Annotated in this window: 49 protein-coding genes and 3 pseudogenes (2 of these 52 cut by a window edge); 34 read left to right on the forward strand and 18 right to left on the reverse strand. The window is 43.6% G+C overall.

Going from position 1 to position 57,671, the window contains the following annotated elements:
- From D5I41_RS06630 to D5I41_RS06655, 6 genes are all read left to right on the forward strand, one after another.
- Positions 1-159, forward strand: partial view of an ABC transporter substrate-binding protein gene (locus tag D5I41_RS06630; RefSeq protein ID WP_119009101.1) — the end only. 795 nt of this gene lie to the left of the window's left edge; 159 of the gene's 954 nt are visible here — the last part of the coding sequence; its start codon lies off the left edge, out of view; the stop codon is at positions 157-159.
- A gap of 22 nt (positions 160-181) precedes the next feature.
- A complete protein-coding gene (locus D5I41_RS06635) occupies positions 182-1,150 on the forward strand; it encodes an ABC transporter substrate-binding protein (RefSeq protein WP_119009102.1) in 969 nt (322 codons plus the stop codon).
- Between the two features lie 9 nt (positions 1,151-1,159).
- Positions 1,160-1,825 carry a thiaminase II gene (gene tenA, locus D5I41_RS06640; RefSeq protein ID WP_119009103.1) on the forward strand — a complete coding sequence of 222 codons (666 nt, stop codon included), beginning with the start codon at positions 1,160-1,162 and terminating at the stop codon, positions 1,823-1,825.
- 11 nt (positions 1,826-1,836) lie between these two features.
- A complete protein-coding gene (gene thiM, locus D5I41_RS06645) occupies positions 1,837-2,628 on the forward strand; it encodes a hydroxyethylthiazole kinase (RefSeq protein ID WP_119009104.1) in 792 nt (263 codons plus the stop codon).
- A 2-nt stretch (positions 2,629-2,630) separates the two neighbouring features.
- Positions 2,631-3,245, forward strand: a complete 615-nt coding sequence (thiE, locus tag D5I41_RS06650; RefSeq protein WP_119009105.1) for a thiamine phosphate synthase — start codon at positions 2,631-2,633, stop codon at positions 3,243-3,245.
- A gap of 161 nt (positions 3,246-3,406) precedes the next feature.
- Positions 3,407-3,760, forward strand: coding sequence for a hypothetical protein (locus tag D5I41_RS06655; RefSeq protein ID WP_119009106.1), 354 nt, complete (start codon positions 3,407-3,409; stop codon positions 3,758-3,760).
- 38 nt (positions 3,761-3,798) lie between these two features.
- Here D5I41_RS06655 and D5I41_RS06660 read toward each other — a convergent pair whose 3' ends face one another.
- The gene (locus D5I41_RS06660) at positions 3,799-5,352 is read right to left on the reverse strand and encodes a DUF3612 domain-containing protein (RefSeq protein ID WP_119009107.1); all 1,554 of its coding nucleotides are present in this window, start codon (positions 5,350-5,352) and stop codon (positions 3,799-3,801) included.
- A gap of 170 nt (positions 5,353-5,522) precedes the next feature.
- On the opposite strand from D5I41_RS06660, the gene D5I41_RS06665 reads away from it, so the two are divergent.
- The 5 genes from D5I41_RS06665 (at position 5,523) to D5I41_RS06690 (ending at position 13,752) form a co-directional block, all read left to right on the forward strand.
- Positions 5,523-7,688, forward strand: coding sequence for a malate synthase G (locus D5I41_RS06665; protein ID WP_119009108.1), 2,166 nt, complete (start codon positions 5,523-5,525; stop codon positions 7,686-7,688).
- 320 nt (positions 7,689-8,008) lie between these two features.
- Positions 8,009-9,607, forward strand: coding sequence for an isocitrate lyase (locus D5I41_RS06675; RefSeq protein WP_119009109.1), 1,599 nt, complete (start codon positions 8,009-8,011; stop codon positions 9,605-9,607).
- Positions 9,608-9,842: 235 nt separating this feature from the next.
- Positions 9,843-11,144, forward strand: a complete 1,302-nt coding sequence (locus D5I41_RS06680; RefSeq protein WP_119009110.1) for a Kelch repeat-containing protein — start codon at positions 9,843-9,845, stop codon at positions 11,142-11,144.
- Positions 11,145-11,363: 219 nt separating this feature from the next.
- Positions 11,364-12,800 (forward strand): coniferyl aldehyde dehydrogenase, encoded by a 1,437-nt coding sequence (locus D5I41_RS06685; protein WP_119009111.1) that lies wholly within the window; start codon positions 11,364-11,366, stop codon positions 12,798-12,800.
- Between the two features lie 187 nt (positions 12,801-12,987).
- A complete protein-coding gene (locus D5I41_RS06690) occupies positions 12,988-13,752 on the forward strand; it encodes a RecX family transcriptional regulator (protein WP_119009247.1) in 765 nt (254 codons plus the stop codon).
- Between the two features lie 76 nt (positions 13,753-13,828).
- Here the strand turns inward: D5I41_RS06690 and D5I41_RS06695 are convergent, their stop codons facing one another.
- From D5I41_RS06695 to D5I41_RS06705, 3 genes are all read right to left on the reverse strand, one after another.
- The gene (locus D5I41_RS06695) at positions 13,829-14,161 is read right to left on the reverse strand and encodes a PBPRA1643 family SWIM/SEC-C metal-binding motif protein (RefSeq protein WP_119009112.1); all 333 of its coding nucleotides are present in this window, start codon (positions 14,159-14,161) and stop codon (positions 13,829-13,831) included.
- Positions 14,162-14,708: 547 nt separating this feature from the next.
- Entirely contained in the window at positions 14,709-15,164 is a 456-nt protein-coding gene (locus tag D5I41_RS06700) for a hypothetical protein (protein ID WP_235868875.1), read from the reverse strand.
- A gap of 93 nt (positions 15,165-15,257) precedes the next feature.
- Positions 15,258-15,737 (reverse strand): porin, encoded by a 480-nt coding sequence (locus tag D5I41_RS06705; protein WP_119009113.1) that lies wholly within the window; start codon positions 15,735-15,737, stop codon positions 15,258-15,260.
- 455 nt (positions 15,738-16,192) lie between these two features.
- On the opposite strand from D5I41_RS06705, the gene D5I41_RS06710 reads away from it, so the two are divergent.
- A complete protein-coding gene (locus D5I41_RS06710) occupies positions 16,193-17,743 on the forward strand; it encodes a winged helix-turn-helix domain-containing protein (protein WP_119009114.1) in 1,551 nt (516 codons plus the stop codon).
- A gap of 101 nt (positions 17,744-17,844) precedes the next feature.
- Here the strand turns inward: D5I41_RS06710 and D5I41_RS06715 are convergent.
- Positions 17,845-18,405 (reverse strand): annotated as a pseudogene (locus D5I41_RS06715) (mechanosensitive ion channel domain-containing protein); the annotation flags it as partial.
- A gap of 379 nt (positions 18,406-18,784) precedes the next feature.
- Here D5I41_RS06715 and D5I41_RS06720 point away from each other — a divergent pair.
- The 3 genes from D5I41_RS06720 (at position 18,785) to D5I41_RS06730 (ending at position 21,960) form a co-directional block, all read left to right on the forward strand.
- Complete coding sequence (locus D5I41_RS06720) at positions 18,785-19,177, forward strand: hypothetical protein (protein ID WP_119009116.1); 393 nt, start codon at positions 18,785-18,787, stop codon at positions 19,175-19,177.
- A 389-nt stretch (positions 19,178-19,566) separates the two neighbouring features.
- On the forward strand, positions 19,567-20,904 hold the full coding sequence (locus tag D5I41_RS06725) for a hypothetical protein (protein WP_147094850.1): 1,338 nt from the start codon (positions 19,567-19,569) through the stop codon (positions 20,902-20,904).
- Positions 20,905-21,039: 135 nt separating this feature from the next.
- Positions 21,040-21,960, forward strand: coding sequence for a LysR family transcriptional regulator (locus tag D5I41_RS06730; protein ID WP_119009118.1), 921 nt, complete (start codon positions 21,040-21,042; stop codon positions 21,958-21,960).
- A 23-nt stretch (positions 21,961-21,983) separates the two neighbouring features.
- On the opposite strand, the gene D5I41_RS06735 is transcribed toward D5I41_RS06730, so the two are convergent.
- Both D5I41_RS06735 and D5I41_RS06740 read right to left on the reverse strand, forming a co-directional pair.
- Entirely contained in the window at positions 21,984-23,015 is a 1,032-nt protein-coding gene (locus tag D5I41_RS06735) for a DUF1254 domain-containing protein (protein WP_119009119.1), read from the reverse strand.
- Between the two features lie 510 nt (positions 23,016-23,525).
- Positions 23,526-25,001, reverse strand: coding sequence for a DUF1214 domain-containing protein (locus D5I41_RS06740; RefSeq protein ID WP_119009120.1), 1,476 nt, complete (start codon positions 24,999-25,001; stop codon positions 23,526-23,528).
- Positions 25,002-25,124: 123 nt separating this feature from the next.
- On the opposite strand from D5I41_RS06740, the gene D5I41_RS06745 reads away from it, so the two are divergent.
- Complete coding sequence (locus D5I41_RS06745) at positions 25,125-26,135, forward strand: AraC family transcriptional regulator (protein ID WP_119009121.1); 1,011 nt, start codon at positions 25,125-25,127, stop codon at positions 26,133-26,135.
- A gap of 166 nt (positions 26,136-26,301) precedes the next feature.
- Here the strand turns inward: D5I41_RS06745 and D5I41_RS06750 are convergent, their stop codons facing one another.
- Entirely contained in the window at positions 26,302-27,300 is a 999-nt protein-coding gene (locus D5I41_RS06750; protein ID WP_119009122.1) for a DUF4382 domain-containing protein, read from the reverse strand.
- Between the two features lie 168 nt (positions 27,301-27,468).
- On the opposite strand from D5I41_RS06750, the gene D5I41_RS06755 reads away from it, so the two are divergent.
- On the forward strand, positions 27,469-28,080 hold the full coding sequence (locus D5I41_RS06755) for a glutathione S-transferase (protein ID WP_119009123.1): 612 nt from the start codon (positions 27,469-27,471) through the stop codon (positions 28,078-28,080).
- 57 nt (positions 28,081-28,137) lie between these two features.
- On the forward strand, positions 28,138-28,569 hold the full coding sequence (locus tag D5I41_RS06760; protein WP_119009124.1) for an RNA-binding S4 domain-containing protein: 432 nt from the start codon (positions 28,138-28,140) through the stop codon (positions 28,567-28,569).
- A 47-nt stretch (positions 28,570-28,616) separates the two neighbouring features.
- Here the strand turns inward: D5I41_RS06760 and D5I41_RS06765 are convergent, their stop codons facing one another.
- From D5I41_RS06765 to rnb, 4 genes are all read right to left on the reverse strand, one after another.
- Entirely contained in the window at positions 28,617-29,576 is a 960-nt protein-coding gene (locus D5I41_RS06765; RefSeq protein ID WP_119009125.1) for a hypothetical protein, read from the reverse strand.
- 500 nt (positions 29,577-30,076) lie between these two features.
- A complete protein-coding gene (locus tag D5I41_RS06770; RefSeq protein WP_119009126.1) occupies positions 30,077-31,225 on the reverse strand; it encodes an iron-containing alcohol dehydrogenase in 1,149 nt (382 codons plus the stop codon).
- Between the two features lie 92 nt (positions 31,226-31,317).
- Positions 31,318-32,100 carry a helix-turn-helix domain-containing protein gene (locus D5I41_RS06775; protein WP_119009127.1) on the reverse strand — a complete coding sequence of 261 codons (783 nt, stop codon included), beginning with the start codon at positions 32,098-32,100 and terminating at the stop codon, positions 31,318-31,320.
- Between the two features lie 146 nt (positions 32,101-32,246).
- Positions 32,247-34,232 (reverse strand): exoribonuclease II, encoded by a 1,986-nt coding sequence (gene rnb / locus D5I41_RS06780; protein ID WP_119009128.1) that lies wholly within the window; start codon positions 34,230-34,232, stop codon positions 32,247-32,249.
- 398 nt (positions 34,233-34,630) lie between these two features.
- Here rnb and D5I41_RS06785 point away from each other — a divergent pair, with 398 nt between their 5' ends.
- Both D5I41_RS06785 and D5I41_RS06790 read left to right on the forward strand, forming a co-directional pair.
- On the forward strand, positions 34,631-36,541 hold the full coding sequence (locus D5I41_RS06785) for a DEAD/DEAH box helicase (protein WP_065598755.1): 1,911 nt from the start codon (positions 34,631-34,633) through the stop codon (positions 36,539-36,541).
- Positions 36,542-37,112: 571 nt separating this feature from the next.
- Positions 37,113-38,306: an acetate/propionate family kinase gene (locus D5I41_RS06790; RefSeq protein WP_119009129.1), complete on the forward strand. Its 1,194-nt coding sequence runs from the start codon at positions 37,113-37,115 to the stop codon at positions 38,304-38,306.
- Between the two features lie 93 nt (positions 38,307-38,399).
- Here the strand turns inward: D5I41_RS06790 and D5I41_RS06795 are convergent, their stop codons facing one another.
- Positions 38,400-38,612, reverse strand: coding sequence for an acetyltransferase (locus D5I41_RS06795; RefSeq protein ID WP_119009130.1), 213 nt, complete (start codon positions 38,610-38,612; stop codon positions 38,400-38,402).
- A gap of 152 nt (positions 38,613-38,764) precedes the next feature.
- On the opposite strand from D5I41_RS06795, the gene D5I41_RS06800 reads away from it, so the two are divergent.
- The 3 genes from D5I41_RS06800 (at position 38,765) to D5I41_RS06810 (ending at position 42,165) form a co-directional block, all read left to right on the forward strand.
- The gene (locus tag D5I41_RS06800; protein ID WP_119009131.1) at positions 38,765-39,814 is read left to right on the forward strand and encodes a cysteine synthase A; all 1,050 of its coding nucleotides are present in this window, start codon (positions 38,765-38,767) and stop codon (positions 39,812-39,814) included.
- A 217-nt stretch (positions 39,815-40,031) separates the two neighbouring features.
- Positions 40,032-40,379: a RidA family protein gene (locus D5I41_RS06805; RefSeq protein WP_119009132.1), complete on the forward strand. Its 348-nt coding sequence runs from the start codon at positions 40,032-40,034 to the stop codon at positions 40,377-40,379.
- Positions 40,380-40,602: 223 nt separating this feature from the next.
- Entirely contained in the window at positions 40,603-42,165 is a 1,563-nt protein-coding gene (locus D5I41_RS06810) for an L-serine ammonia-lyase, iron-sulfur-dependent, subunit alpha (protein WP_119009133.1), read from the forward strand.
- A gap of 90 nt (positions 42,166-42,255) precedes the next feature.
- Here the strand turns inward: D5I41_RS06810 and D5I41_RS21580 are convergent, their stop codons facing one another.
- Positions 42,256-42,318 carry a hypothetical protein gene (locus tag D5I41_RS21580; RefSeq protein ID WP_371860108.1) on the reverse strand — a complete coding sequence of 21 codons (63 nt, stop codon included), beginning with the start codon at positions 42,316-42,318 and terminating at the stop codon, positions 42,256-42,258.
- Positions 42,319-42,327: 9 nt separating this feature from the next.
- Between D5I41_RS21580 and D5I41_RS06820 the strand changes: the two are divergent.
- Positions 42,328-42,808, forward strand: a pseudogene (locus D5I41_RS06820) (ISAs1 family transposase); the annotation flags it as partial.
- 513 nt (positions 42,809-43,321) lie between these two features.
- Positions 43,322-43,963 (forward strand): hypothetical protein, encoded by a 642-nt coding sequence (locus D5I41_RS06825; RefSeq protein ID WP_119009134.1) that lies wholly within the window; start codon positions 43,322-43,324, stop codon positions 43,961-43,963.
- Here the strand turns inward: D5I41_RS06825 and D5I41_RS06830 are convergent.
- Positions 43,960-44,595, reverse strand: coding sequence for a DUF3299 domain-containing protein (locus D5I41_RS06830; protein ID WP_119009135.1), 636 nt, complete (start codon positions 44,593-44,595; stop codon positions 43,960-43,962). The two genes, D5I41_RS06825 and D5I41_RS06830, sit on opposite strands and share 4 nt — an antisense overlap.
- 196 nt (positions 44,596-44,791) lie before the next feature.
- Between D5I41_RS06830 and D5I41_RS06835 the strand changes: the two genes are divergently transcribed.
- The 5 genes and pseudogenes from D5I41_RS06835 (at position 44,792) to D5I41_RS06855 (ending at position 50,943) form a co-directional block, all read left to right on the forward strand.
- Entirely contained in the window at positions 44,792-45,787 is a 996-nt protein-coding gene (locus tag D5I41_RS06835; RefSeq protein ID WP_119009136.1) for a helix-turn-helix domain-containing protein, read from the forward strand.
- A gap of 338 nt (positions 45,788-46,125) precedes the next feature.
- Positions 46,126-47,328: an MFS transporter gene (locus D5I41_RS06840; RefSeq protein ID WP_119009137.1), complete on the forward strand. Its 1,203-nt coding sequence runs from the start codon at positions 46,126-46,128 to the stop codon at positions 47,326-47,328.
- A 4-nt stretch (positions 47,329-47,332) separates the two neighbouring features.
- Entirely contained in the window at positions 47,333-48,205 is an 873-nt protein-coding gene (locus D5I41_RS06845) for a hypothetical protein (protein WP_119009138.1), read from the forward strand.
- Positions 48,206-48,301: 96 nt separating this feature from the next.
- Positions 48,302-48,382: pseudogene (locus tag D5I41_RS21630) on the forward strand (SEC-C metal-binding domain-containing protein); the annotation flags it as partial.
- Positions 48,383-48,627: 245 nt separating this feature from the next.
- Positions 48,628-50,943 carry a peroxidase family protein gene (locus D5I41_RS06855; RefSeq protein WP_119009139.1) on the forward strand — a complete coding sequence of 772 codons (2,316 nt, stop codon included), beginning with the start codon at positions 48,628-48,630 and terminating at the stop codon, positions 50,941-50,943.
- A 124-nt stretch (positions 50,944-51,067) separates the two neighbouring features.
- Here the strand turns inward: D5I41_RS06855 and D5I41_RS06860 are convergent, their stop codons facing one another.
- The 3 genes from D5I41_RS06860 to D5I41_RS06870 form a co-directional block, all read right to left on the reverse strand.
- On the reverse strand, positions 51,068-52,723 hold the full coding sequence (locus D5I41_RS06860) for a cation:proton antiporter domain-containing protein (protein WP_119009140.1): 1,656 nt from the start codon (positions 52,721-52,723) through the stop codon (positions 51,068-51,070).
- 11 nt (positions 52,724-52,734) lie between these two features.
- Positions 52,735-53,607 (reverse strand): pyridoxal kinase, encoded by an 873-nt coding sequence (gene pdxY, locus D5I41_RS06865; protein WP_119009141.1) that lies wholly within the window; start codon positions 53,605-53,607, stop codon positions 52,735-52,737.
- A 207-nt stretch (positions 53,608-53,814) separates the two neighbouring features.
- Complete coding sequence (locus D5I41_RS06870) at positions 53,815-54,900, reverse strand: DUF1214 domain-containing protein (RefSeq protein ID WP_119009142.1); 1,086 nt, start codon at positions 54,898-54,900, stop codon at positions 53,815-53,817.
- A 125-nt stretch (positions 54,901-55,025) separates the two neighbouring features.
- On the opposite strand from D5I41_RS06870, the gene D5I41_RS06875 reads away from it, so the two are divergent.
- The 4 genes from D5I41_RS06875 to D5I41_RS06890 all read left to right on the forward strand — a co-directional run.
- On the forward strand, positions 55,026-55,964 hold the full coding sequence (locus D5I41_RS06875; RefSeq protein ID WP_235868876.1) for a LysR family transcriptional regulator: 939 nt from the start codon (positions 55,026-55,028) through the stop codon (positions 55,962-55,964).
- A gap of 158 nt (positions 55,965-56,122) precedes the next feature.
- Positions 56,123-56,743: a LysE family translocator gene (locus D5I41_RS06880; protein WP_119009144.1), complete on the forward strand. Its 621-nt coding sequence runs from the start codon at positions 56,123-56,125 to the stop codon at positions 56,741-56,743.
- 90 nt (positions 56,744-56,833) lie between these two features.
- Positions 56,834-57,184 (forward strand): YajD family HNH nuclease, encoded by a 351-nt coding sequence (locus D5I41_RS06885; RefSeq protein ID WP_017032163.1) that lies wholly within the window; start codon positions 56,834-56,836, stop codon positions 57,182-57,184.
- A gap of 187 nt (positions 57,185-57,371) precedes the next feature.
- On the forward strand, positions 57,372-57,671 hold the 5' portion of the coding sequence (locus tag D5I41_RS06890; protein ID WP_119009145.1) for an SDR family NAD(P)-dependent oxidoreductase. The gene runs 426 nt beyond the window's last position; the window shows 300 of its 726 coding nt (coding positions 1-300); the start codon lies at positions 57,372-57,374; its stop codon lies off the right edge, out of view.

Here is a 57,671-nt window from a genome sequence, read left to right on the forward strand (position 1 = left end):
GAGCTTAACCATAGAGCTTGGATTGATACCTTGACTCGCTTTGCTTTGCGCCCGTCCGCGGTAAATAAGCAGCGCTACGATGATTACAGTCAGTTTATGTATGACCTAAAGATCATCAAGACTATCCCTGATAGCAATAACTACCTTATTAACTTTTAAGCCAGTGTCACAAGGAAGACCCATGAAACGATTTACCTCAAAACTGTTTGCATTGCTTGCCAGTTCTACTCTTTTGCTCAGCCCCCTATTGCAAGCCAATCAGGCGCAAGCTAAACAAACAGAGCTTACCCTGATGCTGGATTGGTTTGTGAATCCAAACCATGGTCCAATTGTTATCGCTCAAGAGCGAGGCTTGTTTGAAGCGCAAGGCTTAAAGGTGACTATCCAAGAACCAGCGGACCCAAGTGTTCCTGCAAAATTGGTGGCTGCGAATAAGATCGACCTTGCTGTGTCGTACCAACCCACACTGACTATTGATGTGGCAGCAGGTTTGCCGTTAATTCGCAGTGGCACACTAATCTCAACACCGCTGAATACCCTAATGGTTATTGATAACGGCAAGATTAACTCTGTTGCGGATCTGAAAGGTAAAAAGGTAGGCATTGCCATTGCTGGTAATGAGGAAGCAACCATAGGCACTATGCTGCGCTCTGCTGGGCTTCAGTTTTCTGACGTAGAGATCATTAATGTTGGTTGGGCACTGTCGTCATCGGTGGCTTCTGGAAAGGTTGATGCGATTTGGGGCGGACTACGCAACTTTGAAACAAACCAACTTGCGCTAGAGGGCTTTAAAGCCAAAGCATTCTTCCCAGAAGAGCACGGCGTACCTGCTTACGATGAACTGGTGTTTGTTGCCAATGCCAATAGCTATGACGCTGAGGCATTGAAGCGCTTCAACTCAGCTATTGAGTTAGCCACACAGTATATTGTGAATCACCCTGATCAGGCGTGGAAAGAGTTTATCGCTTACAACCCAGATACATTGGACAACGAGCTAAACCGCCGAGCTTGGGAAGACACCCTCACTCGCTTTGCACTGCGACCTGCAGCGGTTGATCGTCAGCGTTATGACAATTACGCCGAGTTTATGTTTGAGAACAAAATCATTAATAGCGTGCCAAACAGCGCTAAATACCTACCAACGTTTTAAGGTTTTATCATGAATACCCAGCAACTTATTCAAGCTTGCCAACAAGAATGGAACGCCTATGTTGAGCATAACTTTGTGCATCAATTGGCTGACGGCACCTTACAACATGAGGTGTTCCTGCATTACTTGAAGCAAGATTTTTTGTTCCTGAAGCAATACACGCGTGCTTATGCTCTTGCTATCTATAAAGCGAAAAACCTGGCGCAAATGCGCAATGCTTTGCCAAGCTTGCATAACTTGCTTGATTCTGAGATTGCTCACCACGTGACTTTCTGTGAAAAGTGGGGCATCAGCGAGCAGGAGATGGAAGACGAGACTGAAGATTTTGGTACCGTTGCCTACACGCGCTATGTACTTGATACCGGTAATGCGGGCGATCTAATTGATTTGTACGTGGCGTTAGCGCCATGTGCCATTGGCTATGGCGTGATTGGTGAAAACCTAGCTCAACGCGAAACCACAAAATTGGAAGGAAACCCGTATCAAACTTGGCTAGAGATGTATTCTAGTGAAGAGTTCCAAGAGGGTGTGGTTAAATGTGTTGAAAACCTAGATCAACTGATTGCGAATATTCCTGAAGACAGTGAAAGAGCAAAAGAGTTGATTGAAGTGTTCAAGACCGCCACTCGAATGGAAATCGCATTCTGGGAACAAGGCTACAACGCCGTTAAATAGGACAAAGACAAATGGATAAGAATCAAATCGTTGCCAGCTTACAGGCACTTCGTGATAGCAAACCTTTGGTAGTGAACATTACTAACTATGTGGTAATGAACAACACAGCAAATGCGTTGTTGTCTATTGGTGCATCTCCTATCATGGCGCACTCGGCGCAAGAGATGTCCGAGATGATGAGCTTTGCAGGTAGCCTAGTGATCAATATCGGTACACTGGATAGTGTATGGATTCCTCGCATGTTGTTTGCGGTTGAACAAGCAAACATAAATGGAAAAACCGTCATTCTTGATCCTGTAGGTTGCGGTGCAAGTACGCTTCGCACTGAGGTCTCTCGTCAAATTGCAGAGCAAGCCGATAAGCTTATCATTCGTGGTAATGCTTCTGAGATCATCGCTTTGGCGGGTGAACAGGCACAATCTAAAGGTGTGGATGCCTTAGACAGCAGTGATTCTGCTGTTAACGCGGCTAAATTCTGTGTCGAACAGTATGGAGCAAATGTTGTTATCTCAGGCGCAAGCGATTATGTGGTCACAGCACAAGCAACTTATAAGCTAGACAATGGCCATGAGATGATGCCTTTTGTGACGGGCATGGGTTGCTCGCATACCGCCATTACTGGCGCGTTTGCTGCAATTGGTGAAGTTACTGGTCTAGCCGCTACCGCGATTTTGGGCGTGGCCGGTGAGGTTGCTGCAGAGAAATCAGCAGGGCCGGGTTCTCTACAAATGAATCTGCTAGATACGCTATACCAACTGGATGCTGATACGGTATTGGCGCGCTTGAAGTTAGCTCAGGTCTAATTATGAATCCCTATCGATTGTATTTCGTTACTGATGATCAGCAAGATCTTGATACCTTATGTAAGGTTGTAAAACAAGCCATTGCTGGTGGCGTTACCATGGTGCAGATCCGTGAAAAGCATGGTGACGTTAGAGCCTTCATCGAGCGAGCTAGGGCGATTAAAGACGTCATGAAGGGTAGCAATGTCCCCTTGATCATTAATGATCGTGTCGATGTCGCTCTTGCAGTTGATGCTTGTGGGGTTCATTTGGGGCAAACCGATATGCAGGTAGAAGATGCGCGCCGATTATTGGGCCCTGATAAGATACTTGGACTGTCGGTAGAAAGTGTTGAACAGCTGGAACAAGCCCAGAGCCTGCCGCTGGATTATCTCGGTGTGAGTGCCATTTTCGCAACGCCCACCAAAACCAATACGCTTAAACATTGGGGAATTGATGGCTTAAAGGCAGCAGTCGAAAGAAGCCAATTGCCTTTGGTTGCCATTGGTGGCATAGGGTTCGATAACATTGCTGAGGTTGCAGCAACCGGTGTTGATGGTATCGCGCTAGTGTCTGCTATTTCTGCAGCAAAAGACCCTAGCGAAGCAAGTAAGACATTGCTTCAACTCATGTCTTAAACACCAAACTGGAAACACAATATAGCCTCTACTGAGATAAAAGCAGTAGGGGTTTTTTATTTTTCTCTTTGATGGATTGCATCCGCCATACGGGAGTTAGTTGTTTTTGAATGGCTGATTACTATGTGCGTGTTGATTAATTACACCACTGGAGAAACAACATGACTCTCAACAAACGCACAGGCCTTGTCCTAATTGCATCACTTTTTGTATCGTCTTCTTTGTTTGCGGCGAATACGCAAGACCAGCAAGTTATTGACCTTTCTCAAGATGAGCTACCTGGTTCAATTGGCCTTTCTGCTACCGTTGATTCGTTGCCGAACTTTAGCTTTCACAATACCAAAGAGGATACCAACCAAATGGTAGAAGGTGAACCTGCTCATAAAGATTACATCGATGCGAGCGATCACGATCCATCAGGTGCTATTGGCTTTTCAGTACCGGTAGACTCTTTGCCTAAGTTTCATCTAAAGAATAAAAACAAGAATCATACCGTACATAAAAACAACCTTTAATCAGAGGAAGTTTGAGCAATGATACGGAACATCAGCCATTACCCTTGGGTAATCTTGATAGATTCAGCCTTAGTACTGCGTTTGCACTGAGGCTGTCTTGGACAAACGGATCCACGAGAGCAAATTAATCTTGCTCGGTTATCAATACCACGCTCAATCCAGTTGATATTTAAAATCCTTCCTACTGTTAGCAATAGCTCTTTGATATCGGATGGAATGGGGCCTGTGCCCCCATTTTCGATACAAGATAGCTTAAGCCTTTCCGCGACATCTACCGCGTCTAGTCCTTGAGCTTGAATCGCTGGATTAAGATCGATCCCGCTGCACAGTACATGTGAGTTACCGGCAAAATCTTTGACCTTTACCGACTCACAGCAATAGATATGTGGCACATCGTTTTGCATCAAGATGGATATTTGCGCGATGCTAACGTTGAAATCTGTGTCTTTGGTTGTCATGCGGAATACCGCCCAGTGCTGGCATGGGTCTTCGACCATCTTCATGTTTCCCCACGGCAGAGGAATTCCATTGCCTCTATACACAGCCTTCAATGTACCTGGGTAATAGGCATCAAAATAGTGCCAATGAGGGTAGGGTGATACTGCCGTCATGCGGCGCATTGCGATTGATTCTGATACCCCAGCCAATTTACACACACTAATGTCGTAACCGTTTCGATCTAGAAGTTGCCTGAAAGGGACCTTGGGACAAAGCAAAGCCCCAGCAAAGAATGAGCATTCAAAATCTCGCCATGCGTGCAGTATCTTTGTGGAGTCGAGCTCTACAGATCCGCCTTGCTGTTTTTCATCCCTAACGCCGTAGCTTGGCTTGCTATCCGACATGAGTTTGCTTTTTTCACCGTCTCCTTGGTGCAGCACCATATGACCAATATTGACCGCAATGTCATATTTCAGCCGGGTAGGGTCGTCTTTGAGAATGTTGTTGATATGCAAAATATTAGGTGATTCAAAGTAGGAGCGAGCAACGCGTTGCTTCTTATCTCCGCTTGCTTCAGTAACCGTTTCTGGAAGCTGTTTAAACCACTTTATCTTCAGGCCAATATCAGCGCAGATCTCAAAAAGATCATCTACGGCGAGTGGCATTTTCTTTTGGCCTATTTCTTCAGCAGCACGTTCAAGATCTGGGAAGTGATTTTGATTGTGCTCTTGATGTGCACGAATCAATAAGTGAGCAAATTGCCGTCCTGTCGTGCCAGTTTGTGCCAGCATCTCAGGTATGGCTATCTGTAATATTTCTTTTGAAAACAAAAAGCTAGGCTCAAGCGCCATGCCGACGACACCGCCTCTTGATCCTTTTTCAGGAACAATTTCACTTTGCTCCTTCGCATCGTCCAAAAACCAATTTACCGGTTTTTGAAACACATCCGCTATCACCTCAAGCATGTCTTCACTGGGCACTCTTTTACCGCGTTCAATCATGGAAAGATACGACACCGATGGCGCAGATTCTGGATTGAGTTTTATACAGCGAGACGAGAGGTCATCAAGAGTGAGGTGATTTCTCTTACGCAGGTTTCGGATCTTAGTACCTAGAAAATGCGATTGTCTGAACAAGCTAGTCTTTGTCTTCATATTTGTAAAATTTACACTGTGTAATTTTAATTGTGAAATTCTAGTGAATATTTAGTTAAAGTAAAAATGTAGACAGAAGAAATTAGACCGCAGTAACAGATTAACTTCTTTTTTATGCAACAGCAGCAAGGTGACAAAGCACTTCAATGACAATCACGAGGAATGATGCCATGAATCTACCAATGACTAAGGAATGCCAGATACAACAGAGCTTTTGCCAGTTTATCAACACTGAAGTGCTGCCACTTGTCGGTTTGGATGTCGATGAGTTTTGGAACAACTTTACGCAATTGGTTACCGAGTTAACACCAATTAACCAAGCATTGCTTGAGACGCGCTCTCAGATGCAAAAGCAAATTGATCAGTTCCATGAAACACATCGTTCATTCAATGCAGAGCAGTACAGAACCTTTTTGAAAGAGATTGGTTATCTGCAAACTGAAGGGGAAGATTTTTCAATAGAGACTGAAAATGTTGACCAAGAGATTGCGATGATTGCCGGTCCACAGCTAGTCGTTCCTATTAAGAATGCACGCTTTGCTCTAAATGCGGCGAATGCGCGTTGGGGAAGCCTGTATGACGCTCTTTATGGAACGGACGTTATTCCACAAACTGAGCCAGGGATGAAAGCGGGCAAGAAATACAACCCGGCGCGCGGCAAGCACGTTATTGCGTATGCGAAGGATTTTTTAGACCGAGTATTCCCATTGGATCAAGGCTCCCACCATGATGTAGAAAGCTACACCGTCTATTTCAATGGTCTAATGGCACATTTCCCTGATGGCACGCATACAGGGTTAAAACAACCAAAGCAGTTTGTAGGTGCGAGCGACCCTGAGCGTGAACCCACTTCAATACTGTTGAAAAACAACGGGTTACACGTTGAGATTATCATCAATCGCCAAGGAAAGATTGGCAAGAATGACCTATCGCATATTGACGACATTATTGTTGAGTCAGCGGTATCCACCATTATGGATCTGGAAGACTCGATCGCTGCGGTAGACAGCGAAGACAAAATTGATGCTTATCGCAATTGGTTGGGCTTAATGACAGGTTCCCTGCACGCTTCTTTTGAGAAAAATGGTGCGACGCAAATTCGCCGCCTTGAAGGTGATAAGAGTTACACAGGTCGAAACGGAGAGGATTACAACCTGCATGGGCGTTCGCTCCTGCTTATTCGCAACGTTGGCCACCTAATGACCAGCGACTTGATGACATTATCAAGCGGTCAACAGGCACCAGAAGGCATTATCGATGCGGTAGTAACAGCTCTAATCGCAGCGGTAGAGATTAAAAACCCAGACTTATGCCGAATGAAAAATAGTCGTACTGGCAGCATCTATATCGTGAAACCAAAGATGCATGGTCCTGAAGAAGTGGCATTCTCTTGTGAGTTATTCAGCCGAGTAGAGCGTATGCTCGACCTTGAGCCGAATACCATCAAGATTGGCATCATGGATGAAGAGCGTCGAACTTCACTGAACCTTAAAGAGTGTATTCGTGCTGCTAAATCAAGAGTGTTCTTTATCAATACCGGGTTCTTAGACCGCACTGGTGATGAGATTCATACCAGCATGCAAGCAGGCCCTTTCCTGCCTAAGCAAGAGTTAAAAAGCCAAACATGGATTGACGCTTACGAGAAGAACAACGTTTCAACGGGTTTAAATACGGGTATGTCGGGTAAAGCTCAGATCGGTAAAGGCATGTGGGCGATGCCTGATGAGATGGCGCAGATGATGGAGCAAAAGACCGCTCATTTAGAAGCAGGCGCAACCACAGCCTGGGTTCCCTCGCCAACGGCTGCAACCTTGCACGCGCTTCATTATCTTGAAATCGAAGTGAAGCAGCAGCAACAGCGCTTGTCTGCAAACAGTGAAGACTACAAAAAGGGCATGTTGACCATTCCTTTGATGGCTCAAGAAAACGAGTTGACTCAAGGTGAGATCATTCGTGAATTAGAGAACAACATCCAAGGGATCTTAGGTTATGTAGTTCGCTGGATTGAGATGGGAGTAGGGTGTTCAAAGGTGCCGGACATCAATAACACAGCATTGATGGAAGACCGCGCAACCTTGCGTATCTCTAGCCAACATATTGCCAACTGGCTTAAACATGGCATCTGCACAGAAGAACAAGTCAATAGCGTGCTTGAACAGATGGCCGAAACCGTAGACCAGCAAAATGATGGAACATCGGGTTATTACCCAATGACTCCAAACACTGAAACCAGCCATGCATTCCAATGTGCGAAGGCGTTAATTTTCCAAGGTACTGAGCAGCCAAATGGCTATACAGAACCATTACTTCATGAGTATCGACTACAGGCAAAATGATAATCCCATTTAGGGTCTGTTGACCTTTTGAGTTCGTTTTTGTAGCGAATTGTTGGGTATTTATACAAGGCAGGCACTTTTAGGTGTAGAGGTCTACATGAACAGTGTCTAACGCGGTAGAAATGCCCAACAAACGCTACCCAAAGGGCTCGGCCAGAAACGATTTACTCTTTGTTGATACCCTTTTGCTTAGATGACTAGGCGTCAAGGTTCTCGCCGCGATTAAATCGTTTCTGACTCGAGCAAAATTCAACTGCAAAAGGTCAACAGACCCTAGTTACTAAAGTACTGCTTATTAAAATCACTGAGAGAGGGACATTATGGATAACTACAAATCAGTAATCGAAACAGCAAAGGGCACTATTGATCAAAACGGTCAAACGTGGGCTGCAATTAATCCGGAATACGTAGCACGAATGAAGCTACAGAATCGATTTAACTGCGGATTGGATATCGCTCGCTACACAGCAAAAATCATGCGCGAAGATATGCAGTCGTACGATGAAAGCAGTGCAAATTACACTCAATCTTTGGGGTGCTGGCACGGATTTATCGGCCAACAAAAAATGATTTCGGTTAAGAAGCATTTTGAAACCACTCGAGGTCGATACCTTTACCTTTCAGGTTGGATGGTTGCAGCAATGCGTTCTGAGTTAGGTCCACTACCAGATCAGTCAATGCATGAGAAAACCTCTGTACCTATGCTAATCGAAGAGCTTTATACCTTTTTGAAGCAAGCGGATGCCCGCGAGCTTAACCACCTTTACAAAGCCTTAGACCAAGCACGTAGCTCTGGTGACGCTGTCACAACACAGTCGGTACAGAACCAGATCGATAACTTTGAAACCCATGTTGTTCCTATCATTGCGGATATTGATGCAGGCTTTGGGAATGAAGAGGCTACTTATCTGCTAGCGAAGAAAATGATTGAAGCAGGAGCGTGTTGTATTCAAATTGAAAACCAAGTATCTGATGCAAAACAATGTGGTCATCAGGACGGCAAGGTAACCGTTCCGCATGAAGACTTTTTAGCGAAGATCAACGCGGTTCGCTACGCGTTCCTTGAACTGGGAGTGGACGACGGTGTCATCGTTGCTCGAACCGATTCATTGGGTGCAGGCTTAACCCAGAAAATCCCAGTGAGTCAGTCAGAGGGCGACTTGGCAGATATGTACAACTCGTTCATTGATGGCGAGGAGATTACTAAGCTAGAAGACCTAGGTAGTGGTGAGATGGCCATTAAACAAGGCGATAAATACATTAAACCCACTCGACTACCCAATGGTTTGGTTCGCTTTAAACCCAATACCGGTGAAGACCGCGTGGTGTTAGATTGCATCACGTCGCTACAAAATGGCGCTGATCTTCTGTGGATCGAGACAGAGAAGCCTCACGTTCAGCAAATTGCTGGCATGGTTAATCGTATTCGTGAAGTGGTACCGAATGCTAAGTTGGTATACAACAACAGCCCATCGTTTAACTGGACTCTGAACTTCCGTCAGCAAGTATTTGATATGTGGAAAGAGCAAGGCCAGGACGTCACTGCTTATGAGCGTGAAAAGCTGATGAACAGCGTTTACGATGAGTCTGAGCTGGCACGAGAAGCGGATATTAAGATCCAAAACTTCCAGCAAGATGCGGCGCGTGATGCGGGTATTTTCCATCACCTGATCACGCTTCCAACCTACCACACCGCGGCGCTGTCTACGGACAATCTTGCAAAAGATTACTTCGGTGAACTGGGTATGCTGGCTTATGTTAAGGGCGTTCAGCGTAAAGAGATTCGTCAGGGTTTGGCTTCAGTTAAACACCAAGATATGTCGGGTTCAAATATTGGTGATGACCATAAAGAGTATTTCTCGGGAGACCAAGCACTTAAGGCCTCAGGAGATAACAACACCATGAATCAATTCGCTTAGCGATAGACCCCCATTAAGTCTTGTTCGCATCAAGGCCAGAGCTAAAAGCTCTGGCCTTTTTTTGTTCCAGTCGCACTGGGCCCACAAAGTCTGTGTTAAGACAAAGAAATCAAAAAAGTCACGAATGACTATAATGATGTCACAGAAACACACTTCTGTGGGTTGGTCGGACACTCGGCAATCAGAAGCGGCAGTTGTTTTTTCATTTGTAGAATTATTAATGAAGGAATAGGCGATGTGTTGCAAACAAATAAGTTGTTTAGGAATTATCGGGGCTCTAATACTATCGGTAGGCTTTATTACTGATGTTCAAGCATTTAGTTCCACAAAGAGATTAGGAACAACCCCCAAACCTAAGGTTGTTGAGATAATTGAGAATAAGGTTTATCTCAATACACTCAGTTGGACAGAGGTTATCAGCGAAGCGCCTTGGGAGAAACGAGCAGGGCTTCAGGTGGTGCACCTTGATGAAAAATTTTATTTGATGGGTGGAAGGAGCCCTCTAGAGCGAATTCGATTTGTTGGCGAAAGCACTCTGCATGGTGATGTTTGGGTAAGTGATGATGGTGCGAATTGGACGCAGGTTCTTGATACCAATGACGATACTCATTGGCCAGCACGTGCTTATTTTAAGGCCGTCAAAAAAGGGAAGTACATGTACGTGCTCGGGGGGCAAAATTTTACACCCTTATGTATTCCAAGCGGTCCGTGTGTCCCTAATTCCACCTTTTTTAATGATGTTTGGCGCAGTGAGGATGGTATCAATTGGACCTTTTTAGGCAATGCGCCTTGGGAGGGAAGAGCTGGACTCAGTGCTGTAGTTAAGGGGAACCGCATCTATGTATTCGGCGGTTCAAAAAATGATGATTCAGCACTGACTGGTGGTCCTCCGGTTCGCGAGTATTTTAATGACGTCTGGAGCTCTGTAGATGGAACAAACTGGAAGCTGGAGACAGGTGAAGCGCCTTGGAGTAAGAGGGCCGGGGCGGCCACGACAGTCAAAGACGGATACATTTACTTGATTGGAGGGGAAGCTGGGTTTACGTGTGATAGCAGTGCGGCTCCTCCTGAGGATAATCAAGGCCCCCCATCAGGCTTTCAAGAGTGCGCTCTTCCATACTTTAATGATGTATGGCGTTCGAAAAATGGTAAGCACTGGCATCTAGTTACCCAAGATGCGGGTTGGTTGGCTAGACCCGGACATCAATGTGGTGTTTTATATGATCGAATAGTGTGTTTTGGCGGTTTTGGGATTCCTATAAACCCAACTGATGTTCAAACCAGTCGCGACGGTAAAACTTGGGAACAATTAGTGATGCCACCTTGGAATGTCGGTTTTGATCCCAGCCTGATTAAGTACGATTTTGCCATTGCAGAGACAGGTAACCCTTACTTCTTCCAGAATAAGGCAATATATACCTTTGGTGGAGATAGAGAGTTGTTCTTGCCTCTGGGTGATATTGGAGAGGATGGTAAATATGACAACAGCCTTAACTTTGGAAAAGTTGACGCGGATGTATGGAAGTTCTCTAAGTAATTTTAAGTTCTAGGTGGTTGTTTCTATCAAGGCCCGAGCTATAAGCTCTGGCCTTTTTTTGTGTAGAAGAAGACTCCTATCACATAATGCGACCTCATTTGTAAGGATGTTCAAACGAGGTAAGTTTTTGTGATCGCTAGAATTAGTGAGTTTGACGTTATTACCTTACAATCCTCGTAATAAGTAGTTACAGCAAGATAAAACATAGGAACACCTTACATGGGTCAACTCAATCTAGTTTCGGATGATAACCTGAACCGAACTAACGATATCTACCTCAAGTTAGAGCAATTACAGGCAAACTATTCGAAAGAACCATACCCAAGTATTGAACTTAGAAAGCAGCGACTGGTATTACTCAATCAATCTTTGTTAGAAAACGAAAAGGCACTCATTGCCGCCTTGATAAAAGATTTTGGATTTCGCTCCGAATTTGATTCAGTGATGACGGATATTATTCCTACCGTTAATCAAATTAAGTACACCATCAAAAACCTAAATCGTTGGACTCGTCCTTCAAAGCGTCACGCGGGACTGATGCTGTCACCATCAAAGGTTCGAGTAGAGTATCAACCCGTGGGGGTGGTTGGCATTATATCGCCTTGGAACTTCCCAATAATGCTGAGCATAGCGCCATTAGCGACAGCAATAGCAGCGGGCAACAAGGTAATGCTGAAACTGAGCGAGTTTACGCCAAACACCAATGAGGTGATCGAAAGGATCTTGTCGGTTATCGATGAAGAAGTCACTGTGGTGCAAGGTGGCGCTGGAGTTGCCGCAAGCTTTAGTGAATTGCCATTTGATCATCTATTGTTTACCGGTTCGACTCACGTAGGCAGATTGGTAGCGCAAGCCGCTGCAAAAAACCTAACCCCAGTGACATTAGAACTGGGTGGAAAGACTCCCGTTGTGATTGCGCCTGATGCGCAATTAGACAAGATTATAGACTCCATTGTATTTGGTAAGTGTGTGAACGCAGGACAAATCTGCGTTGCCCCCGACTATGTATTAATTGAGCAGGAAAAAGCAGACGAGTTTGCAGAGCTGTTTATCAAGCGCTTTAACCATTTCTTCGGTAAAGACTTAGATCAAGTCAGTCATATTGTGAATCAAAGTCAGTATCAACGTTTGACTGCTTATTTGGAACAAGCTAGAGCAAATGACTCAGTTCGCGTTGTGCCTGTTGCTGTACGCGAAGGTGATTCAACAGATACTGGGCGCCAACTATTGCCTCACCTTGTGTTTAATCCAAGTAACGACTTAGACATGATGAAAGAGGAAATATTTGGGCCAATATTGCCTATCGTGACTTATCAAACCATGGAAGAGGCTGTTGAATACATCAACGACAGAGAGCGACCTCTAGCGCTTTACCTGATGAGTGATGATAGCCAAGCGATTGACTATGTCCTTGGAAACACGCATTCGGGTGGTGTTGCAATCAACGATACTATTTTTCATGTAGCAGCAGATGATGCTCCATTTGGAGGTATAGGACAATCTGGCGTTGGTCATTATCACGGGGAAGAGGGTTTTAGGACCTTTAGTCATGCTCGAACAGTGCTACATACACCAAGCTGGCTTCCAAGAACGGGTTTGCTACTGAAGCATCGAAAATTGGTATTAGCAATGATGCGAAAGGTGTTTGCTCGATAGCCAATACATCAAGCTCAATAGGAATCCTGTCGGTAAAACAGTGAGCAGGGTTCCTAAACTCATTCAAACCTTTATACTAATCCACCTTCCTTTCTACACTATCTTGCATAGTCAACTGCGCAAACAGAGAGATATTTTGTCTGATCAACCCAATCAAATTAGAAAAGCTAAGCGTATTGAAAGCGTGATGAACTCTGCGATGTGGCATTTAGGGCAAAGAGACCTTACTGAAACAGAACTTATCGCAAAACTCAGAGTAAAAACCGACAATGAGGAATGGATTCAAGAAACGCTAGAGAAGCTGCGAGGTTTTGGTTATCTAAAATCGGACCAAGACTTCAGCCGATCCTTTATAGAGCGCTCATTTTCTAATGAATATGGTTCTGGTTACATGCTAGATAAACTAAGAAAGAAGGGCATCCATGAGCAGGTTATTGTTGAGGTCATTGAGGAAGTAAAACAGCAACTGAATATCGATGAACAAGTGATGCTTGATCATAGGATCAATAGCTATTATAGCGAGTTGACTATGAGCAAAGAGAAGCTAGTTTCGACCCTACAAAAAAGGGGTTTTACTTATGCCCAGATCAAGCAAGCTATCGCTCAGCACCCTAGTGTTGAGCAGCTCAAAACGAATCTCGAAATAAAGGCTGAAAAAGCGGATCTAGAAAAAGAGGTGCTAAAATACGCTCGAAAGGGAAAAGGGCTCACTCTCATTCGGCAAGAACTGCGCCAAAGAAAGATAGACATTTCAGAGCTAGATACTGTGGTAGAAAGATTGATTAACGATGAACAAATCGATTTTTACTCGAGTTGTTTAGAGCAGCTGCAAAAGAAAAAGTATGACCTAAGCACTCATTCAGAGAGAGGAAAGGCGTATGCCATGCTTAGTAGAAAAGGGTATTCCTCAGAAGAGATAAAGTTTGCTTTGAGTGAAGCCGAAGAGGCTTGATTTGCAGTGAACTAGGTTACCGCCGGGTGAGGGCGGTATTCAACAGATATTGGTTTTGAGCGGTTAGATATAAAAGCTAGGCGCAACACTTCTTGTATTTCTTACCACTACCACAGCTGCATGGGTCGTTTCTGTTGGGTGTTTTCTCAAACACTGTCGTTTTTGGACGGTTTAATAGCGTATCCAACTCAAGGGTATTTTCTTCTTGATCTGAATCTACCACGATATCAGCAATGATAGAGTTCGCTTTTGCAAGTGCTTCAATCTCAGCTTTACGCTCTTCTGATGCCACTGTGATAGAAATTGGCGCTTCTTCGGTACCAGCTTTTACGTCACGGTTTACGTTGTATCCAGACATAACGTGGTTCTGTCTTGTTTCGATACGGCCTTTGAAAAACATTTTTGACATGCTAGTACTCTTTGATAGTTTGGTTTTGAACAAAATGAGCAGGGATTATACGTTGCATTCAGAAATGATAAAGCGCAGATTGAATATAAGGTGCAGATTCGGTCCCGAGCCTCGAACAAGTCATGTGCTTTCTAAGATTCCATCACAAGGCTTGAATAACGATTTATAGGGTACCCGTCATGCCCGAGGGCTTTTATCGGGCATCTGTTTTTATACAAGGTCCCCGACAGGTACGCCAGCCCGGAAAGCACCTCGGGGACGACGTTTATTAATCGCTGAACATCAAAGTAGTGGTCTAACAAGGCATATACTCTGTTAGATCACATTTAGATCGACTATCAATACTTGTGTATGCAAGTCAGGCTAGAAGCTAAAAATATTCCAACTTAGGGCGGAATGACGCTTTACTGCGAACTTACTGTCTACAACATGATGACATGTATATTAGACCGACCGTGAAAGCTATTGGGCGTAATGAAAGACGAGGGTGACTTCTCTACAAACAAAAAACCGATGCAAGTGCATCGGCTCTATATTGAATCATGACTTAGAAACGGTAGCTCACTCCAAAGCCTGCTCCTAGTTTCAGTTTTGAAGAGCTCTCTATCTGCCACTCTGGGTTGATGTGTGCATAAGCATTCCAGTTGCTAGCGAAATTCCAATCTAGACCTAGCGGTACTCTCAAACCAAAATCGTCATCCCACTCGTAGTAGGCACCGGCGCCAACAAACCAGGTAAAAGGAATATCACTAGAGAAGCTACCACGAGCGAAGTGATAATCAAACGCCATACCATCGTTACCGATAACAATATTGAACTTGTTATCCAGTCTAAGGACCGCACCCAAACCTTGGTCAATACCCATACCAACTTGAACTGAGGTGTTCACGGAGGTGTTCACGGAGGTGTTGGATTCCGCTCTAGCAGCGCCACTATAGGCTATTAGTCCGTATAGGAACATTGTCGTTAGAGCCAACTTATCAATCTTTATTTTACTCGTCATCTGTCTTTCCAAAATTTCTGTATCTTAAATTGTATAGAGCTGGCTTCGTCATCTGTAATAGGTAGTTATGAAGCCATCTGTTTGCTAGGGGTGTTAGAAGTGAAACTCTGCACTGATTGAGTAGCTATCTTCGACGACTTTGGCTTCATACGCGGTATATTCAAGCGCCAAACGAACAGGACCTAATGACACGCCTGTGCCAACCCCGTAGTAAATATCATTAGTGTCTCCAAGGTTACTTTGGAAGTGACCAATTCCAACACGGCCATAAACATCAAAGATGGCAATGGGTAGCATCACTTTTGCACTTGTTATCCAAGCATTAGAGTAGACATGTTCAAAATCTTTATGTGTATCAACAAAGTCTGCATATCCGCCTTCGATAGCGAACATGTCATGAATTTGATATCCAAGGTAAAGGTTGTAGCCACTATTCTGATCGGAGAAATCAGTATCTTCGTTCTTTACCTGATAATCAGAGTAAAGGTAGCTAGCACCGATATAAGGGTTAGCATTCACTTGAGTAACAAAAAAGGACAAAGCGAATGGAAGGATTAGTTTATTAAGTTTCATTTGTTTAAGACTCTAATATCAAAGTTGAATAAATTGTTCTAATCCATGAGTTTGTGGTCAATTGACTCTTTGCTTCCTGCTGCTAGCAGGTTTAGGAAATGTGTTCCTTTTAATGCCTGCGGTATGGGGTGCATTTTGATGATTGAGCGAGGTATTGGCATAAACGAAAGCTAAGCAGTTAATAAGGCTGTGATAACAAAGATATAAAACCAATAAATACAGTGACTTAGTGCTGAACTTATCTGAATTTTATAGTGAAAAAGTTCTGATTTTTAGAAAAATAGGCCGTTACAAACAGGATATCTGGCTGCGAAATCTGATTCTTATGTGGTGGTGATAAGGCGTAGCGCGTGATGGTGTTGATTTTGGAGTAGATAGTTAAAAATTGCCTGAAAAATCATTCTATTGCGTCTATGTTTAGACATAGATCCATTAAAAAAGATGAGTTGTCGTAGATGCTTCAGAAAAATATCAGTTTTATTGTCGATGAGTGGTGCTTTGTGCCCAACGAAGGTCAGATCCAGTTTGCTGATACTCTCGTCACGATTGATAATCGCATCTCTAAATTACTTGAATACTTCTGCTTAAACCCTGGGCTTACTCATACTCGAGATGAATTAATCGAACACGTTTGGGGAGGTACGGTTTTAACCGACCAAGCGGTAACTCAAGCGGTATTTGAATTACGTAAACTCCTAAAGAAGCACAGCCAGAAGCAATCTAGTTACATTGTCACGGTTACAAAGCGTGGCTATCGCTTCGATGGTGAGGTTAAGGTTGAAGCGATTGCTGTTCAGAAACCTGTTCAGAGACCTGTTCAGGAATCTGTTCAGGATTCTGTTACAAAGGTTGCCCCAGAGCCCGACGTTATTACAGCTTCTGTTCAGCGAACTATCGAAACGGAAAGTCAAATTGAACCCCAGCCATCGAGCTTGCCCCAAACAAAATCTAACAAATCGCGCCTGCCAGTAATTGTGCTTACTCTGATTGTTATCGCCTTGAGTTCGCTGCTTATATATCAACATCAAATCAATGGACCTAAGGATGCAGTAAATGCATCCCGCCATTTGAGTCATTATGAGTTTCGTTATGCGGTATTGAATATCAGTGAGGATGTAGTAGATAAACCTGAGCTGTATGGTGTGGTGATTAAATTAGTGGAGCATATCGGCTTTTATAGCAATATTCGGGTGGTGAAATCTGAAGAGCATAGGAAGTTAGCAGCAGTTGAGCTGAATTTTTCTACCGCGCCAAGCCGAGACGGAAAAAAATTGCGGCTGTTAGTTCAGTATCACAATCGCGTTTCAGATCAAACCCACTTGAATCGTCGTTACTCCACCAATTTTGCTAGGTTCCATGAGACGTTTCCTAACATGATTGATGATCTACTAAGAGCGATGTACATCAAAATTCCCGAAGAGGATATGGAGCGAGACATTTCGGTCTTTCCCAAAAATCCAGAAGCCCTTAAATCCTTAATGACAGCGACAGGTTTTACTTATCTTGGTGTTGATTTTGACAGTGCGGTTGAGCATTTTCGCAAGGCGAGGGAGTTGGTGCCAGACAATGCTTATGCTACTGCAGTGAGTTACATTAGCGAAATTATGTCAGTGTTTTCCAGTGACAAAGATGAACAAGCAGAGTTAATTGAAGACCTGAATCAAGAATACTCTTTAGCATTAGCGTCTATTTTAGAAAAGAGCAATAACCCAAAAGTTTGTGAGGCCTATGCCATCCTTGCCCTGTCAGAAGGGAAACCTGATCAGGCATTACAGGTATTGCTGTCTATTCCTTACAATCAACATACGCCATTGACTTATCTCTTGTTAGCAAAAGCAGAAGAGGCAAGAGGTCATACCGATGGAGCTAAGGAGTTATATTTACAAGCAACTCAAAACACCTCTTCACCGGTTGCCCTAGAAATAGCGAGTCCGTTATTTTTCGATAGTAATCTGGATTCCTTAATCAAAGAACTTAGCAGCAACAAAGTTGAGCATGAACACTAAGGGTTCTGGCTAAGTGAGACCTTTTGGTTCCTTTTTAATTGAGGGAGCAATTTATGTCGGAGTGTTGTTTTCTTTTCAGAGTTTGGATAACGCCGTTTGTTTTTGTCAGTTTGAGTGTAATTCTTTGCTGAAGTGCACTGATTTTTTTTAACGACCTTAGTGACACTTTTCTGCAGAAGTAAAGAGTTGGGATAGGTAATGATGTTACCTTCTGGATGTTTCAACAAGGTATGAAAAATCTTGATTTCAAGGAGTGTGCCTTCTATGTCATTACCATCAGCGATGATGACGTAGTCTCCGATGCGATAAGGAAAAACAAAGAAGATAAGAAAGCTTGCTGTGACATTACTCAATATTGACCACTGAGCAATAAAGCTTACACCAAGTATTGTAAACACAGACGACATGAAAATGGCGAACTCACCGTACCCTATACCACTGACAATCAGAAACGCACCGATTAAGACAAGAAGATAAAGAATGTTAAAGCAACGAAGAATAAACATGCTTCGAGCTTCAGAAACGGATTTCCTTTTTGATAATGCCCCAATAGTCTTAAGCGTGAATCGCTTTAGTCCCCAGTATATTGCGATAAACGCCGCTCCAAGAATGACATCGTACTCTTTGATGGCGTAAAAAATGCTATCTATTTGCATGGGCATAATAACCGCTTCATTTAATAAAGAGTCATTATGTTTGTCTCGTCAATACAAGTCATAAGCAAGTGATTAGCTTTATATCACTGTCTTGTTATATGCGTGATTGCTCCCTGTATTGGTGGCTATAATTTTGTTTATCCTCAATTAAGTTTCTGATATTTATGGTTTTATAATTTTGTTATATCAGCCTTATGGAACACTAACCCTTTGCTGATGCCAAGGGAAGCACGATTCGTAAAATGGCCGAACATTCATTCTGTTAACGAGTCGGTCATGATTTTTATTGTTATTAAACTAACCCTACTGGGTGTCCATAAATGGCGCAAGCATAAGCAAACCAGCAGTCGAGTATCACTAACTGCAGCGAAGGGAGGCTAAAAAGATGCTTTCCCTTTTTCTAACAAAATTGATTACTGGGTGGGTTGCTATTGATCCTAGAGGTTTAACTCCAGTTTATTTTGCTCAGGTGCATTCTCTAGGCGCGTCTCACTATAAGCAATTAGCAATAAAATCTGGGTTGATCATTGTCTCGACCTTACTTGCTTTTCTCACTGGAATCGTTGTCATTTCTAATGTGAATGCCATTCCTGCGCTTGTAGCTCAAATCATTGTAGGCGTGGCATTGTTTCTCACTTGTGTCGCTTTGATCAGCAAGAAAAAGACACATAAACGGATTAAAAAAGAGCACTGGGTAGGGAATGGGTTATACCAAAGAGAAACTTCTGCACGCACGGTTTATCCCTTGGCATCTCCTTATGCAATGTTCAGCTTGTAGTTTTTATTTACCTATAGTTCTCCTCATTTCAAGGATAAAATCATATAAATCAGTCTAGTGGCAGTACCTAAGCATTGCTGCCTTTAGAGTGGGATCTTTAGCTCGAGTAATCTGAAGCCTTTGTTCTGGTACCAGTACCAGACCTAGGCGGCCCACAGTAAATACTGAGTTAAGTGCGTTCTAAAAGGGAAGTAAAGTAAAGCATTGTAAATCCAGAGTGTTTAGCACTCGTATTCCATTCCTAGCTGTTAAAATCAAGACACGTTTTACTCAAAACAGAGCACCTAAAGAGGCTTCAAATGGACTTCAGGAAGATATTACTTTGGATAGTGTTTTTTCTACCGCCCAGTTTTTCATCCTATTCCAACGAGGTCGAAATGGTGCGGGATGTGACTCAGCAACAAGTCGATGAAAAAGCATTAACAGACGCGATCGCTTCACGTACTTTATCCTGGCTAACCGGTAGTTCGTCCAACAATGATTATATCTCTGTCGGCCGTTTGGCGAACTATTTTGGGTTTGTTGGTCTTCGAGTGGCTAGCGGGCACAGCTTATCGAGAAGCCAAGTTGCCAAGCAAACCTTGGCTGTATTAGATAAGAAACAAACAGAGATTCTGTTAGAACTAGTAGAAGATCAAAAAGCGCCGTTTAAACAGGTCATTGAGAGTCGTTATGAGATCAATCGAGCACTTGAAGGCTTGTTGGTTGGCGAAAGTCTATCCAGAACTGATTTTTTACTCTTAGGTCAGGATTATGGCCAAAGCGAAGCCGAACTGGGCAGAGTTATTGCTCAGTCCTTTGGGCAACTGATACCAACGCTCACTAACGAACAAAGAGAGCAGTTGCAGACTATTAGGGAAGCGCACCTTGCGGGTCGAGGCCATGAACTCTCCTTTGATGGTCCTAAACTCAAGATGAGCAAAGCAGATAAAAAAGAGTTAACTAATCTTGCGGCTCGATTGTTAAGTTGGTCTACGGGATCTGCTGAATTTAATGACTTTGAGGTTGTTGGCAAGCCTAGCCAACACTTTGGTTTCGTGAGCTTGCGAATTGAATCAAATCATGGTGTAAAGCGTGGCAAGGTATCAAAAGAGGTCATGTCACTTTTAACGGACAAACAAGGTAAACAATTGCAGCAAACTGCAAAGATTAATAACAGTCAGTTTCAAGAGTTTATGCAAGCTAGAGGGAAACTACTTCGTACTTTAGAGGTCGCTCTAGAGGGTGAAGTTATAGATAAGACAAAGGTTATAGAGTACGGGAAACAAACGGGAATATTAGAAGCGAGTATGACCTGGGAGCAAGCTCAGGTGATGTTAGAGATTCGACAAAGCCTAACGCAAGAGCAGGCTTCGACGTTACTGGATATGCGACGTAGGTACACAGCTCAGGTTGATTTGAAAGAAACAATGAGTTCGTTAGATAGAGGAAGACAACTCTACGCCCAATGCTCGCTGTGTCATTCAAATACCTTTTCTTCCACAGTAGCCCCAAATATAGACAACGTCGTAGGCAAACGTATCGCAAGTGATCAAGATTTTAGGCGCTACTCAGACGGGATGCAGGACTTTGCCAAGGAAAATAAAATATGGACAGAGCCCTTGCTACAGCGTTTTCTGGCGTCGCCAAAAACTCTAATTCCCGGCACCTACATGAGTTATCGGGGGTTAGATAATAGGCAAGACCGAGACGCGCTCTTAAAGTACATGAGTCAATCTCGTAATTGATTCAGGTATGACCCAACCGGTGCTAGTTGTTTAATCATATGGAACGGCAACTGAGTTTATCTAACTACTAATAACTTGGCTTAACCTTTTGATTAACCTAAAGTTAGACTTAATCATGTTCCAGAAAATATAGAAATGAAACGAATAGATCTCAATTTACTTCGAGTTTTTTGCGTATTGTTAGAGACAAAAAACACGCGTATTGCAGCAGAAAAACTGTCTATCAGCCAGCCCGCGGTGAGCAAATCGTTAAGTCGCTTAAGAGACTACTTTGGTGATGAGCTATTTACGCGAGTTTATGCGGGCCTGGAGCCAACACCAAGAGCCTTAGAGTTGGGTGAGAACATTCCCAGCTTGTTGCTTGAGCTTGATGGTGCCGTTTCGGGGCAGCAATCCTTTGAGCCGAAAGAATATGATGGTCGAATAACCGTAGCGATGAATGGTTTTATTGTGAACTGGTTGGGTTCCGCGTTGAGTGAGCGCATTATTCGGGAAGCCCCCAAGGCACAGCTTAATATTGTTAATTGGCAATCGAATACCCTAGATAAGATTTTAACTGGTGATATCCAATGCGCAGTGAATTACTCCCCATTAGAGACGAGTAAACAATTTGTCCAAAAAGTCATTGGGGGAGATGATTTTGTCGGGCTCGTGCGCAATAGCCACCCATTGGCAGGGAAGGTGATGACGATGGAGGATGCCAATACATCTAAATTTGTGAGCTTAGTTGTGCCTGGCTGGAATGAAAGTGTCGCTATGGTGGCCCGTTACTTTGAGGGCAAGGGAATGAAACCGAACATACAGGTGCGAAGTACGTATTTGCACATGCTTCTCGATTTACTCAAAGCTCATGATTTGATCCTGCCGTGTTCTAATAATTTGGCAGTAGCTTTACAGAATGAATTTTCACCCGTTTATTTTCCAATGACCACGCCTGCTGAACTTAAAGACGTTATCGCTATTTCCTCGCATAACAAACGTCGCCACCCAGTACAGTTGTGGGTCAACAATATGGTTTCAGACACGTTTAGGATATTAACTGAGAAAAGCCGGTGACAAGACACCGGCGAATTCTAGGGTTACTTGAGTGTTCTAACGTTCACGGTACGAAGGTTTTGCATGTAATCTAGGGTCTCTTTCACGTCTACTGGCTCGTAGAAGCGAATAATGGCGGCCCAGTTTTCTTCGACATCAAGAGAGTATTGTGCCAAGTCACCACCACAGTTGAAGAAAACTGAAGCGGTACCATCGCCGTTGTCTCGCATATCTTCACCAGCCATGTAGAAATTGTCTTTAGCTATCCAGCCGTTACTTCCGTAGGTGGTGATAGACCAATAACCGCCAAGTTCTTGATTCAGATTAGGCTTGTCAACACGCCATTCTTGACACTGCGTATCACCTTGGCCGGTAATGGCTTCTAAATATTGTGCTGTATCAGGCATTAGACCACCCCAGCCAAAGGCTGAAACGTATCGATAGTCATGGTCGGTTACGTCGTTACGAGTAATACCAAAACCTTTTGCTCCCTCTACAGTTGCTTCGCCCTTCATGACATTGTCAATGAGCTTCAAGCGATAGTCCAAAACGTTTTGCTCTTCATAACCCTTTGCATTGTATGGAGTATTTGAGTTTGCAGAGAAAGACAGCAGTTGTTGGCGACGCTTCACATCTTCTACATCGCCATTGTCTTTTGTTCTAGACAGTAGATACACATGATTACCACCCGAGAGATCTTCTGGAGTGATTGTCACCGTCTCGCCACGGCGCACGACTTTATGAGTCAGATGATTCTCATCGATAATGTGGATGATCTGAAACTCATCATTATTCTTATCGGTAACAGAAAAAGTAGCTCCTTTACTGACATCGACCACAGCTAGGGAGTAAACCACGTCTCTATTAGAGCGAATGACGGTTTGATTTTCTTTGCTGACAGGGGCGTTATGTACCCAGGTATTGACGCCAACCTCTTCGGCGACCTGTAGGAAGTTCCAATCGGTTTCAGCAACAACATAGTTGTCCCAGTTAACATTATCAACGGGTGAAATATCAGCCGCAGTTGATCCAAAACTGAAAATTGCCAGTGATGTAGCCAGAAGTGTTTTTTTCATCATCTTACCTATTCGAAGAAGTCATCAATGCAGATGTTTGCATAGGGCTAGAATAGGTAAATCGGTGTAATTACGACAATGAATTAACTGGATACAAATAATAATCTATGGTTATTAAATGCTAGGTAAACGGATAGGAATGCAAGTTTCGTCAAGAAGTGGATTGAGTATTCTTTTGAAGGGTATGGGCGATCTTCGTTAGCCTTAATTTTAAGCTTAGCCTGACGCTGTGCTGTATTTGAGCCAGCGATCTTAGCGATGATATCATCAGCTTACATAGTCAAAGATTGGCCAGGCTCAACTACTTGGTGAAAAAGATGAAGCTCGTCCATTCGATGAATCATTGGCAGTATTCTGAATCTGGATTACCAAAAATAGAGGGTTAGCCCAGTGGTTAGACAACAGGTATTTGATGTGATTGGAGAAATCCATCGGGAGACACGAATAGAAAAGGACCTCGACTAAAACAGTTGAGGCCCTTGGATTATCTAATGGTCAGTATGTTCGGGGTTATTTTACTCGCTGAAAGTTTGGCACTATGGTGTCAGATGCTTGTTCAACAAATTCTTTGCTTGGAGAGTAAGCACGGAAGTACACAAACCAGTTCTCATCTGGACGAGTCTCTACCCAATTGGCTTCGTTAACACCATCCGGCTTGGTTGGAGAAAAGTGGAATGTGTAGTTACCATCGGCATCTTTTTCAGTGCCAGGGACGTTTGAACCGACATCAGCTCGCTGAATTTTATTGTCAATGATGGCTCGATTTTCTACGTTGTACACCGTAATGGTCCAAAACAGATCGGCAAAATTAGCATCACCATCCAATGTTAATGTGTAGTGTTCACTACCGTTGAGCCCGAGCCCGTCATTATCGCGATAATTATCTAGATAGATTTGTCCCCAACCGCCGTTTTCAAATCCGTGCATTGCAATGTCATTGGTGACGGCTTCATAGAACCATGCAGCACGGCCATCTAGATCCATACCGTGGTCGCGGTCTTGGTTAGGTGTTGATGCTGTTGCTACCTCCCATGTATTACCCTTAGGGCCGTACGCGGATTGTGGCAGGCGCTCTGTTTTATTAAAGTCTATGTTTTTTACCATAGCTTCACCCATAACGACGGCTTGTTCTAGGAGTACGGTTTGATGTTGGCTTGGAGTAAATTTAGATCCTTTTTCAAAGCCAAGAGGACGCAGCATATCGTGCATAATACGGTCACGTTCTGCTACAGGCTCGGACTGCATTGCTAGGTCTAAAGTTTCCCAAAATTGCATACCTCGTGGTTGCTTCGCATCCAAACCGACCTTGGGAAAATTAACTCCTTTTGTTGTTAAAGGAGAACCGTCCATATGAGTGATCTTTAGATTCGCAAGATCTTGCATTCGTTGTTCTTCTGTATTCGCCATCAGACGTACACCAAAGAAAACATTGTTGGTGTCAGATTCGAGAACAACAGCATCTTTAGGTAGATTACTTGGTGTTTCGCTACCTGTTGCTTTGATCACGTAAGTGCCAGGCTCCGTCATTTGAGAAATACCAATCTGCCACATTGTATGGACCGCGCCACGCAGTTCGTTAGTCGGGATTTCAACCACTACCGGTTCTTTTTCTACATTAAACCAGGTGATAGCGTAGGGTGTTGAGGTGTTGTATGTCAGTCCGCCTAGTTTTGATTTATGTGATTCAACGTAAGATATTTGCCCATCTTCTGCGCCCATGTCGGCATAGGCTTGTTTCCATGCATAGCTAGATACCAATGGTACTGCCCAAATATAGGCTTGTGAGGCGCGCTGATAATCAATTTCATTAAAGATTCGTTCTGACGTTTCTTGGGTAGGTAAACCGTGAACAAAGTCATTGTCAAAACTGAAGGTACCAGATGGTGTAGTAATTTCGTTCTCTGCTACAGAGGTATTGTGAGTTGTACAGCCGAACAAGGTGACCGTTAGGATTGAAGCGAGTAGGGTACGATTTAGAGTTTTCATATTACTTCTCTTAAATTGAATTATGGGTTGCATTTGTGTGAGCGATTATCATCCTTGACCAAACTGCTGGCAGGGAGTATAGAATTAAGGAAAGAGGAATAATTGATATTATGAGAATGCACAATGAAAACTGAATATCGCTTGAGTTCGTTGTATTTAACAGCATTTCCGGGGTTATGCTCGGAGTACGCGATGAATCCTGCTGTGCTTGCCGCAAAACTAAACCTGCCCATATCAAGTTTACACAACGACAAATTCGAATTGAGCCATCAGGATTTCACACAGTTGCTCAATGTGGCCGCGAAGGAAAGCGCCGATCCATTATTCAGTTTGGAATTGAGTCGAAGAATTGACTACCAGTCTTTAGACGTGGCGATGTTGTTGATATCAACTCAGGAGACGATGCTGAACATCTATCCGGTATTGAAAGGCTTATACAGCTATCAAAATCGAGGTTCGCGTCACCAATTAGAGTTGAGAGGGAATATCGCTAGACACAGTGTTGAGTTCTTATTTGATAAGGAAATGGACATTAACCAACACGCGCTTTTATCTATTGGTGGTGTATTTAAGACATTCAAAATGGCTTTTGGTGAGCGACTCAAGATTCAAAGAGTTTGCTTTGTTGACCAGTATAAGGGAGAACTTGAGCGACTTGAGGCATTCTTTGGCTGTAAGGTATTGCTCGGAAGTGATTTTAATGGCTTTGAGTTTTCCCAATCACAACTTGCTTTAAAGCCGGATTTGCATATGGAAGTGACTTACCAAATGCGTAGGCATCTATCGCGTGGACTGCAGCACTATAAGTCGTTGATAGAGATTGTAACTAACTCAATTCTACTGCTTATGCCACTCGGAGATATTAGTAAATCTCGTACAGCCACTATGTTGGGGGTGCATCCGAGAACGCTACAAAATCTTCTAAATAGTAAAGGGTTAAGCTACAGAAGCATTTCTTGCACTGTTCGGGATAAGCAAAGCAAACGTTTCTTAAAAGAGACGGATTACTCGATAGAGCAGATTGCACAGATGGTTTGTTACGGTTCATCGGCAGCATTTGTTCGACAATTTAAGGAGCAAAATGGGACGACGCCGCTTCAATACAGAAAGCAGTGTAAACGCCTTAGTCGATGAACATATACGGGAGGGATTGTCGACAGTAAAATATGCCCCGAATTCGAGGCTTTGTGATACTTATACGAATTTAACTCGCTATGACCCGTCCCTATAAAGAGGGCTTTAATTAGAAATAAAAGCCCTTGGTTTTAATTCATCACTGTCAGTTAGAACCTAAATAATATTATGGCTGAACTGCATCTAGGTCGACAATCTTGTCCATACCATCGGTAAGTTCAACCTCTTCGATTCCATCATTACCTGTATCCAAACTGGTTTGGGTATATGGGATATCGAGCATGTCCCAATTGATAGGATCATCTCCCAAACCGTTACAGGTGTATGCGATGGTGTATTGCCCTGATTCTAGGTAGCCGAATTCATAAGCACCGGTAGCTGAATCGACAGAGGTTGAAGCAACAGGTACTTGATAGCCTTCAGTAGGTAGGTCGCCTACAAACTCCTCATCCGTTGGGTCCAGATTGTCCACCAAACTGCCTATTTCCAATCCATGGTTTGCATAGAGATAGACAAAACCGTTTGTTATCTCATCAGTGTCGGAAGGGCAGTTGTCACCGGTATAAAGGGCACTGCTTACGGTACCGCTAAGTCGTGCCACCGTAGTATTGTCATGAATGCTGATACCATGAGGCTTTAGGATATACCCATTTTTTGCATCAACTCCGCGTTCAACAAGCGACTTGCGAAGGTCGAATTCAATGGTGAATCCTTGGGTTCCCTCTACCGTTACCTCAAAGCCACCTAGCTTTAGTTTGTTGCTTGGCTGCTTAAGCGGGTGTTGTACTTGGTTGTCTAACACATAGTTCATGGTTCCTGTTGAATCAGGCACCACATGCAGGGTCATGCTTTTGTATTCGCCAACCGGCAGAGTGAAGTCCTCTGCAATTAATAGCCTTTCCGTTCCTTGATAATCTAAGATATCAAACTGTGCGTAGGCGTTGTTGCCTTCGGTTACATCATAAGTGTAAGTCTCACCAGATTCACTGGTCACCTCGATTTGTTCTACGGTAATCATCACTTCTTCTGCACTATCTACTGGTGCGTCAGAAACATAGAAAGAGACTTGGGAGGTCGCAGTCTTGTTATCACCACTGTCTCCACCACAACCATAAAGTGAGAGTGTCATTGCAGTCGCTATTGCTGTGAGTGTTAATGTTTTCATTATCGTGTCTCTATATCTTGAATGTAGTAATTGTAGTTGTTTGCAGGCATTGTAGGTTGTGTTCTTTGTCTAATGTCAGTTGTGTGACAGCAGTATGCAAAACGATGAGCATGAGCTAAATTATTGGCTAGACTGACTAGGTTATTGTTTCTAATAAGGAAGTGTGGAATGAAATTGTATGAATCGGCGGCAACGCCAAGCTGTAGACGTGTATCTATTTTTCTTAAGTTAATTGGTGCTGAGGTAGACCGAGTTTCGGTTGATCTTAAAGGTGGAGAAAACATTACGCCAGAATTTCAGAACAAGAGTGCCAGCGGCACAGTACCGCTGTTGGAGCTTGATGATGGTACCAACATCAGTGAGTCGGTAGCGATTTGTCGTTACTTCGACCACCTGGTGCCTAATTCAGCAAATTTATTTGGTACGCCTGGCGTGCAAAGTGCGCAAGTAGAAATGTGGCATCGTATTGTTGAGTTTCAAGGCTTGATTGCTGGCTTCCAAGCATTCAGAAATATCACAGGTTTCTATTCGGATCGCGAGAACTGTGTGAGCGAATGGGGTGAGGAATCCAAGGGAAGAGCGATCGCTTTCTTAGACAAGCTAGAGATGAGATTAAGTCAGTCAAGTTACGTTGCGGGAGAACAGGTCTCCATTGCTGACATCACGGGTTTCTTATTCATTAACTTAATGAAGGGCGCGTTCAAAGTACAGATCGAAGATGAGTACACGCATATTCAAGTGTGGCATTCAAAACTTGGCGCTATGCCTGAGTTCCAATAGCAGTTAGAATAGCCGCCAGATAATGGGCATTGCCCGGTTAATGAATTTGGAAATACAGTGGATCACTTAGAAGACGAAATCGAAATTGAAGCTATTGGCGTTGAGGTTTCTACTCAACCTATTGAACTTTATAAGGTTCTTAAGATTGCTGACGCCGTAAGCGGCGGCGGTGAGGCTAAGCACGTAATTAGTGAAGGTTATGTAGCTGTCAACGGCGAACTCGAAACCAGAAAACGTCGCAAGCTGGTGGACGGTGATCTTGTTCAGTTTAACGAAGAGTTCTATCTAGTGATCTACGTCGATCCTGCTGATGTTCCTGAAGTAGAGTATGAAACTGAGTACGATGCTGGCGATCAGGGCATCGATGACGAACCTGAGTATGTAGAGAGTGATGTTTTCGAACAGGTAGAGACTGAAGAGGTCGAGCCTGAAGAAGAGGACACTCCTAAGGATCCGAGAACGAGTCGTAAATCAATTGACTTCTTTTAAGAGAATCAAATAAAGAAAAGGCAGCTTAAAAGCTGCCTTTTTTATTGCTAGTAATCTTGGTCTAGGATGTTGGCGTTGTCGTTGAACCATTCCCATTTTGTTTGAGTAGTTTCGATACCATTCTCGCTAAGTCCGTTAATTATTGTTAGATCCATAGAAACGATACCAATTCCGGGATGAATTAACACATCTGCTGGGGTGAATACTTCAAAAGTACTATCGTCACTATCATAGTAAGACACTGTTTGTAGGAACTGCAGGGTTTCATATGTGTCCCCATTACTAGTTTTATAATATGCGGGTCCAGTGACAATTTGTTGGTCAAGCGTTACTGTTGTAAGCTGCTTAAACGGGCTGAGCGTCGCAGGTATAGTACATGACATGCTGAAGTCTGCGCGAAGGTTTTGTTGCTTAGGTTTGGTATATTTACAAAGCGGTTGCTCATTGTTTGCGATTACAGGTTCATTCGTTAATGCATCGAAGCTTCTGTATGCACCTAGCTCAGTCGCTCCTAGCGCCATAGGAAGTGCAAAATTGGCATAAACGGCTTTTCTAATTTGCTCTTCTGAAGTGAGATCATCTTTTCTCAACAGCACTTTAAGCTGATCTTGCGTGGTGGCTAAACCAGGGACGCTAACTTCTATTCTATGAGAATTGCCATTTTTTGTATCACGACCCTCATCATTTGATTTAAATCCTTGCCACTCATAGGTGAAAATCTTATGGGTTTCTGTAGCCAAGTCAGCATCGACTCTATCGATGTTGAAGGGTTTATCCGCGCTAAACTTTACAGCTGAAATGATATCATCTGTATCTGCTCTGTCTTCACTGCTAGCTGTTACATTCCAGTCATGATCTCGGTTAACTGTTGGTTGAAGATTGTTGAGAGCCTCAATATCTCCCTTACTTAACTTAGGAGCCTTGATGTCTGTTGAGTTGGATTCTCCACCGCAGGCTGTTAGACCGATAGATAGAAGTGCGATAGGCACCAATTTGAGCATATTCATAGTATCCCCCTTGCAGAATTCATTATACGCAATCGTTTAACTAAGGCTGAGTGTAGAGGTTCATATCAATACATCAATAGGACGAAAATGGAATCTTAAGTTTGCCGCGGTCTGTGAAATTGCAGTCAACCTAGTGGTTCAACTGGACGAGAACGGTGTTAATTGACGGTAACTATCTATCCATTTTAGGTAGTAAGATAGGATTGTGAAACGCACAGGGAAGGGTTGGGTTTTCTTTCTAAGTTATTGATATTGAAGGGTACTGTCGGGCTGTGTCAGCAGCGCGCCAGAGAGTATTTACTCACAGGTTAAAAGCTTGGATACCGAACTTGCCAATGAAAAACCATGAACAGTTTTCTCTAAAGAGTTCCACAAAAGCAATTGTTACGGTTATGAATTCTTGTTTTTGACAAAATAAGATTGCATGCAAAAGCTAAAGTCTAGGTAATCAAAAAGGCAATCTGTCGTGGTTACTAACAAATTGCCTTTTGCATATTGGATCAGCTAACGGCGTTAGCCAAGATCTTCTTGGTTTCATCCAGTGTAATGGCTTGGTTCTCACCAAGGGACACTAAACCATGTTGCTCAAGCTGAGTTATGATGGCAGAAATTGCCTCTGACTTGTCGCCATTGTGTTCTGTCAGTTGAGTTGGCACATTCAAACCATGATAGAAGCCTTCGATAGCATCGATGGTACGCTCAGCCAAATCGGCACTCTTGGTCAACCCAAATACATTGATACCCATTTGTTCTAGTTTCGCGCGTTTTACTTCAATCTGATTACGAAGGAGTGAAGGTTGAATGATGGCCAATGAACGAGCGTGATCGACATCGTAAAGCGCTGTCAGTTCGTGCCCAATCATATGTGTTGCCCAATCTTGTGGTACGCCACATCCAATTAAGCCATTGAGAGCTTGGTTTGCTGACCACATCAGGTTTGCACGCCATGCGTCGCTGTCTCTGTTCGCAAAATCATTGCCTAATTGGATTAAGTTTTTAAGCAGTGCTTCTGCAAAGCCATCTTGAACCATGCCACCTGCAGGTTTAGTAATGTATTGCTCACATACGTGAACCCACGCATCGACTAGGCCATTAAGCTGCTGTCGTTCAGGTAGGGTTTTCATTGCGTCAGGGTCAAGTACAGCGAACTTTGGTTGTACGAACGGAGATAAGAAACCAGATTTATGTTGGGTCGCTTTTTTAGTGACTACGGCGCCTTTATTAGACTCTGAACCTGTCGCTGGAAGCGTAAGAATTGCGCCTAGTGGTATAGCGTCTGTCACCTTATAGTCGCCGGTCATTATATCCCACCCATCTCCGTCGTAGAGCGATGCAGCAGCAATGTATTTGGTCCCATCTATTACTGAACCGCCACCCACAGCAAGTAAGTAAGTGATACCTTCTGCCTTAACGATTTCAACCGCCTTGTTAAGGGTTTCTACTGTAGGGTTTGGCTCAACACCAGAAAACTCTTGCCACTGATAACCTTCAAGCGCTTTAGCCACTTGATTATACACGCCATTCTTTTTAATCGACCCACCGCCGTATACCACCAAGACTTTGCTGTCCGTTGGGATCACTGTGTTGATTGCGGCGATTTGGCCTTGGCCAAAGAAGATATTTGTTGGATTAGAATAACTAAATTGCATGGAACATGTCCTTTGTCGTTATTGGCATCTGGTCGGGCCACGTTGGTCGGGCCACGCTGGCCGCGCCATGATGCATGAATTTTACACTTTGCTTAGGGTGTTCTGCGTTCTCGCCTGAACACCTTAGGTGTGCAGCCATAGATACTTTTAAAGGCGTTATTAAAGTGTGTAGCACTGTTGAAGCCACATAGAGATGCGACTTCAGTGACACTTGTACGTCCTGATCGCAAGATTGTAGCGCCTTTGTAGATTCTTTTTTTCTTAAGCATATCGGTAAACGATAAACCTTCTTCAGCCAGTCGTCGTTTCACCGTGGTTACGGAGACCTGTAGGTGCTCAGCAAGCATAGGCAGGCTTTGTTCTTTATCTAGCCTAGCATCCATAAACAGGGATACCTTTTCGGTGAAACTGACAAGCGTTGCGAGCTGCACTGCGCTTAAAACTGAAGGGTATTTATCTGTCGTATGCGAGAGCAATGCGTTCACTAATGAGTGTTGAACCTCGAGTTTACAGTCTGATAGCTCGCTACTCGTGATCAGCGTGGCAAGAAGCTGATGCTCAAACGGATCTGCCTTGAAAAAATAAACAGGCTGGTGGGTTAAGGTTGTATTAGGGGTAGAGCCAAAACTCAACAGCACTTCGTATTCGATAAGTATTAACGTGGCTTCAAAATCACTATCGGCATCAATAGAGGAGGTCAGAAGTTGTTGTGAAAGAAACGCAAATTGGTTTGGGACAACCTCGTGCTGCTGTTCGTTTTGCTTCCATCTCAAACGGCCACTATTTACCACAACAAAACCTGCGGGCTTGGTTGGATGATCTTTTAAGACCAGTTGGGCATGATTTGAAAAATGTAAACAAGCAAAAGGTGACACGCACAAATCCATAACTGCAACGATGGAATGATTCTATCTCAGATTGGCTAACGATAGGAAAGAGTTTACTTAAGTAGTTGAATTTGATGAATACAGTGAGACGAATGTCCCATAGAGTAGCGTTGGCTACTCTATGGGAGATAAGATTAAGCGTCTTCTTTCGGTAGGTCAGCAAAAACCTCAGTTGGTTTCGCTACCATGTTGCGCTTATCAATATCCACATCGGTAAGAACAACTTCTACGATGTCGCTTAGCTTGTAGATAACTTCTTTATCGATTGAAACTGTACCTTGCTCGGCATTGGATTCAATTCGCTCTTTGTTATCCATAATTAGAGAATTAGGAACAAATGCAGCCGCACCATTTTCAATCAAGCGAACGCGCATACCACTACGGCCAATATCAAAGATCTCGCCCTTAAACTTGGTTTCAGCTTCTACGTCCTGTTTCAGTGTGCGGGCATAGAGCCAGTCGCTGACCTTACGCTCCGCCATTCTGTGATGCTTACGGTGAATCGCTAGTTCATCACCTACTTCATCATCTGGAGTTTGCACAGGTTCTTTGTTCAGAATCACAGCTTTAAGAAGACGATGGTTAAGCATGTCGCTGTACTTACGAATAGGAGAGGTCCACGTCGCGTAGATATCTAAACCCATTGCAAAGTGCGGTGCAGGCTTGTTACCCATTTCACCATAACTTTGATGTTTACGAATGCGGTTATCTAGGTATTGAGTTTCTTGATTGTTTAACCAGCGACGTAGGGCGGTAAAGCCTTCAAGAGTGATGACATTCTCAGCATTGAAGCCATCTGCGCCATGCTCTGTCACTAAGTCGATAACGTTAGTTACTTTATCTTCTTTAAGACCAGCATGAGTATTGAAGATGCCCATATTTAGCTTGTCGCTTAGCACGCGACCCGCACAAATATTTGCGGTGATCATAGCTTCTTCTACTAGCTTGTTAGCTGAACGGCGCATATCAGAGTGGATCGCGATAACATCGTTATCTTCACTCAGTTCAAAGCGATAGTCTGGACGATCTGGGAAGATAACTGCATTGTTTTCACGCCACTCGCTGCGCGCTTTTGCCATCTCGGCAAGATCAGTCACTATGGTGGCAATCTCTTCGCTTGGTGACCATTTATCACAACTGCCTGTTTCTAGGAAGTCAGAAACATTGCCGTACGCCAGACGCGCGTGAGATTTGATATTAGCAGCAAAGAAACGTATATCGTCTTGGATAGTGCCATCGCTGTTTACTGTCACTGTGCAACATAGAGCAGGGCGCTCTTGGTCTTGAATAAGAGAGCACAAGTTGTCAGCCAGATCGCGAGGGAGCATTGGGATATTGCGACCCGGAAGATAAATGGTAAAACCGCGTTCACGTGCCACTTTATCCATTTCATCATCAGGAGTGATGTACGCTGTTGGGTCAGCAATGGCAATTGTTAGCTCAAAGTTACCTTCGGCGGTTTTACGAGCATACAATGCATCATCCATATCCTTTGTTGATTCACCATCGATGGTGACAAAAGGGATATGAGTAAGGTTTTCACGGATTAAATCAGCATCATCATGAAGCTTCCAGTCGTCAATGCCAACTGGCTCAGAATTAGGAAGGTCATTTTCAGCTAGAGTTACCCACCAAGGCGCTATTTTGTCGTTAGCATCGGTGATCTTTTCTGTAATTTCGACCATAAAGCCATCGGCGCCCTTGAGAGGGTGCTGAATGACTTGAGCGACAACCCAGTCACCTTCAGCAAACATATCATGCTTTAAGCCTTTGGCAGTTTTCGCCTTAAGAGATAGATTGCGTAGCTGTGGTTGATCCGGAACGACGTTGAGACGTCCTTTAAACAGCTTAACGCGGCCAATGAAACGAGTGATGGCTTGTTCTACCAACTGATCTGGTTCTGCGAAATCTTTGTCATTCTCAGAACGGATCAGAGCAACCACTCTGTCACCGTGCATGCACTTTTTCATTTGCGGGGGCGGGATGAAGTAGCTGGTCTTGTTATCTACTTCTAGAAAGCCAAACTTCTTATCAGTCGCCTTGATGGTCCCTTCTTTTGTAGGGATAGTTTCTTTGATCTGCTGTTTTAGTTGAGCAAGCAACGGATTGTCTGCAAACATCTATCTTCGTCTTAATGAAATAACCGGCACACTATAATGATTTCGAGGGTTTTTAGCCAGCCTTGGTTAAATAATGAACGCACTTTGGTTAGTTGGGCACTACACTGTACTGCGTATTGAAAAAGAACGGCGAATACTGAGCACCAAGAGATCAATTTACGAGCCAGAAATGACAGTTTGACGACAAAATGCTTTAAATTTGTGACGGAACTCAATTTTTTCTAGCTTTCTACCTGGTTTTAGTGCAGAATGCGCCTCCTTCGACTTTGTCCCTAGCGGCTTGATGCGTTTTATATACTTATCCCTTCTGAAAGGATTTAGTGTGTATTGCTGGATCGGTGTATGAATTTAGAGAGCACCTGGGACCGTTTTTATGAACACATTATAGTGGGATCCCGATGCAAGAATCTGAAATTAAATTCAGCGATTTAGAACTAAACGAACAAATCCTTTCTGCCCTTGACGGCATGGGTTTTGTATCTCCTACACCTATCCAAGCAGCTTCTATTCCTCTGCTTCTTGAAGGTAAGGACGCGCTAGGTAAAGCGCAAACAGGTACTGGTAAAACTGCTGCCTTCTCTCTTCCTCTTCTTAACAAACTGGATCTAGACCAGCGTAAGCCGCAAGCAATTATCCTTGCACCAACGCGTGAGCTAGCTATTCAGGTAGCAGCAGAGATCAAAAACCTTGGTAAGAACATTCGCGGTCTTAAGGTTCTTGAAATTTACGGCGGTGCTTCAATCGTTGATCAAATGCGTGCTCTTAAGAACGGCACTCATATCGTTGTTGGTACTCCAGGTCGTGTACAAGACTTGATCAACCGCGACCGTCTGCACCTTGACGAAGTAAATACTTTCGTTCTTGATGAAGCAGATGAAATGCTAAACATGGGCTTCGTAGAAGACGTTACCGCTATCCTTGAGCACGCTCCAGCGTCAGCTCAGCGCGTATTGTTCTCTGCGACTATGCCTCCAATGCTTAAGAAAATTGTTGAGCGCTTCTTGCGTGACCCTGCTTTCGTTGATGTTGCTGGTAAAAACCACACTGTTGATAAAGTAGAGCAACAATTCTGGGTAGTTAAAGGGATTGAGAAAGACGAGGCAATGACTCGTATTCTTGAAACTGAAGAAACTGATGCTTCTATCGTATTCGTGCGTACTCGCCAAGACACTGAGCGTCTAGCGGGTTACCTAGCAGACCGTGGCTTTAAAGTAGCGGCACTTCACGGTGACATTCCACAGTCACAACGTGAGCGTACTGTAGACAACATTAAGCGTGGTGTTATCGATATCCTAGTTGCAACTGACGTTGTTGCTCGTGGTCTTGATGTGCCTCGTATTACTCACGTATTCAACTACGACATTCCATTTGACGTTGAGTCTTACATCCACCGTATTGGCCGTACTGGCCGTGCTGGACGTAAAGGTAAAGCGATCCTACTAGTTCGCACTAACCAAATGCGTATGCTTCGTACTATTGAGCGTGTAACTAAGTCAGCAATGGAAGAAATCCAACTTCCTCTACGTGACCAAGTTGCAGAAGCTCGTCTGAAAAAGCTAGGTCTTGAGCTTCAAGCAGACACTGAACACGCTTCTCTAGAGAAATTCTCTGAGCTAGTTGAAAAGCTACAGACTAACCTAGAAATTGATGCTGCAACTCTAGCTGCGATTCTACTTCGTCGTCAGCAAGGCAAGCGTCCATTATTCTACGTTGGCGAAGACCCAATGACTTCTGCTATCGCACGTGACAAGAAACGTCGTGCAGAGCGTCGTGAAGGCGGTCGTGACGGTGGCCGTGAAGGCGGTCGTAGCTACGGTGGCGAAACTAAAGATTGGGATACTTACCAATTACAAGTTGGTCGTGACCAAGGTGTTCAGGTTAAAGATATCGTTGGCGCTCTAGCAAACGAACTAGGCCTAACTAAAGGTTCTATCGGTGCGATCAAATTGGCTCAAGGCCATACATTTGTTCAGCTACCAAAAGCGATGAACTCTGAGACAGCGGGCAAACTTAGCAAGCTACGTATTCGTCAAAAAGAAACTGCAGCAGTAGTTTGTGATTTTGATGACTTCCGTGAGTCTCGTGGTGGTCGTCGTGATGGTGGTGGTCGTCGTGACGGTGGTCGTGGTCAACGTGAAGGTGGCGGCTACCGTGGTAACCGTGAAGGCGGTGGCTATCGTGGTAACCGTGAAGGCAATCGTGAAGGCGGCCGTGATGGTGAGCGTCGTTTCGATCGCAACCGTGGCGGTGACAACCGTGGTAACCACCGTGGTGAGCGTGGTCACTCTCGTCGCACTACTGCAGAGTAATCTAGCGTAATGTAGATTTTGAAACCGGGACATAATGTCCCGGTTTTTTTTCGCCTGAGTAATACCAATCGTAGTAAATAACTGCTCATCCTAGCTTGTTAAAACACTCGATAACGGCGTTAGAATTTTTGATTGTAGAATAACGACTTATCAAAAAGTTCAGCCTTGTTATCCAGCGTTTTTCTTACGCTATTTCTGAGCACTTACTGTGATTGGTATAAACTGAGATGAGAGTATTTTATCCCGCTAGATTGAAGAATTATTGAGCGCGATGGGTTTTATTAATGCTATATGTATGATTATTTATGGGTTTATTGAGGTTCAAAAATGAAGTCTTAGCTTGCAACACTAGAGTTGTATCGCACCTGAAAGCCCCGTACACGCTTAAAAATAGTTGAATTTTTGTTGTTGAGAATAAATTTCAGGCGTTAAATAAATTTGCAGGTTGATCAAGATCAAAGTATCTTATTTTGTAATACTATTTAACTAAAAAAAATTTGAATAATTTTCAAATTATTTGATAATCATAAACACAGATTGAATGCCCCCTCGTCTAATTAGGATTTAACTCATGTCAAACAAGAACGTACTCGTTATCAATTCAGGCAGCTCTTCTCTAAAGTTTGCTGTTATCGACTCTGAATCTGGTGAAGCGCTAGTCAGTGGACTAGGTGAGTGTTTTGGTCTTCCAGAAGCGACCATCGAATGGAAATTTAACGGTGAGAAATGTAAAGAAGCAATCACAGCTCCTGACAACCATCACCAAGAAGCTATCAACCGCATCGTTAAACTGATGGATGAGCTATCTCTAAAAGAGACCATTGTTGCTGTAGGTCACCGTATTGTTCATGGTGGTGAGAAATTCACTAGTACTGTTCGAATTGACGATGCTGTACTTACAGAAATTGAGAACCTGTCGGATCTAGCTCCTCTACACAACCCTGCTGGTGCAAAAGGTATCCGTGCGGCTATGGCTGCTTACCCATCTCTACCTCAGTTTGCTGTATTCGATACTGCATTCCACCAAACAATGCCACAGAAGGCATTTACTGGTGCGATTTCTCATGAGCTTTACAAAGAGTATGGCATCCGTCGCTACGGTTTCCACGGCACTAGCCACTACTACGTGAGCCGTGAAGCTGCAAAAATGCTGAACAAGCCTGTTGAAGAGTCTAACTTCATTACTGTTCACCTTGGTAACGGTGCATCTGTATGTGCGATTGCTAACGGCGAAAGTGTTGATACTTCTATGGGCTTCACACCGCTTGCTGGCCTAATGATGGGAACTCGTTCAGGTGACCTTGACCCAGGCATCATTGAGTTCTTGATGAAGAAAGGCTGGACTCCAGAGCAAGTATTCGAAACGCTTAACAAGAAATCAGGTTTCTTGGGTGTATCCGGCGTAACTTCTGACGCTCGTGGCATTCTAGAAGCGATGGACGATGGTCACGAAGGTGCTAAGCTAGCGTTCCAAGTATTCACATACCGTGTTGCTAAGTACATCGGCTCTTACATGATTCCACTGAGCTCTTTGGATGCAATTATCTTCACTGGCGGTATCGGTGAAAATGCTCTAGATATCCGTAGTGAAATCCTGACAAACCTAGGCCTACTTGGTTTTGTTGAAGACAGAGCAGGCAACGAAGCTGCGCGCTTTGGTGCCGCAGGTCAAATTGCTGAGTCTGAGCTTCTAGGCGCTAAGGTACTAGTAGTACCAACTAACGAAGAGTTCGTAATTGCTAAGCAATCAGTAGAACTGCTGTAATATAAAGCAATTGCAAGACACAAAAGCGAGCCGTAGTGCTCGCTTTTTTCGTTGTAATGCTTGATGGATTTATGGTGAAAGTTGGCTAAGGCTTCAGCATTTAGAACGGTATCCCGGATCTGTCCAGCAGCGGGGCAGTTCCTCGCCTGACATGAATACGAGATCTGACTTTTTGAATGATTGGGGATCTTGCTGTTCTTCCCCTGCCTGAAATCGACCTTCGACACTGTCATGAAATAAGTTAGTCAGTTTTGCCATCTCCACAATGTCGACTAGGTCGCCAGTCTTTCTCTCTTTAAAAAACATTGTCTTACCCTCTATCGAGTCGTTTACCCCCTTAATTATAATTGTTATTCGCGAAATGGGGCTTCTTACGTCATACAGCCTTGACTAAGAAAGCGCTGTGGCTAGTCTTTAGAAGTGTTAATCACCCTTTTTTGTAAATAAGTGGAGCCCTTATGCCAAACCCCTGTATTGCAAACAGTGTCAGTGAACTTATTGGTAATACTGATCTTCTCAGAGTGAATAGTCTTTCTGAGATATCAGGCTGTGAGATACTACTAAAGTGCGAACATCAGAACCCAGGGGGTTCAATAAAAGATAGGGCGGCGCTTCAGCTGGTCTTGGACGCAATAGAAGCAGGTAAACTCAAGCCGGGGATGACCATTGTTGAAGGCACTGCTGGGAATACGGGTATTGGCCTAGCGCTCGTCGCTAAAGCCCTTGGCTATAAGATGCTGGTGGTGATGCCAAAAGGACAAGCACAAGAAAAAGAGCGAATGATTTCTCTTTACGGTGCAGAGTTACTGTTGGTAGACCCTTGTCCGTTTGCTAATCCTGACCATTTTTATCACACGGCGAAACGAATCGGAGCAGAGAACGAGGATTACTGGTGGGCCGATCAGTTCGAAAACCTAAGCAACTATCGAGCGCATTATTTAAATACTGGGCCTGAGATTTGGCGTCAAACCCAGGGTAAGATCGATGCCTTAGTCTCGGTGGTCGGAACCGGAGGAAGCATCGCCGGTAATTCACACTACTTATCACAGCAACAACCGAATCTAAAAACTTGGGTTGTGGACCCTGATGGTTCTGGCATTTATTCCTATTTGAAAAGCGGGAAATATCAATCAAGTGGCAGTTCGTTTACCGAGGGAATTGGCATAATGCGAGAGGTAGAAAATTTCAGGCAAGCTAAGATCGATCACGCAATCACATTGCCCGATCAGGATTTGGTGACCATATCCAGATTAGTTGCTGAGCGCGATGGCATCCTTTTAGGAAGCAGCTCTTCATTAAATGTCGCTGGAGCGCTGTACGCCGCCGCCAGGATGGGCAAGGGAAAAACCATAGTCACCTTTAGTTGCGATCTAGCTGAGCGCTCCTATTCCAAGCTGTATAACCAAGAGTTTCTGAAAGAAAAAGGAATAGAATTGAATAAAGAAACTTTGGCAGAAATCTGGGCCCGTTATCAATCTGATGGTGATGAAATGGTGGTAGATAGATAATCGTAAAAGACAAAAGAGGCCATCTGTTGGCTTTCGCTTTTATTTACAAAGATATATTGTGAGTGTTCGGTATCAGAGCGCTTCAACCTTGGACAAATAATTCATTTTTTAGTTTGGCATGAATTGGTTAGCTAGATTTGCGATGACTTTCTTAAGCTAGTGCAAAGTTACAAGCTTAGGTGCTACCTAGCACTCCAATACATTTAGGAAATGAACAATGATCAAAACTATCGCCCCTATGGGTCGCTACAGTAAAGCGAAAATCGTTAACGGCAACGTATATCTTTGTGGTCAATTCTCAACAGACCTTACCCTTGATGTTAAGGGACAGTCTAAGAACACCTTCGATCAAGTAGACACGCTACTGGCTGAGTGTGGTATCGATAAGTCTAAGATTGTTAGCATCCTAGTTCATTTGAACGACATCGAAAACCACTATGCCTCATTCAATGAAGAATATGATACGTGGATTGCGGGCAAGGAAGCGCCAGTGCGCACCTGCGTTGAAGCGAAAATGTTTTCTGAGGCTTGCTTAGTTGAACTGACTATCATCGCAACCGAGTAAACCTTATCCGGTTAACCAAGCCCCTTTGCGCATATGCGTGAAGGGGCTTTGTTGTTTTTAAGAGATAATGAATCAACTATGAACTTGTCTTTTTACGAAAATAGATGTGTGATTTTAGAATGGCATCGAATGGTAATCGAGTTTTGCTAAGTTTGGGTAAAGTGGATGCAGATTTAGACAAGAGTTTAAGCTCTTATACATTCCATTCTGGGAGAAAAATATTATGTCTGTAGAACTGTACCCTAGCTTTTTTAACGACGTCATGGGCCCTGTAATGCTTGCAGGTTCAAGCTCTCACCTTGTTGCTCCGCAACGTCTTGGCCTTTTGACTCATTATCTTACTCGTGGCCAAACCATCAGCAAGATAGAAGTGGTCATGGACACAGATGGCTCGTTTGCTGGCACCTTTGGTTTGATGTCTGAAGACATCGGCATGTGCTCGGGTGCCATCGGCCTAGCAGTAGATTCTCCCGTACGTAACAGTTGCTTGGATATGGCAAAAGAGCAGGGCATTGAGGTTCTATTTACTAAGGAACCAATGAAGGAAACTGATCACTTAAATGGCATGAAGTTCATCATCACTGACAGTCATGGTAAAGAGTGTACCTTGGTAGGTGATTCTATCGGTGGTGGTATGGTTCAAACCAAGAAGATCATGGGTTTTGATTACATCTACAAGGGCGATACGAATCTGATCGTGGTTATCAAGCGTGGTGGCGTAGAGGATCGAATCCAAGCCATACAAGAGGCGTTAGATGGCTTCATGACTATAAAAGAGCAGAGTCTAAATGATGACACAGCTTATTTTCTGACCGCTACGGAATCGCCAAGTGTTAAGATGTTAGAAGCTATCGCTCCTACTAGTGAGATTTATTGGCTAGAATGTGTTTTGCCAACGCCAACTCGCCCAGACCGCAAGCCTCAATTGTTCGATAACTCAAATGACTTTTTAAAGTTAACTGAAGAGAAGCCAATGCATGAGGTCGCTATCGATTATCAGGTTGCGGCAACGGGTATGACGCGTGAACAAATCGTTTCTAAGGTCGAAGAGTTACGTGGCCACATGGTGTATCTGGTAGAGCGCATGGAAAACCGCGACTTTGAACTTGATTACAAGCATGCATATGGCTTCAGTACTAACAATTTTGACAAGGTAACGGCTAAGCAACACCTTCCACAACCTATGTATGATGCTGTTCGTTATTATTTCTCTGTACTGTCCATGGCACCAGAAACACTGCATGTTGGTTTTCCTCATGGCGCAGGTGGCGGTGTAGTAATGTCTTGTCTGCGAGCAGCGCAAAATCATTACGGCTTTTCAGATGAGAAGTTGGTAGAAGGTCTGCTTGTTGCTGCTGCCTACGGCGCCATTGCTTATACTCGCACTGATCCAACGGGTGAAACCATTGGTTGCGCAGGTGAGATGGGTCTTTCCGGTGCATTCTCAGCGGCAGCATTGACCTATATCCTTGGTGGAACGCCACGTCAGGTAGATTCTGCAGCATCACAGGCGATGCAATTGGCGGTAGGCTGGCCATGCGATCCAATTATGGGGGGAGAAGGTGAGCCTTGTACCTCTCGCGGTATGGCTGTAATTACGACGCCGTTTATGTACGCACAGCTAGCTCTAACTAACATGACGACCCTGATTCCATTCCACGAAGCTTTGGATGTTTCAGCTAAAGTAGGTGCTCTGCTTGGTGATGATATGCTTTGTACTGGCCGTGGTGGATGTGCTGCTTGCCCTTCAGCTTGCGCAGTAAAAGTGGACCTTGGTTTGCATTAATTTTCGCTCAAACTTAGCGGTTAACGCACTAGACGTTCAGAGAATCGGCTCCTTTATGGAGCCGTTTTTGTATTCTAGGTCTAGAAAATACTACTTACTCTTTAGAGAATTGCGATATTGGTTTGGCGTTGTGCCGACCCTTTTTTTAAACACCCTAGTAAAATGTGTGGCGACGTCACCTATTGCTTGTTTGAGGTTCTATTTGGGTCATTGTGCGCCGTGATCGATAGTTCGATATTAGAGAATATATCCTCGGCCATCATGACTGGTTTAAGCGTAACGGTATGTTTATTTATGGAGTTCGTGCCGATGACACTATCGCTCGTATCGTTTCTAAGATCGAGCCAAAGCCATTCCATGAATGCGTTATAAATTGGATGTCTTCAATTCATGTTCAAGTTGTCGCTATTGATGGCAAGACCCTTCGAGGCTCTTATGACCGCTAAGACCGAGCTAGCACAATACACATGATGAGTGTATACGCTTGTGCAAACAAATTGGTGCCAGGTCAGCTCAAAACGGAACAGGTAAACTTCTGGATATCAAGGGTGCCTTAGTCACTACCGATGGCATGGCATGCCAAACAAAATCAAGGGGCTTTGCCAAAGGGATTGAAAGTCTGTTCTCTGAACAGCGCGCTAACAAACCACAAGCTATTTGGCTCACCATCGACGCTGAACAAAGAAATTCAGGTGCGGAACTATTTCTTTTCTGAATACTTCGCAACTGTTGTAAAGGAACTTTCTTGGCGGTTCTTTTAGCAAACGGGCCTGAGTCGTCACTATTACGGGAGAACTGCCATGCGATCAGCTGACTGCTTTTTAATTGAATCTTTACTTAATTTGAATAATTAAAAAAACCATATAACCAGTTGGTGCCATTTCAATTTATTTTAATGTATATTGCTTTTTTTTAATCACCCAATTTATATATGAGGCTCGTTTAATTAGCCTGAGGATTGGTTTTTAAACTGATTTTACATACTTTCTCTAATTTCTTTTACACCCAGGTCTTTAATACTGCGCTACTTCAAATTACTTCCTAGTATTTATATTTGGCATCAAATGGTCATGCCTTGAGTGCAAAATAGTGAAATATTGAGCAACAGATTCGTCACTCGATGCCTTAGCATCAATAAATTATTTGTTGGCTGTATATGTTTCGCTTTTTGTTTGTTTCGATACTTCTTATTTCACACTCTAGTTATGCTGTTGGGTTAAATGACTTTGGCTGGTTTCATTCTGTGGCATTGCGCAGTCATGTAGATTTGGAATCGGAAACCCAGGAGGTCTCGGGTTCGTTAAAGCTTACTCCAGTCGATAAGTTGTCTGCGGCCTATCAGACTCAAGCTGGTGGTAACTACTATCTCGAGTACGCAAGAGGCTTCAAGCTTTCACAGCAGTTTTATTTAACCGCGGATATTGGCTTCTTTAAACTTGTAGAGGAGGAAAGCATAGGTTATCTGGGGGCACAGTTCTCTTATGTTCCATCAAGAGAGTGGGTACTGTCTGTCGATTTTACTGAGACCGAAAGCTTAGGTGATTATTCAATATCCGAACATAGATACATAGCAGCTTCTGCTTTATGGAGGCCCACATTCAAGACGGAGTTATTGATTCAGACAACACGAGTGCAACCTAAAGGAGTCATGCAAGAAGTGGTGGGGAACTATAATGAATACGAGGCATATGCGGCTTATCAATGTACCACCACGATTAAGCCATACATTTACACCATAAAAAAAGAGACGTCCAAAGATATGAACGTCAACCTAGGTGTGGAATTTAATTTTAATTAAAGGGTTGTAATATCAGAGGCTGATATTTGGTAGCCACTGTTTATAGCTTGGTTACCATCGGAAAAATTCACGTCGAGCTGGCTTGGTTTAGAATGAATAGTGCCCGACACAGAGACAGGTACATCTAAGCTTTGCAATTCAAACCCTTCTTTGAAGTCTACTACTATTATTTGATTGATTGGAGGTGGAGGCGTGTGAACGCAAGCGTCTGCTGTTGGAACCAGCAAGAATTGGGTGGTTTTCATGCCATCCATTTGTAGTGGGACTAAGAAACCATTGATGGTGACTTCTCCAATAGGCAAGTCAGATACGGTCGTGCTCATGGCGCGTTCTTTTGCGCTCAGATAACTTTGTCTTATCTCAGTAAGACGATCAACATCAAGGTTGATCTCTTTAGCTATTTCTAATCTGCTTGATAACCCCAGTTGTTCTTCCTTGCTAAGCGTGCGTCGCTCCGAGGCTAATCGGTAGGCTAGGATATCTTGGAACAGCTGCAGTTCGGTTTGGCTTAACTCGGGTACGGATTGGGTAGGGGCTTCAATTTTGGGCACTAGGTCTTGCCAATTTAAGGTCTGAGCGCTGAAGCAAAAAGAGGAAAACAGCACGGTGATAAGTATTAGTATCGGTTTCATAGACGCTCCTATCTTGGTTATAGGTGCAGTGTAAATTCACCGAGAGCCTTGGCTTGAACCAATTCATGCCAATTATGACTTTAATTCATGAGGTTAATGTAACTCACTGTTAGCAGTAATTATTCTGTGCAAAGTGAGGTTTTAACGTAGACTAGAAAGAATAAACATTTCATAGAGTTAGTTGAGAATAGGCGAGATGGCTAAGAAGACCCCTTTTATTCCATTAATTAAAGCAGATCAGGTTACAACCTTTGTGGATTACGTCGCCAACTATGAAAAAATAGCGTACAAAGCTCTGAGCGACACAGACCTACCGTTTGAACTGGGTAAGTATGTCCAGCACGGCTATGTAGGGCGTACTGTTGTTAAAGATATGGTGACTAAACTTTCTCAAAATCTCAGCAAAGAGGCCTTTGTTAAGATGGTGGTTGCCTGCTCCAAAACTAATGCCGTTAAACTCACCCATGGAATGCCACTTAGCGGAAGCATACGTCAAGGCTTGGAGCAACTCGCACAATTAATCACCGTAGAATCTACAGACACCGCAATTGTGCTTGAGCAAAAGACAGGTTATTGCTGGTTCTACTTCAAGCGAGAAGAACAACCAATAGTAGGCGATGATTTGGTTGGAGTGCTGATGATCCTCAACTTGGTACAACTTCTTTTGGGGCAGAAGTGGCTTCCTGAGGTCATTACGCTCAGGGGGAGTGTCTCGAGTAAGATTGATATAGCCATCAATTACCATAAAGTCGAGTACAAGAAAGAGCATAAATACTCGGGCGTTTTTATACCAGATAGCTTACTAGATAGAGAGATAGCACTGCCTGTTAGTGAGGCGCTGCAAAATGCTTTTTATGATCTGCATACTTTTAAGTACTCATTGAAAAAGCTACTCGAACCCTATATCTCTGGCTCCACTCCTACCATTAATCAAGCTGCCAAATATGCGAATATGAGCGTTCGTACCCTGCAACGAAGATTATCCGAGGAGGGCTTTTCGTTTTCCGACGTGATCTTTGAGTTGGTGGATGAAATGACCTGTGACGCACTCATTAATAGTGATGAGAGTATCTCAGACCTGTCCCATAGACTTGGCTATTCACATGGTTCGCACATGATTCGCGCGTTCAAAAAGAAGTTCGAGTTGACTCCAAAACAGTTCAGAGACAAATACAGAGTTATAGCTAACTAGTTGATAGCTATCTAGAGGACGGTTGAATCAAGCTGATTTTCACTTGGCATCAATTGGTTACAAGCTTTAGCGATAAGCTACTTAAACTTGCCTGAGAAATGGGTGAGTTGCTAGGGAAGCGCTTATACCAATCGTAGTAAATAACGGGTCATCCTAGCTTGTTAAAACACTCGATAACGGTGTTAGAAATTTTGATTGTAGAATAACCACTTATCAAAAAGTTCTACCTTGTTATGCAGCGTTTTTCCTACGCTATTTCTGACTACTTACTTGCTGTGATTGGTATTACGACATGAGAGTTGAATTCACCTGAAAACTCAAAGTGAATCGAGGTTCTCATGAACGTAAGTAAGCTAAACCGATATCTCGTCGGTCTCTGCCTTTTTGTTGGCTACACACTGTTTGCCCTAAGCTGGAAAGCGGGGGATCTGTTTATCTCCAATGTCGGCTATGACGACAATGACCTAAGCTCGCTAATCGCTGTGCTTAACATAGTTAAGGTAGCGGTAAACTTTCTGATTGGCGTATTTACTGCAAAGTTCATTGCGGAAAAAACCTTTCTCAATAATTCTCAGCTTTTCATTCTAGGCTGCCTTACCGTTGGTGCTTCAATGTTTGCACTGCCAATGAACGAAAGCTTTTACTATATTGCAGCGTGTCGTGCTGTTCTTGGCTTCGGCGGTGCGTTGATCTTATTTACCATGAACCCACTGGTTGCCAGTATCTTTCCTGAAAACGAGCTACCTGTAGTAAATGGTCTGAACTCATCTGCGTTTAACGTAGGTATCGCTCTCATGCTCACCTTAGCAAGCGTTATGGCAAGTAATCCTAGCTTGGTTACAACCTTTGTCGCTATTGTGGCAATCTCTGTGGCGGCTTTGTTTTTCGCCTCTAACCGCAACTCAGTTACCACTATGAAGTCACGCTTAGAGAGTAATAAGCCAGCGATGCTACAAACAAACGACAACCAAGAGCAGTTTGGCATCACTGATGGCCTCAAGAGCGGCTTTAACTGGCTATTTGCGCTTACTTTTACTGGCATCATGTCTTTTTACTACGTAGCATTTACTTTCCTTGATGGCGCGACAGTAAAATACCTGATGTATGCTGGCATTGTTGGTAACTTTGCTGGGATTGCAGGTGCTAAAGCCCTGCCACATATCGTGGTGGCAAGACTGGCTTCCTTTGTCTCTGTTGTTCTAGCGGTAAGCTTTATGTTTACGCTAGGGTCAGAGTTATCTCCTTGGATTGCTGGCGCTCTTGGCTTTGCAATGATGTTCTCTCTGCCATCCTATGTCACTTTGGGCTTCTCTCAACCGAACTCGACACCTAAGAAGGTGGGTATTACTTTTATGATGTTCTGGGTGCTCTCAGACCTCATCGCTACTTTCATTTTGAAGGCGTACGCTACGCTAGCATCCGCGCCTTCGACCGAGTCCACTGCAACCCTGTTTATTCTTGCAGTTGCCGCTTGCTACCCAATCGGCTGCCTGTTTATCAAGGGTTCGCCTAAGCCTGCATTGCAAATGGCGGAGGCGTAACAGGATGAAAAAGTTACTACTGGCAACCTCTATCGGTCTTTCCGCGATGGTTAGTGCGAGTTCATTTGCTAGCGAAAAGCCAGATCCGAAGATTAAAGAGATCAAAAAAGCTGTCTCCAAGTTGGACAAGGAAACAGCGGCAGAAAAAGCGGCAAAAGAACTAGCAAACCCCAATACTGTTTATGCCACTATGAACTTTAAGTTTCAGTATAGTGCGGGCTATGAGGGCAATGGCAGCAGTTTGACGACGGTATTTCAGCCCTCTATGCCAATGCCGCTGGCCAATGGCGATAAAATCTTCTTTAGGCCTGCTATCTCTTATATCGATAATGATTTTAGTTTTGATGAGACAAATGTTGATAACCATGGCTTTAGTGATATCTCTTTTGACTTAGCATACTCACCAACCTTGTCAGATCCGAGCAACCTGTTGGCTGTGGGGGTACTGGCCACACTTCCTACAGGCTCTGCGGATATTTCTGCCAACCAGTACGCATTGGGGCCAGAATTATTTTTAGGTAAGCTGTCACAACAGAGGGTAATGGGTGCTTTGACCACTCACCAGTGGGGTTTTGATGCTGATGAGGGCAATGAAGAGATTAACCGAACTGGTATGCAATTGATGTGGGTAGAGATCGCCGGTGGCGGTTGGACCTATGGTTCCGTGCCTCAACTGAGTTATGATTGGAACGAGCAACAGGCCGAGATACCTATTAACTTAATGGTTAGTAAAACGGTTATTCTAGGGAACCGTCCTTGGAAGTTAGGGCTGGAAGTGAACTACTATGTGGAGAAAGCAGAGTCACGCCCAGACTTTATGTTGAGTTTTAACGTGGCCCCGGTTATTGAAAATCGTTTGGCGACGCTACTACAGTAGTAACGACTGAAAACAAGTTTACCCAATAAAAAGCCAGCACTGCCTGGCTTTTATTACACTTATCATACCAATCACAGTAAATCAGTGGTCAGAAATAGGGTAGGAAAAACGCCTGAGCGTAATGACCTGTGTAGCTGTGGTAGTGGCAAGAAGTACAAAAAGTGTTGCGGTCGTTGATGACGAATAGATTTAAAGCTTCTCACTAAACCGTCTAATTGACGGTTTTTTTATGCGTGGGAATTGAGTAGAGCAGAACTCATCCCTTCTAACTAAGCTAAATAGCATTGTCACTTATAAAATGCGGTTTAAATATAGGTTTCAATTGTCTGTGGGGAATATCAGATTCTAGTTGCGATAGTGCATCAGTATTGGTTGATAGGTTGTTTCTCTTTTAGTTATTGCATGAAATAGATGGGGATAACATGAAAAAGATCATCGTATTGTGGGGTGCATTAGCCTTGCTACCGGCTGTAAGTCAAGGGCAAACGTGTAAAAGTACTGCCCAAGAATTCAGGAGTATTACTGGGTATTGTAATAATTCGATAGAGCCAAAACTTGGGGTCGCCTGGGACATCGATATTGAAAATAGCGAAGGTCCAGTTAGAGAAGGAATCTTTAGGCGATTTGAGCAAGCAGAATATAGTGATATAGCTACACGAACATCACCTAGAGACGAAGTTGCAAATCCTATTGTAGCCAGTGCAGATCTAATGCAGATTAATATCGAAGACGGTCGCTACTGGTCACACACCAATCTTTTCTTTGTTTATATGATGCAATTTGTTACCCATGATATGGCACTCACAGTATCGCCACCTGCAGACCCTCTTGCGCTCAACGCGGGGTTAGGCATTGAGAAAGATGCCGAAGGTAGCGATTTTTTACTAGGTGGTGCAACGGTTGATTATCTAGACGAACAGGGCGTTCCACAGCAATACAATGGAGCGTCCGCTTTCTTAGACTTGTCTTCCACCTATGGCCCCACAAATGAAATAAGTAATGCTTTGAGAACGTTTGAAGGAGGGCTTTTAAAGACTGCACAGCGAAAGGATTTTAAGTTTACTAGGAGAAATACTCCCTCTCGGGATCTGTGTGATTGTGTAAACACTGATACTGGTGAACCTTGGAGCATGTTTAACGAAGATCTTTCAAATATCAAAGAAGTATTTGTTGAAAGTGCTCCAGGGTTTATTCCTGAACCGTTTTTTCACCTCGATATGTGTGTCTCTCCCGCAGCTTCTTTTGGAACTACATTTATACCAGGAGTAGGGGAAATACCCGCCACGCCAGGCGTTTATAGTTGCCCCAATAGTGCGCTTGGCACTCCTCCAATGCTATTGGAAAACGTGAAATGCAGTATTAACTATGCAGCTTTAAACGACCCAACTAGATCAGATTTCGAATGGAGCATTCCTGAAGGCGTTGATTGGATGCCCTTTGTTTCAGAAACAAGCCCACAAGTCCCTTTTGATGAACTTACTGCGTCGACTAATGATCCGAGTAAAGCTTTTGCCGCTGGGGATCTTAGAGCAACAGAAAATCTAGGCATTACAGTCATACAAAACCTTTGGCTCAGAGAGCATAACAGTAACGCGAGGTTACTCTCGAAAAATAACCCTGATTGGAGTGATGAACAGATATTTCAGGTGGCGAGAGCGCGCACTATCGGAGTTTACCAAAACGTAGTGTACAACGAATTTTTGCCGATAATTCTAGGGAAGAAGCTAACCCAGAAGTATAAGCTAACCAAAAAATACAAAGACAGTGATTATGATGTAGCTATTGATCCTCGAACTGGCAATAGCTTTGCCGCGGCAGCTATGCGCTTCGGACACTCAATGGTCACCAATGACGTATTTCCTCTAGATCCAATTACTATGGAGAGAATTTCTACAAATCAAAAGCAACTACCCGCTAACTATTTTGGTCAAAACTCACCTGCTGAGTCTTCAGTAAATTGGATACACCTTGGAGCGGCAGCTCAATCAACCGCTTTCGCTCCAGTGGATGAAATGATGGCGTTTATTGGGGCTCAAGTACCCAGTGCTTCACCACCTGATGATGCCATCATGGCAGGTTTGGTCAACTCTAGAGCTCAAATGGTCGACCGCTATGTCGAAATTTCTTTGAACAAGCTTGATGTATCCAATTGTTTTAGTGGCGCTATTTCAGTCAGCGTCCCTGGGTTTTCTGTATTTAGAGGCCGAACGCATGGATTGCCTTCGTATCATCAGCTTGCCAAGCAGTGGACAGGTAATGCCATATACGGTACGAAAGGTTGCCCTGAACCTCTGGAAAACCAAGAGTATGATCCTCTGCAATGCTTTGAAGCATTTACACAAGATACAGACTCTAACTATGCTTTGCAGTTAAGAGATACTTTCAAGCGACTAGATCTAATCGACCCTTTTGTAGGAATGTTGATCGAATCTGAAATAGTCTGTACTGACTGTAAATTTGGCAGCTTAGAAGGCAGTAATGAGTTACACCAAAAAGCTAACGTTAAGAGTGGAATAGTGGGACCTACTGCTGGTGAGATAATTGCTGACCAATTTTATCGTAGCAAGTACGGAGATAGATTTTGGTTTGAGAATAGTATCCATGGCTGGTCAAAAAGTGATTTACGTACGATACATAGCACTACAATGAAAGATCTTATTTCAACTCATTTTCCATCGCTATCGGCTCAGCTCAAGGGTAGGGACAGTGCTTTAATAGGAGTTGCTATTTATAACTAGGATAAGTAACAACCGAACCTGTTTATTAAATAGGTTCGGTTGTTACAACAAAGTTTTAGTTGTCGTTGTTTCTATGCGCACTGCTGTTTGTACTTCTGGTAGTTAAGCTCTGACATCTCAGTCATTAACTCATTAACTCATTAACTAGAGTCATAGTGGTGTCTTCTGCAACACCAAAATTATGCAGTAACTTCCTTCCTCGAATTAAAGTGCTTTCTATATAGGTAGAGGCGGCAAAGTGTATGCCTAATTGTTTTAGCTCTAGTTCATCTTCTTTCGAGTTTGTACGTGCATAGATGTCCAAGTTTGGGTATCGAGCAAGTGCTACACTGACTCGTTTAAGGGTGGCTGGTTCATGGATAGAAACAAACACGGCCTTAGCATCATCTAAGTGAATTTTGTTGCGCACGCTGGATCTCATGATATCGCCAAAATAGGCGGTGAGACCAAGTTGCTTGCTCGTTTTTACTTGATCATAGTTATTATCCAACGCTACATATGGGATCTGCGCTCGATGGGCCATTTTAGCAATGAGCCTGCCAACTTCATCCATACCAATAATCACTAAAGCATTGCTTTCTTTGTGGGGTAAATCGTCAAACGACTTTGCGCTATGAAGGAATCTAGAGACGATTTTATCGCCCAGCTTAATGCTAAAAGAGGACAAGACCATGCTTAGGCTAACAATGGCGATTATGATGCTCGACTGTGACTCAGTGAGGATGCTCATTGATGTCGCAAGCGCCAGTATCACAAACGCAAATTCACCTATATGATTGAGCCAAAACCCTGTCTTTATCCCCACAGACAATGACTTCCCATCGATTAGGGAGAGTGCAGTCGAAAGTAAGGTTTTTACGACCAGAACCACAGTGAGAATGAACAGTATTGAGCTCAGGTGTTCCATTAGCACTGTTGGGTTAATCTGCATACCTACAGACGTGAAGAACAATGCCATGAGTACTCCCTTAAATGGGAGTACGGTTTCTTCTAGGCTATGTCTGAAGTCAGAGGAGGACAACAGCATTCCTAGTGAAAATGCGCCAAGGGTAGAAGGCAGTTCTGCATACTCAATGATACAAACCGTTGCGAAAATAGCCGCGAATAAGCATAAGGCAAAGGCATCTTTATTGTGTTTTCTTACGCTCCACTTCAGAGCGAATGGCAACATAACTTTGCCGATCGCAAGGATCAGACCAATCACGAATAGAACGGTAAAGGTATCTTGTAAAAAGGTCGCGCTTGACTCATTTTGATGGCTAACTAATAGTGGTATTAACGCCATTAGTGGCACCACGCTCAAGTCTTGTCCCATCAAGTTCGAGAATATGTTTTTACCGTGTTCGGAGTTGAATTCACCCTTTTGATTTAGCAAAGTGATGACGACGGCAGAAGAGGACTGCCCAAATATGGCACCAATAACTAAGCCTATTTGCCAGGAAAACCCTAGCAAAGTGACCAGTCCGGCAAAGAGTAGGGACGTTGCTACCACAAGCCCTACACCTTGTATCATAAGGCTTTTCTTCATTCGCCATAAATCCACAGGCTTCATCTCTAATCCTATAGTAAATAGAAAAAGAACGACGCCGAGGTCGGCAACTTGTTGTAGCAATTCAATGTTGGTAGCGGCGACTACCCCTGGAGTAAAAGGTCCCAGGGCAACACCTGCCAATATAAACCCAACAATGGTGCCCATGCCCAGTATTGATGAACCTACAACAAACAGAGTTGCTACAGCAAACACGTAGGCGATAAAATAAAAGAAACTGATAGAGTCCATGAAATAGCCAGTTAGTGTGTTGTTGTTTGTTCAACCTTAATAACAGGGAGTTCGTAGGTTGGTTCCACGAATTCATACTGACCAGCGACAGTTTGTAACTCACACGAGTTGTGTTCTTCAGTGATCTTCAAAATGCCATACGCGGCATTACAGGTGTGAGAGAACGCACTGATTGGGTTAACCCCATTGACTATAGAAGCAGCAAAAACAGCAGAGATAAGATCTCCCAATCCAATGATAGGATCATCAAAGTGAAGCTTAGGGCATTCTACTTTGAAGCTATTGCGGTTTGTCACCATCAGCATGGATTCAACGTCATTAGATAGCATGTCTAGATCTTTAACGATAACGTAGCGAACGCCTAGGTTTAATATTTGCTCGCATGCTTCAATGACTTGCTGTTGGTCCGCTGGCTTTACATCCGCAATTGCAGAGAGTTCATGTTGGTTTACCACAACAATATCGGCAATAGGAACGAGTTCCTTGATCAAGGCCTGTTTTACTTCATCGGAAATGACCTGAGTATTATTGGATAGGTACATGGCTGCATGGCAAACGTATAACGCAGATCGGTTACGCTTCTTAAGTTTGGCTACAGATAGGTAAAGCTCTTCGACCTGCTTAACATTATCCAAATAGCCAGATATCAATGCCCCGCAGTGATCAAGCTCATGGATGGCGTCTACGCCTTGAATCAGCGCGCCAATTTCATTTTCTACGTTTTTATAGTCAGCCCAATCGTGATCGGTGCGAGGGGTTTTAGCCAGTTGCAAGGTATCTAATTGAAGAACCTCAATCCCCATGCGTTGCATAGGAAATACAGCAGAACTATTGCCTACATGACCATAAACAACTTGGGGCTGTATCGAAATAATATTTGTCATTTTAAAACTAACTCTTAACGGTGTTTTACTACATTCGGCGAGAGTCTAACGCTACATTCAATCCACAATGAATACATTTTGTAGGATGAGAGCCTGCATAGGCAAGAGAAGCCCGTATAGAGTGCTGGGTAAGATGAGTAGAAAAACAGATCGCAAAAACCGCCTAAAAAGACGGTTCAAGAGTGAAGCTATGAATACAAATACGGATTACTTATGGTCTGGATTTACAGCTCCGCCCGCTAAGTACTTCAGTTCGCGACCTCCAAACAGGTCATATTCAACATCGTGTGAGGCACCGTAATTGCGCACGGTATAGTTAAAGTCTTCGCCATTTGTTTCTAGGTTATTTGGCGCATCGTCACCACATCCAAAACTGATGGTTACACTGCCATCGGCGTTCTTATCCCACTCATATGAGTTGATTGAGAACCTCTCAGTATCAAGCATATAACCCGCAGCATCATATAAGGTGATCGAGGTGAAGTATTTGTTATCCGGCTCTTGGAACGTCGTGGTTTGACATACTGAACCTTCAAATTGCTTTGTGTTACGATAGATATTTGAAACACCTACCTCAATTGGCATTCCGCCCCAACCTTGCGCATTTGAACGCATTTGACGTCCATTGTTAGCGTCTGCAGCGTCTGAGCTCTCAACGTAGAAGAAGTCTTCACCAGCGTCTAAAAACTCTTGCTTCAACTTTTTAGTCATCGCCTCACGTTGGGCAACATCGTAGTTAGGTGCAATATAGCCTTCAGGTGAAAACTCTTGGGTACCAGAATAGTCGACATGGAAGCGAGATTGAGCTGCCAGTGCGTCAGTCAAGTCAGTTTTATCTTCGACACCTGCTCTAAAGATAATAAATGCGAAATCGGTATCAATCTTAATCGAGTACTCACCTGGGCCCACTTGATACATTGGAGACGCTGATGTCTCGTCTAAGATATGGACCGAAGTGTAAACGTCTTTTGTACCAGGTTTGTTTTCAAACTCGTCAATAGTGACATGGATATAGCCGTCTTTATCTGCGTGAGCGATAGCAGAAGAGTAGAGTGAGTCTTGGTTCATGCGAACAACAGGCGCTTTATCACCAGCAGGTACTAGAATAGGCAGGTGCACTATCTCTTTATCTGCTCCACGTTTATCCCAATTACCCATATATTTTGCCGCAGCCGCTTGGTTGTAGTTTTGTTCAGTCACTGCAATGGTGTCAGCCGCCACTGCGTGCATTGGAAGAGTCATAGTCGCTAGAACCAAAGATGAAACAGCAGTTAGTTTAAATAAGTTCGTCATAGTCATTCCTAATGTGTATTGGGATTTAATCATTTTCTTGTTGGAATAAATAATAAGCACTTGCGCATGATTCATCTAACGACTTATAATTATGATTAATTATGATCAAATCGAATAATATGAGTATGAATAGATTGTTATCGAGAGTAGATCTAAATTTGTTGGTAACGCTGGATGTGCTTCTTAAAGAGAAAAACGTCACTAGAGCGGCTGAGGTTTTGTTTGTCTCTCAGTCGGCAGTCAGTCGTTCTTTAGCTCGCCTGCGGGACACGTTTGATGATCCACTGTTTACACGAGTAGCTTCAGGGCTTGTACCAACCGAGAAAGCCCTAGAGATAGAAAAGCAGTTGTTGGTTCTGTTGCCACAACTTAGCGAGGTCTTTAGCCAAGAGGCATTTGATCCGAAGAAAGCCGATAATGCGTTTGCTATATCACTTCCTACTTTGCTATCTAGTGCATTAACGCCTGTGTTGATGAAAGAACTAAGAGGCGTTGCGCCAAGCATGCGAGTGTCGGAATATGCGGCCAAAGCCAATCCGTACTCATCGTTAGATCAAAGCCAGATTGATTTTGCGGTGCACTTTGCTGATTCTCCTAACCAACGCTATGTATCAAAACAAATCGGCACGCTTAGACCTCAGCTGTTTGTTAGACCCAACCATCCACTGTTGGTGAAAGGCGATATCGTTATTGAGGATACCTTTAATTATTCAATGGTAGGTATGGTGGTAGAAGAGGACCAATATCATTCATTTAGCGCGCCAATTACCCAAGTGTATAAAGACTTAATGATCGACAGGCGTCCAATTCTGCGAAGCTCTCAAACACAGGTTTTGATTGATGTTGTCTCTGACTCGGATGCCATCTTGTTTGGAACTAACTGCCTAAAAGCCCTGAGAACCTATGGAAAGGATTTTGTAGACTTGAGATCTGAGCAGATCGAAAACAACAAGAATTACGCGGTTCCTGTGCATTTAGTACATCATCAGAGAACAAGCAATAGTGTCGCACATCAATGGATGAGCCATTTGCTCGCACAGCAGATATCTAAATTGTTAATTTAGAAAACAGCATAATAAAGATTATTGGCGATCGTGTTGAAGCGGGTGTTTGGTTATTGTCAGAAGAGCCTAGTCCATTATTCAATATTTTTACTCATTGCATAATTATCCAATAGTCGATAATTTGTTTCATCTTTACTGCGTAACAAGGATATCTGGAATTGGAACTCGCAACCTTATGGGTTTTTATCCCCACCTTTCTTTTTGTATCAATTACACCGGGTATGTGTATGACATTAGCTCTTGGTCTAGGAATGAGCATTGGCTATAGGCGCACTCTTTGGATGATGCTTGGTGAGGTGTTTGGTGTTGCTGTTGTTGCCATTAGTGCGGTACTAGGCATTGCTGCGGTTATGATAAAGATGCCAATGCTGTTCATTGGTTTTAAAACCGTGGGGGCTTTGTACCTTGGCTACCTTGGCGTACAAATGTGGCGATCCAAAGGGAAGATGGCAATTACCGATGAGAACTTAGAGTCATCCAATGCCTCAAACTACGGTTTAGTGGCACAGGGCTTTATAACCGCGATTGCAAATCCCAAAGGATGGGCGTTCATGATCTCACTATTACCTCCTTTTATCAGTGCTAAACATGCGGTCGCACCGCAACTCCTCATCCTAGTGAGTATCATTATGCTATCAGAATTTATCTGTATGAGTATCTATGCCTCAGGAGGCAAGGGGCTCAGGGTCATGCTGTCTAACACGAGCAATGTAAAGATGATGAATCGTATTGCAGGGACATTAATGATTGGTGTGGGGGTGTGGTTGTTCGTGAGTTAAGTTTGAGTGATGGATCTCAATAGCCTAACTGCGTCATAAGCAAATTTGTGCTAATTTACTCGTAAATCAACAAAGAATGTGGAAATAGAGATGTCTTCTTCATCAGATTATACTGGCAGCAGCGCGGCATACGCTCGCAAAGAAGCGGGTTACCGTGATAAAGCCCTGAAACTTTATCCTTGGGTGTGTGGCAGTTGCGCACGAGAGTTTGTCTATTCAAACCTGCGTGAACTAACGGTTCACCACAAAGATCATGACCATACTAATAACCCTGAAGATGGGAGTAACTGGGAACTGCTTTGCCTGTACTGCCATGATCATGAACATTCTAAATACACAGACCATGAGCGCTATGGCGTTGACCCTGTAGCAAGAGCTGATGAGCACCAATCGGCAACACACAACCCGTTTGCCGATCTTGCCAAGATGATGAAAAAATAAGCTCTAATATAGCAACATGCCTAAGGTTGCTGTGAGATGCTTATTGTAAATAATGGGGTAATACGTCTATTGCCCCTTGTACTTGCCCATTCCAACTTCCCACACTTTTAATTGCATAAAGCTTAGATTGCACCCGCCGTATTTTATTCGATGAGTGTCACTATAACGGGTCACTAAGGGGCTCGATATGGATTTACATCTCAATAATAAACAAGTACTTGTAACGGGCGGTTCATCAGGAATCGGTGCGGCAATCGTAAAAACCTTTCTCAAAGAAGGTGCGAATGTTCATTTCTGTGCCAGAGAACAAGGCAAGATAGATGCTTTATTAAATGAGTTGAAAGACTATCAAAACGTCTATGCTAAGCGCCTTGATGTTACTAATGAGGCTGAATTTAGATCTTGGGTTTCAGGGATAGGACAGATAGACATTCTTATTGCGAACGTCAGTGCTTTGTCTGGTGATTGGAAGCCCTCTATTCAGACA

The organism is Vibrio superstes (genome assembly GCF_003569005.1).
GTDB lineage: Bacteria > Pseudomonadota > Gammaproteobacteria > Enterobacterales > Vibrionaceae > Vibrio > Vibrio superstes.

Bases quoted from the DNA above. Each gene is read 5' to 3' on its own strand.
- D5I41_RS06765 (WP_119009125.1), bottom strand. From the start codon at position 29,576: ATGAATATGCTCAAATTGGTGCCTATCGCACTTCTATCTATCGGTCTA.
- D5I41_RS06660 (WP_119009107.1), bottom strand. From the start codon at position 5,352: ATGAAGACAAAGACTAGCTTGTTCAGACAATCGCATTTTCTAGGTACT.
- D5I41_RS06825 (WP_119009134.1), top strand. From the start codon at position 43,322: ATGTTTCGCTTTTTGTTTGTTTCGATACTTCTTATTTCACACTCTAGT.
- D5I41_RS06885 (WP_017032163.1), top strand. From the start codon at position 56,834: ATGTCTTCTTCATCAGATTATACTGGCAGCAGCGCGGCATACGCTCGC.
- D5I41_RS06720 (WP_119009116.1), top strand. From the start codon at position 18,785: ATGCTTTCCCTTTTTCTAACAAAATTGATTACTGGGTGGGTTGCTATT.
- D5I41_RS06665 (WP_119009108.1), top strand. From the start codon at position 5,523: ATGAATCTACCAATGACTAAGGAATGCCAGATACAACAGAGCTTTTGC.
- D5I41_RS06685 (WP_119009111.1), top strand. From the start codon at position 11,364: ATGGGTCAACTCAATCTAGTTTCGGATGATAACCTGAACCGAACTAAC.
- D5I41_RS06675 (WP_119009109.1), top strand. From the start codon at position 8,009: ATGGATAACTACAAATCAGTAATCGAAACAGCAAAGGGCACTATTGAT.
- D5I41_RS06745 (WP_119009121.1), top strand. From the start codon at position 25,125: ATGAAAACTGAATATCGCTTGAGTTCGTTGTATTTAACAGCATTTCCG.
- D5I41_RS06770 (WP_119009126.1), bottom strand. From the start codon at position 31,225: ATGCAATTTAGTTATTCTAATCCAACAAATATCTTCTTTGGCCAAGGC.
- D5I41_RS06795 (WP_119009130.1), bottom strand. From the start codon at position 38,612: ATGTTTTTTAAAGAGAGAAAGACTGGCGACCTAGTCGACATTGTGGAG.
- D5I41_RS06730 (WP_119009118.1), top strand. From the start codon at position 21,040: ATGAAACGAATAGATCTCAATTTACTTCGAGTTTTTTGCGTATTGTTA.
- D5I41_RS06870 (WP_119009142.1), bottom strand. From the start codon at position 54,900: ATGACGAACTTATTTAAACTAACTGCTGTTTCATCTTTGGTTCTAGCG.
- D5I41_RS06835 (WP_119009136.1), top strand. From the start codon at position 44,792: ATGGCTAAGAAGACCCCTTTTATTCCATTAATTAAAGCAGATCAGGTT.
- D5I41_RS06700 (WP_235868875.1), bottom strand. From the start codon at position 15,164: ATGACGAGTAAAATAAAGATTGATAAGTTGGCTCTAACGACAATGTTC.
- D5I41_RS06785 (WP_065598755.1), top strand. From the start codon at position 34,631: ATGCAAGAATCTGAAATTAAATTCAGCGATTTAGAACTAAACGAACAA.
- tenA (WP_119009103.1), top strand. From the start codon at position 1,160: ATGAATACCCAGCAACTTATTCAAGCTTGCCAACAAGAATGGAACGCC.
- D5I41_RS06705 (WP_119009113.1), bottom strand. From the start codon at position 15,737: ATGAAACTTAATAAACTAATCCTTCCATTCGCTTTGTCCTTTTTTGTT.
- D5I41_RS06810 (WP_119009133.1), top strand. From the start codon at position 40,603: ATGTCTGTAGAACTGTACCCTAGCTTTTTTAACGACGTCATGGGCCCT.
- D5I41_RS06680 (WP_119009110.1), top strand. From the start codon at position 9,843: ATGTGTTGCAAACAAATAAGTTGTTTAGGAATTATCGGGGCTCTAATA.
- D5I41_RS06740 (WP_119009120.1), bottom strand. From the start codon at position 25,001: ATGAAAACTCTAAATCGTACCCTACTCGCTTCAATCCTAACGGTCACC.
- D5I41_RS06830 (WP_119009135.1), bottom strand. From the start codon at position 44,595: ATGAAACCGATACTAATACTTATCACCGTGCTGTTTTCCTCTTTTTGC.
- D5I41_RS06635 (WP_119009102.1), top strand. From the start codon at position 182: ATGAAACGATTTACCTCAAAACTGTTTGCATTGCTTGCCAGTTCTACT.
- pdxY (WP_119009141.1), bottom strand. From the start codon at position 53,607: ATGACAAATATTATTTCGATACAGCCCCAAGTTGTTTATGGTCATGTA.
- D5I41_RS06840 (WP_119009137.1), top strand. From the start codon at position 46,126: ATGAACGTAAGTAAGCTAAACCGATATCTCGTCGGTCTCTGCCTTTTT.
- D5I41_RS06805 (WP_119009132.1), top strand. From the start codon at position 40,032: ATGATCAAAACTATCGCCCCTATGGGTCGCTACAGTAAAGCGAAAATC.
- D5I41_RS06690 (WP_119009247.1), top strand. From the start codon at position 12,988: ATGAACTCTGCGATGTGGCATTTAGGGCAAAGAGACCTTACTGAAACA.
- D5I41_RS06860 (WP_119009140.1), bottom strand. From the start codon at position 52,723: ATGGACTCTATCAGTTTCTTTTATTTTATCGCCTACGTGTTTGCTGTA.
- D5I41_RS06655 (WP_119009106.1), top strand. From the start codon at position 3,407: ATGACTCTCAACAAACGCACAGGCCTTGTCCTAATTGCATCACTTTTT.
- thiM (WP_119009104.1), top strand. From the start codon at position 1,837: ATGGATAAGAATCAAATCGTTGCCAGCTTACAGGCACTTCGTGATAGC.
- D5I41_RS06710 (WP_119009114.1), top strand. From the start codon at position 16,193: ATGCTTCAGAAAAATATCAGTTTTATTGTCGATGAGTGGTGCTTTGTG.
- D5I41_RS06800 (WP_119009131.1), top strand. From the start codon at position 38,765: ATGCCAAACCCCTGTATTGCAAACAGTGTCAGTGAACTTATTGGTAAT.
- D5I41_RS06875 (WP_235868876.1), top strand. From the start codon at position 55,026: ATGAATAGATTGTTATCGAGAGTAGATCTAAATTTGTTGGTAACGCTG.
- D5I41_RS06755 (WP_119009123.1), top strand. From the start codon at position 27,469: ATGAAATTGTATGAATCGGCGGCAACGCCAAGCTGTAGACGTGTATCT.
- D5I41_RS06855 (WP_119009139.1), top strand. From the start codon at position 48,628: ATGAAAAAGATCATCGTATTGTGGGGTGCATTAGCCTTGCTACCGGCT.
- D5I41_RS06735 (WP_119009119.1), bottom strand. From the start codon at position 23,015: ATGAAAAAAACACTTCTGGCTACATCACTGGCAATTTTCAGTTTTGGA.
- D5I41_RS06695 (WP_119009112.1), bottom strand. From the start codon at position 14,161: ATGTCAAAAATGTTTTTCAAAGGCCGTATCGAAACAAGACAGAACCAC.
- thiE (WP_119009105.1), top strand. From the start codon at position 2,631: ATGAATCCCTATCGATTGTATTTCGTTACTGATGATCAGCAAGATCTT.
- D5I41_RS06750 (WP_119009122.1), bottom strand. From the start codon at position 27,300: ATGAAAACATTAACACTCACAGCAATAGCGACTGCAATGACACTCTCA.
- D5I41_RS06845 (WP_119009138.1), top strand. From the start codon at position 47,333: ATGAAAAAGTTACTACTGGCAACCTCTATCGGTCTTTCCGCGATGGTT.
- rnb (WP_119009128.1), bottom strand. From the start codon at position 34,232: ATGTTTGCAGACAATCCGTTGCTTGCTCAACTAAAACAGCAGATCAAA.
- D5I41_RS06790 (WP_119009129.1), top strand. From the start codon at position 37,113: ATGTCAAACAAGAACGTACTCGTTATCAATTCAGGCAGCTCTTCTCTA.